The organism is Xenorhabdus sp. PR6a, assembly GCF_028599065.1.
GTDB lineage: Bacteria > Pseudomonadota > Gammaproteobacteria > Enterobacterales > Enterobacteriaceae > Xenorhabdus > Xenorhabdus doucetiae.
The window spans coordinates 1-57,671 of the sequence record NZ_JAQRFJ010000014.1; the positions used below are offsets into that span (position 1 = coordinate 1).

The window sequence follows — 57,671 nt, forward strand, 5'->3', positions numbered from 1 at the left end:
TATCCCACTGAGAAAAGGACGATATGCCCTCAGCCATTTAATTTTAGCATTGCCATAGGTTTCAATATCTTGCCAACCTTCAGCCCCCGCCATAATGGCGCTGATAACAAGAAAAATGACATCAATCAGATCATGCTTACGATTGGTTTCGGAGCGGATTTCTTTAACAACGGATAAGTGTTCCATCAGTGTCATGAGCAGGGCAGCCAGCAAGAAATAATCGTTATTAGATCATGACATTAGGTTTCATTCAAGAGATGAACCCAAAAGTATGCTCGCGCTCTGGGCCGGAGCAACCAATGTGTCCGCTTTCCAGCTTGGGATTACTTTAGCGCCCTTATTGGGTGGATTAGCCATAAAAGCAGGTTATGGGTTACCTTCAATTGGTTGGGTCAGTGCGCTATTAGCGATGGTAGCTCTGATTCCAATCCTGCTTGATGCCCATTTACACAAGAAAAAATATTAAGTGTAATTAACTTATATCGGGATTATCACTCTTGCGGAATAAAATCCTTTAATTGCTTATCATTAAGTATGCTGTTGTGAGTTTGTTACCATAATCTGAACTTAGACTTTTCTTCCCATTAAGTTCGTATTTAAAAATAGAACACAGCAGCATATTCTTTATCACCCTCCGGATCAGAAAAAACTCACCTTGTGTGAAATAAAAAACTCATCCTCATCTCCATAAAAAACAAAAAATCATAAATTCAATTAGTTAAAGAAAACATAAAAGTCAACAAATAAAAATTGTTCATTACAAATCGTTATTAGATATGTCCTGTAGTTATAAACTTGTTGAATTAATGTTAGATGCCAAATACCCTTCAGGCAAAATCGGATAACTAACCAAACCGTTCATTTATATTTTCATAAGGTTTTATTTCATCAGTAAAAATAGTCATAAACAAAATAGAATATTACATAGAGAAACTCTAAATCCTCGGTCAAATGTAGGAGCTACTGTATGCAGCTTTTTCTCAAGGCATTAAAAGAATCTGGATTACAATTTTCTGTTTCTCCTGAATTATATAAACAAGAAAATGAAAATACAGAAATAGAAATTCCTCAATTAACACAACAGATTAAGGATATACTCAATAATGTATTACCCTTAAATTCCCCTATTCCAATAACAACACATGTGGAAGTCACTGAAACAGAAGACTTTCCATTAACTGATATTCAATATGCTTATTTGATTGGGCGTAATCCTGGGCTAGAGCTGGGAGGATTGACAAGCTGCCTATATACCGAATGGGATATAAAATCTTTAGATATCGCATTATTAAATCAGGCCCTGAATAAGATTATTGAGTACCACCCCATGTTACGGGCAACGTTATCTTCGGACGGTCAGCAAAAGATTTTACCTATGCCATTAACCTATACCATTTCTATTCAGGATGGCAGGGCATGGTCAGATTCAGAAAAAGATAAAATGCTGGCAATATTTAGTCAGGAAATGGAAACGCAATTATTACCTATGGATAAAGCGCCCACATTTGATATACGGGTAACCCTACTTAATAATGATATTACCCGCCTGCATATTTATTTCGACTTGATGTTTGTCGATATTCATAGTGTCCGGTTGGTATTACGTGACTGGTGGAAAATTTATCAGGGTCATAAACTGTCTGTTTTACCTGATAACAGCAGTTTCCACCGTTATATTAAATCAGAACGTTATTTACAGGGACAACCGCAGGGGCTGCGTGATAAAACCTATTGGGAGAAACAGTTAGGTAGTTTACCTCAACCACCCGAATTACCGTTAAAAAATGCGCCAGAGATCATTTCTCCGCCTGTATTTAAACGTTACAGCCGAAAAATCTCTGCTGAAACATTATTCGCTCTGCGGAAAAAAGCGGAATTACGCCAGCTCACGTTGGAAACCGTGCTTCTCGGTCTGTACGCAGAAGTGCTGCGTCAATGGTCGAAACGTCAAACGTTTACCCTGACAATCACGCAATTTGGCCGCCGCCCCTATTTTGCTGGCATTGAAAATATGGTCGGCAACTTCCTGCACCGCTGTTATTGGGCGTCGGGGGAACCGGAGAAGAAAGCCTCTATGATCGTTTAGTGCAGATCCAGACTGATCTGATGCTGAATCGCTGGCACTGTTCCCATAATGGTGTTCAGGTTCTGCGGGAGTTGACCCGCCGGAATCATGGTAACCGGGCAGCCACCGCACCGGTTGTCTTTAGCAATACTCTGACAGCGGATTTGGACAACGTAGTCACCGATACCGGTTGGACGGAAGCGACCCAAGTTTATAGCAGTAACCAAACCCCGCAAGTCTGGCTAGAGAACCAGGTTGTCCGGGTTGATGATCTTGTCCAGATTAACTGGAACACCGTCAATGAGTTATTCCCTGACGGCATGGTGGAAGCCATGTTGGATGCGTATATGGCGCTGCTGGCGACGTGTGCCGAAGAGGATTCCGTCTGGGATGAAAACATCCCCTTGGTGCCATTGCCGGACTCAGATCGGATAGAGCGGGCACAAGCCAACGCAACGGATACCGAATTTGATCTCAAACCCCTGCATGAAATGGTGTTACAGGCCGCCGCCAAATTCCCTCATTCCATTGCGCTGATTCAGGGTGACAAGCAGGTCACCTACGCAGAAATGGTCAGTAAAGCTGATGCCGTAGCACAACAACTGCGAGCCTCCGTTCAAATCGATGCCAGTGATATTGTCGCGGTTTCCCTGCCACAAAGCCCGGCGTTGGTCATCGGGTTACTGGGCGTGCTGATGTCAGGAGCGGCCTACGTCGCCATTGATCCCCAGCTTCCTGCTGAACGCCGGATGAGTTTACTCCGCCGCTGTTCAGCCAAGGGAATTGTCACTGACAGCACGGTTTTTGCCCATGATGAATTCCCTCATTTACTCCGTATCAATCTGGATGAGTGTCCGGTGTCCGGCGCGAGGGATACAGAACAAGCGACCATGTCATCCATTCAGGGATTGGATGATCTGGCCTATGTCATCTTTACCTCTGGCTCCACCGGAGAACCGAAAGGCGTCATGGCTTCCCACCGTAATGCCGCCAATACGGTGGTTGATATTAATCACAAATTCCGCGTCACCGAAAAAGATGCCGTGTTGTCGGTCGCACCGGCCGGATTTGATTTGTCCGTTTATGACTATTTCGGGCTATTGAGCGTGGGCGGAAAAGTGGTTTTTTCCCTGCCTGAAACCGCCAATGATCCCAAAATCTGGTTAGATCTGCTGATCAAACATCACATTACTATCTGGGATAGTGTGCCGGCACCCGTGAAAATATTGGTAGACAGAAATGGTTCCGCCCTGTCTGAAAGCCCCTTAAGGTTAATCCTGATGAGCGGGGACTGGATACCAGTCGATCTACCGGAACGTATTCGGGAGAGTCTGCCAGAGACGGCGATTATCAGCCTTGGCGGAGCGACTGAAGGCTCTATCTGGTCGATCCATTATCCCATTGAAGAAATTGATAAAAACTGGAAAAGCATTCCTTATGGCAAGCCGCTGGCAAATCAAAGGTTCCATGTTTTGAATAATTGGCTCCTTCCCTGCCCCAAATGGGTGACCGGAGAGCTTTATATTGGCGGCGACGGCGTGACCCAAGGTTATCTGGGCGACGCAGAAAAAACTGCACTGCGCTTTATTACCCATCCGGTGACGGGCGAACGGCTGTACCGAACCGGCGATTTAGGGCGATATATTGCCGGAGGTTTGATCGAAATTTTAGGACGTGAAGATAATCAGGTAAAAATCAATGGCTACCGTATTGAATTAGGTGAAATTGAGGCCTGCCTCCTGACCCATGAAAACGCCAGCCATGTTGTCATTGATGCCCCGGTTCATGCCAAAACCGGCCAACGGCATATTGTTTCCTATATTGTGCCCGAAGCACCAGAAACACTGGCTGATCCGGCGCATTTTCAGGAGCAGCTACGGGAGATTGCCCGCAAAACATTGCCCTCTTACATGGTGCCCAGTTATTACCTCTTATTGCCGCATATGCCATTAACCAGTAATGGAAAAATTGACCGTAAAGCACTGCCTGCCCCTTGGTCTGACAGCGAAGAACACGCTGATGCGCCGGTCAAGCCCGCGAATGAGATAGAAGCCAAGATCCTGAAACTCTGGCAGGCACAACTCCAGCATGATGATTTTGATGTCACCGATGGCTTTTTTGATATTGGCGGTGATTCACTGCACGCCGTGGGTTTACTGAGTGCACTGCGACAGGAATTTAATATTACGCCCGTTGGCGAGCAGGACATCATCGAAGGGCTGTTTATGAATGCCAATATTCAATCTTTCTCTCGCATCATCGAAACCCTTGTTCAATCTCAAGTGGTGAATGAGCTATGACCAAAACATACGATTATATCGTGGTCGGTGGCGGTTCCGCAGGCTGCGTGGCCGCATCACGCTTGTCCGAAAATAGCATGAAGTCGGTATTGCTGATTGAAGCAGGCTGCCAATCTGATGTACACGATCCGGCCAGTCCGCTCAGGGATGCGTCAAGACTGGTACTGGAAGGCTATAACTGGGATTACGAAGCCAATGTGCGCAATGATGAGCGGTTTACCGCCCTGATTGCGCCTCCCGTGCACGAACAAGGTAACCAGCAACAGGTTCGCAAACATAAAGAGCGCAAACCGTTTAATTATCGCGTGGGCAAAGTGCTGGGGGGTTCTTCCGCCGTCAACGGTGCCATTGCCCTGCGCGGATTTCCGAGCGATTTCGATCAATGGGCGCAAATGGGTTGCCCTAGTTGGTCTTGGCAGCAGGTTCTGCCGTGGTTTAAGCATCTGGAGAATGATACCGATTATCCCGGCGATAATATCCACGGTTCACAAGGGCCGATGTGTCTGCGCAGACCACCGCAGGGTGAGATCCATCCGCTGGATAGGGCCTTTGCCCGTGCCTGTGAACAGCTTGGTGTGCCTTATGCCAATGATCTCAATGTCGGGGAAGATCCCGCCGTCGGCCCTGTACCCGCCAATGTCATCAATGGTGCCGAAAGAGTCGATGTTTATCGTTCCTATCTTGAACCGAACCTGAGCAGGGAAAACCTGCACGTGATAACCGATGCCTTGGTCACGCAGATCATTTTTAACGGCACGGTTGCCGCCGGGGTAAAAATCATTCAGGCGGGAGAAGAGCGGGTTTATCAGGCCGGACAAATTGTTCTCTGCGCTGGCGCGATTGGCTCAGCCACCTTATTGCAGCGCTCAGGGGTAGGTGATCCAGAACATCTGGGCAGATTAGGTATTCCTGTGGTTGCATCCGTGCCCGCCGTTGGCAGAAATCTCACTGACCATGCCTCCGTGGTACTCTGGGCGCTCCCCAAAGCCGGTGTCTGTACCACCGGATTACCGTGGCGGCAAATTGCTGCCCGCATTAACAGCGGTTATGACGAAAACGTCGATGTACAAATTGGCTTGCTGAACAATGTTGCCAGCGACACCGTACCGGGGTTCAGAGATCGTGTGACTTATCCGATGTTAGTGGGCGCTTCCATGATGTTGATGCGTCCAGAGATGCGCGGGCAGGTCTTCATCCGTTCGGCCACCCCCACAGAATTACCCCAGATTGATCTGCCATTAACCCGAACCCCGTCAGATATCGCTCGTCTGGTCGGCGGAGTGCGTAAAATCTGGCAGGTTTTGCACCATCCAGAAGTGAATGTGTTCCTTGATGGCATCCAGTTTTGGTCTCACTCCATGATTAATAACAATGAAATCATGAACAGTGCCATCAAGAATCTGGTCAATCCGGGCTGGCACGCCTCTGGAACACTCAGAATGGGTCTCCGCAGTGATCCCGATAGCGCCACGCAGGAAGAGGGGCAGGTACATGGCATTACCGGCGTCACCGTTGCCGATGCGTCCCTGTTCCCCACCATTCCCTCCATGCCAACCAATCTGACCACCATTATGGTAGCTGAACGCATTGTCAGTTTCTTGATAGAAAGGGAAACAATAAAGAGAGAAGAAACAGGGCGGAGGCCAAATGGACACTAATTGCAGGCGGGTGATTTATGCCTTTCCACATGCCGGGGCAACCACCGCCGTTTATCGCCCCTGGCTTAATGATCTGATGGCAACTCAATCGGCGATCTTGCAGCCCGTTGCGATCCCCGGTCGTGGCGCTCTGGCGAAGGAGCCGGAACTGCATGATCTCGATTCACTGATTGAGCGATTGGCTGCCGATATCTGGGCGGATTGGCAACAAAAACAGGCGCTGGGTATCACGGAGTGGATCACCTTTGGCCACAGTTTTGGTGGGGTGCTGAGTCTCGCGGTGGGTCAGGCGCTAATAAGCAACTACGGCACTTCTCCCTTATTTGGCGTGATATCCAGCGCTGTTCCTCCTCATCGTCAACTCAACGATGAGCGGCATGAGTGGACAGATGAACAATTGATGCAGAAAACCAAACAGGATCAAGGAACACCCGACGCCATTTTGAACGAACCTGCGCTGATAAAACCCATCATCCGGCAACTGCGCAATGATTACCGGATACGCAGCCAATTTCCCCGGCTTGGCAATAGGCAGGTGAATTACCCGCTGGTGCTGATTTCCGCCACCCACGACAGGCATGTCACGTTGGCAGATATGGAAGCGTGGAAAGGTTACACCTCGAACGCTATTTCGCTTATCCATATCGAAGGGGATCACTTTGCTGTGTACCAACATTGGGATGTCATCAAACAAATACTGCTGAGTAAAACAAATACTGCTGAATAAAACAAAGGCTGACAAAGAATCTGGAGTGAATATGCGTATTGAGATTGATAGTTTTGATCATTACCGAAAATCCTGCCGTGAATTTCTTGCGCGGGAAATCGTGCCTGAACATCCAAAATGGGAAGAGAACGGGCTGGTTGAGCGATCCTTTTGGGGGAAATTAGGTCAGGCAGGATTGTTGGGCATGGCTGTCAGCCCTGAGTTCGGGGGACGGGGAAAAAATGATTATCGCTTCGCCGTGATCCTGACCGAAGAGCTGATCAAAGCCGGTGTCACTGTGCCGGGGATCGTTGCCCATAATGATGTGGTGACCAGCTATCTCTTTTCCCTCGCTAATGGGGAGCAGAAAAACCGGTGGCTGCCGGAATTGTGCAGCGGAAAAAGGGTCGTCGCCATTGCCATGACGGAACCCGGCGGAGGCTCCAATACCGCAGATATCAAAACCGTGGCGAAACGTCAGGGCGATTATTATCGAGTCAATGGCAGTAAAACTTACATTACCAACGGCATCAATGCGGATCTGATCGTCGTCGCGGTAAAAACCGACGAAGGAAAACAGGGTCAGGGGATCAGCCTGCTGGCCATCGAGCGGGATATGCCCGGATTCACGAGGGGAGCGCCATTAAAGAAAATTGGCTGGCATGGCAGCGACACGGCGGAACTCTTTTTTGATGATTGCAAGGTTCCCGTTACCAACCTGATTGGCCGTGAAAACCTCGGTAACTATTACTTTATGTCAGCCATGCCGCGCGAACGCCTCAGCATTTCAACCGTGGCGGTGGCCAGTGCGGAACAGATATTGCAGAGCACCCTCGACTATGTGAAAGCAAGGACGGCCTTCAATCAATCGATCGGCTCCTTTCAATACAACCGTTTTATGCTCGCGCAATTAGATACCGAAGTAAACATCGCCCGTATCTACCTTGATAACGCCGTTGATCGCTTTAACCAAGGGCTTTTCACTTTAGTCGATGCCGCCCGCATCAAGTTGTGGACAACCGAACTGCAAATGAAAGTGGCCGATCGTTGCCTGCAATTGCACGGTGGCTTGGGTTACCTGCGTGATTCCATTGCCGGCAAGAATTGGCTGAATAGCCGCGCCCAGACCATTTACGGTGGCACCAGTGAAGTACTGCAAGAAATCATCAGCAAATCAATGGGACTTTAAGCCGTGATCGTTGTTGGAGAGGATATAAGGGTTATGAATAAGCAAAACACTACGTCGTGTCTCATTCAATCAGTCAATGTCAGGCAATGGAATGCGATTATTCTCGATTGGGCGAATGTCGAAAACTGGGATATGAATACGGACGATGCCGCCTGTTTCTTTAATGTCGATCCGGCGGCGTTTTTTATTGCCTATCGTGGGAACCACCCCATTGCATCAATCTCGATGGTCAGTTATTCCGATTCTTATTCGTTCGGTGGCAATTTCATCATTCTGCCGGAATACCGCAACCATGTTTGTGCCGGCAGAATATGGCAATGGTCGATGGACTATGCCGGACACCGCACCATTGGCTGTGATGGTAACTGGGATAAAACGCAACTCTACGGAAAAAGAGGCTTTGCTATTCATTATCGCAATGTCCGGCTTTCCGGGATCATCAGGCAAAAAATCACCCCACCCGCCGGCGCCCTTCCGATCACGCCCGCCAATATTGATGAAGTCATTCAGTATGATGCGGAATGCACCGGCATTTATCGCGGGGCATTACTTGCCAATTGGTTCTGGGGAAAAGAACGTTATGGCTTTTGCACTTATTCCAGCACCGGGATTTCCGGCGTCATCGGCATCAGGCGATCACAAAATGGCTACCGAATCGGCCCTTTCTTCGCCGATAACGCCGACGTTGTTGAAACATTGGCCCTGACCGCATTCGCCCAGATCCCGGCGGGTTTACCGGTATCCGTTGATGTTCCCGAAACCGATAACAACGATTTTCTCCCACTGGCAAACGAATATGGGCTAAAGGGGCTTTTTAACACCTACAGAATGTACAAAGGCAATCTCATACCAAAGGGGCGGCTGGATAAGGTCAAAGCCATTGCGTCTTTGGAGTTGGGGTAATCATCATTAACAAAGATATTCCTATTGAGAGGTAATGTATGGCAAATGAAACACCGACCTTATTTGAATGGATGGGAGGCCGTGAGGTGCTGATGAAACTCATGAGTACCTTTTATGCCAAGGTCGAAAAAGATGAACTCCTTGCCCCGCTGTTTAAGAACATGAAATCCGATCATCCCGGCCATGTCGCCATGTGGTTGGAAGAAGTGCTCGGTGGGGAAAAACGTTATACCAACGAGCGTGGGGGCTTCAAAGTCATGTTGAGCCGCCACAGAGGCCGAAGCATTCAGCCGGAACAAAGAAAGAGATGGGTCGAGTTGCTCATGGAGTCAGCCGATGAAATCGGCCTACCCACTGATCCTGAATTTCGTGCCGCATTTGCCGGTTATATCGAATGGGGTTCGCGCCGGGCTGAAGCCAATTCTCAACCCAATGCCGCCCCTTCACGCCGCGAAACCGTACCCGAATGGGGCTGGGGAGAAGCGCCTCCGGGCACGCCCTGATCGTTACAGAAACGAAGAGATAGAGAGGTAAGCTCATGCTGTTGGCAATCAGTGACCTGCATGTATCTCATGCCACCAATAGGACCATAGTCGAATCGTTCAGGCCGGCCACGCCTGACGATTGGCTGCTGCTGGCAGGTGATATTGCAGAACAGGAGTCAGACTTTACTTGGGTTATCAGTACACTTTTCCAACGGTTTGCCCAAGTGGTCTGGACGCCGGGAAACCATGAACTCTGGTGCACACCCAAAGATCAATTAAAGTTGCCCGGCGTTCCACGCTATGAACATCTGGTCAATATCTGCCGACAGCATAATGTCCTCACCCCTGAAGATGAGTTTCGCCATTACCGCAGGGGGAATGGGACAACCGTGACCATTGCCCCTATTTTTACGCTATACGATTATTCATTCAGAAATGAGGCTGACTATACGGCGGAGCAGGCCATCGAACGCGCCCGGCGTTGTGGGGTCATTAGCTCTGACGAGTTCTTCCTGAAAACCTATCCCCACCGAAATATTGTCGATTGGTGTCGGGAACGTATCCACTATACCGAAAAACGCCTGAACGCCATTCCAGAAGGTGAAGATATCGTGCTGATCAGCCATTTCCCTCTCATCCGTAAGCCGCTCGAATCCTTACGCAACCGCGAATTTTCCATTTGGTGTGGCAGCGAAAAAACGCACCAGTGGGCATCAAAAACCGGGGTTCGTCTGGTGGTCTACGGACACTTGCACCTGCCTGATCTCGACTATATTCACGATGTTGCCCATTTGGAGGTCTCTTTGGGCTATCCGCGGGAATGGCAAGCGCATGGCAGGAAGTCTTATTTAGTGCCACTGGATGGATTACTGGAACACACGAACGAATATCACCCATCATCTATGCTGATAATAGGCTAATTTAGCGATGAAAAATGATGAAATCCTGCCACAGATAAAACCCCGGATTTTAATCGGGGCAACCGGGTCAGTGGATATCACCCTGCTGCCCAAATATCTTGCCGCCATTAAAGCAACCATCGACTGTACCTTGACGGTCTTGATGACCCAGCCTGCCACCACTTTTTTACCCGCCTCAACCGTTGCACTCTATGCCGATCGGGTGATTAGCGGAGAGATGCCACACGATTGGCCGACCGACAAACCTTCGCGCATTGTCGCGGATCATGATCTGATGGCGGTTTTACCCGCAACGGCTAACACACTGGCGACGGTTGCCTGTGGCGGCGCCCCCAATCGGTTAACGACGGTCATTCTGGCCTCAACATTTCCGGTGCTGTTTTTTCCGGTGATGGGCAGCGTCATGTGGGAAAAACCGGCGACACGTCGCAATATCAAGCAATTGCGGGATGATGGTTACCACGTCATTGAACCCAAGTGGCATGAAAATTTTGACGTTTCACTGCAACGAATGGTCGGACATCCTTCATTACCGGAGATTGAAACCGTCATTTTATTACTGAAACAACATTTACACTGAAACAACATTTACCCAAACATCTGCCAAAATAAATCCTGAGATTAATCGCCTCGTGGAAGAGTAATAGCCGTAAACTCTTCCTCGATTCAAATCTAAACTACATATCACTACAATGTGTTCTCTTTAAAAATTGCAGAACAAATATCTTTTAATATAGCATAAGTTTTATTTTCAACTATTTTGTTCTGGCAAGATAATTGGAAATAATCACCTTATATCCTATTTTATAACTATAAATCGGTAACTTATGTCACAAAATCTCATTCGTCCATTAAACAAACAGGATTATAAAACTCTGTCCTTAGCGTCTTTAGGCGGCGCGCTGGAATTTTACGATTTTATTATCTTTGTCTTTTTTGCTGTTGCCTTGGGAGAACTTTTTTTCCCGGCGGATATCCCGGAATGGCTCAGGCAATTACAGACATTTGGTATTTTTGCTGCGGGTTATCTGGCCCGGCCTCTAGGTGGGATCATCATGGCCCATTTTGGCGATCGGGCTGGGCGTAAGAAAATGTTTTCACTCAGTATCGTGATGATGGCCGTACCCACACTCGCCATCGGCATGTTGCCGACCTATAACACTATCGGCATGGCAGCGCCTGTGCTGCTGTTACTGATGCGGATCATGCAGGGCGCCGCGATTGGCGGAGAAGTGCCCGGCGCCTGGGTTTTTGTGGCAGAGCATGTGCCCCATAAACGCATCGGGCTTGCCTGTGGTATTTTGACCGCAGGATTGAGCATGGGGATTTTATTTGGTTCCCTCGTCGCCACCCTGATTACCTCTCTTTACCCCAAGCAAGAAGTGTTGGATTGGGCATGGCGCCTGCCATTTTTCCTGGGGGGAATTTTCGGCCTGTGCGCCATGTACCTGCGCCGCTGGCTGCATGAAACCCCGGTCTTCAAGGAAATGCAGGAACGTAAGGCATTGGCAGAAGAGCTGCCTCTCAAATCTGTCGTTTTCAACCACAAGCGCGCCATTTCAATTTCCATGCTGCTGACATGGCTGCTTTCTGCCGGCATTGTCGTCATTATCTTGATGACCCCAACCTATATGCAGACAGTATTTCATCTGGAACAATCACTGACTCTGCAAGCAAACAGTCTGGCCATCATCGCATTAGCGATCGGCTGTATCTGTGTAGGCTATTTATGCGATAAGTGGGGAGCCGGTATTGTACTGATTGTCGGTTGCCTTTTATTGGCTGCCGCCACCTGGTTTTTTTATCACAATATCAGCCACGAACCGCGCAAACTCTTTGGCGCTTATGCCCTCGTCGGGCTGGCGGTGGGCGTCATTAGCGCAACGCCTTTTGTCATGGTGAAGAGCTATCCGCCAGAAGTCAGGTTCAGTGGCATTTCATTTTCATATAATCTGGCTTATGCCATTTTTGGTGGGCTGACCCCGATCTTCGTCACTTTACTGCTGACCTATACCGTACTGGCACCCGCCTACTATATGATGACCTTATCGGCGGTGGGTCTTTTATTGGGATGTTACTTGCGGAAAAAATCTATCTAACAACGCAGAGGGGAGCACAGGATGAGCGTCATTCGCTCATCCTGTTGAAAAACGGTTAAGCGTGTTTCACTTCACCAATGGGCAGAACAGTGCGGCCATATTGTTCATTCAGCACTTCCGCCATTGCCAGATAGAAAGCACTCGCACCACAGATAATGCCTTCAAAACCCGCAAAGGTCAGAATATCGGCATTGCCGGTGATATTGCCCATTGCCAGCAATGCAAACAGCAGCGTCAGGCTGGCAAATACAAATTGCAGGACACGGTTGGCTTTCAACGTACCAAAGAACATAAACAGCGTGAAAATGCCCCACAGCGCAAGATAAACGCCAAGGAACTCCTGGCTGGTGGCTTCAGCCAGACCCATTTTTGGCAGGAAAAGCAATGCGATCAGGCTCAACCAGAACAAGCCGTAAGAAGTAAATGCGGTTGCCGCAAACGTGTTCCCTTTCTTGTACTCAAAGATGCCGGCCAGCACCTGAGCCAAACCACCATAAAAAATGCCCATGCTCAAAATCGCGGATGCCAATGGGAAAAAACCGGCATTGTGCAGATTCAACAAAATGGTTGTCATGCCAAAACCCATTAAACCCAATGGGCCTGGGTTCGCCAACTGATTAGAATGCATACTTCCCCTAGAAAATACAGAAATTATAAAAAGCGGCGAATCATAATGGGATGACATCAATGACACAATGGCCTGAGAAAAATTTTTTTATTAAATCTCAATTTTTTTTCAATTCCCCCCTTGATGATGAAATGAATGACCCCATCTAAGTCTCAACTACAGTTACTGCTGAATATTTCGGCATAAGCTGAAAAACAAAATGGGGAATTTCTGGCAAACCGAGCCATTGAAAAGAAAACATTCGTCCTCATATAGCTTAGTAACTTGACCGAATATATGAATTCTTTGTGGAGGCGTTTAGATGGGTAAAATTATTGGTATCGACTTGGGAACTACCAACTCTTGTGTAGCAATTATGGACGGCACAACCACGCGTGTGCTTGAAAACAGTGAAGGTGATCGTACTACACCTTCCATCATCGCGTATACTCAGGATGGTGAAACTCTGGTTGGTCAACCAGCTAAACGTCAGGCTGTTACTAACCCGCAAAACACGCTGTTCGCCATCAAACGTTTGATTGGCCGTCGTTTCCAAGACGAAGAAGTGCAGCGTGACGTCTCTATCATGCCATACAAAATCATGGCAGCGGATAACGGCGACGCATGGCTGGAAGTGAAAGGCCAAAAAATCGCACCACCACAGGTTTCTGCTGAAGTTCTGAAGAAAATGAAGAAAACCGCAGAAGATTATCTGGGTGAACCTGTCACCGAAGCGGTTATCACCGTGCCGGCCTACTTCAACGATGCACAGCGTCAGGCAACGAAAGATGCCGGCCGTATCGCGGGTCTGGAAGTTAAGCGTATCATCAACGAACCAACCGCTGCGGCGCTGGCTTACGGTCTGGACAAAGAAGTGGGCAACCGCACTATCGCTGTTTATGACTTGGGTGGGGGTACTTTCGATATCTCTATTATCGAAATCGATGAAGTGGATGGCGAAAAAACCTATGAAGTGCTGGCAACCAATGGGGATACCCACTTGGGTGGTGAAGACTTCGACAGCCGCATGATCAACTATCTGGTTGACGAGTTTAAGAAAGAACAAGGCATCGACCTGCGTAATGACCCGTTGGCCATGCAGCGTCTGAAAGAAGCGGCAGAAAAAGCGAAAATCGAGCTTTCTTCTGCCCAGCAGACTGACGTGAACCTGCCATACATCACGGCAGATGCGACCGGTCCTAAGCACATGAACATTAAAGTGACCCGTGCAAAACTGGAATCTCTGGTTGAAGATCTGGTTAAGCGTTCTATCGAGCCGCTGAAAGTTGCCCTGAATGACGCTGGCCTGTCTGTCTCTGACGTTCAGGATGTTATTCTGGTTGGTGGTCAGACCCGTATGCCAATGGTGCAGAAAGCCGTTGCAGATTTCTTCGGCAAAGAACCACGTAAAGACGTGAACCCGGACGAAGCCGTTGCGATGGGTGCTGCGGTTCAGGGCGGTGTACTGGCCGGTGACGTGAAAGACGTGCTGCTGCTGGACGTGACTCCACTGTCTCTGGGTATCGAAACCATGGGCGGCGTGATGACTTCCCTGATTACCAAGAACACCACTATCCCAACCAAGCATAGCCAAGTGTTCTCTACAGCGGAAGACAACCAGTCTGCGGTAACCATTCACGTACTGCAAGGTGAGCGTAAACGTGCCAGCGATAACAAATCTCTGGGTCAGTTCAATCTGGATGGTATTCAGCCAGCACAACGCGGAACGCCACAAATCGAAGTGACTTTCGATATTGATGCTGACGGCATCCTGCACGTTTCTGCGAAAGACAAAAACTCTGGTCGCGAGCAAAACATCACCATCAAGGCATCTTCTGGTCTGAACGAAGAAGAAATCCAGCAGATGGTACGTGATGCAGAAGCAAACGCAGAAGCTGACCGTAAGTTTGAAGAGCTAGTTCAGATCCGTAACCAAGCTGACCAACTGGTTCACGGCACCCGTAAGCAAGTTGAAGAAGCGGGTGACAAACTGGCAGCGGACGATAAAGCGGCCATCGAGAAAGCGACTTCTGAGCTGGAAACCGCGGCAAAAGGCGAAGACAAAGCGGAAATCGAAGCGAAGATCCAAGCACTGGTCGAAGCATCCCAGAAACTGCTGGAAATCGCACAACAGCAAGCCCAGGCGGGTGCTGCTGATGCCGGCGCAAGCAACGCGAAGAAAGAAGACGACGTTGTAGACGCTGAATTCGAAGAAGTTAAAGATAAAAAATAATAGCCCTTAGCGGGCAAAGTAACAGGGCGCCTGTTACTTGTTAACTGGCACGGGCGTTGAGGTAACTCCACGCCCGTGCGTGCGTGTTAAGGGTAGACAATACGATGGCAAAAAAAGATTATTACGACGTTTTGGGCGTTTCCAAAACCGCAGACGAAAAAGAGATCAAAAAAGCCTATAAACGGCTGGCAATGAAGCATCACCCTGACCGTAATCAGGGTGATAAAGAATCAGAAAGCAAATTCAAAGAAATTAAAGAAGCGTATGAAATCCTGACCGATCCTCAGAAACGCGCCGCTTATGACCAATATGGTCACGCAGCCTTTGAACAGGGTGGCATGGGCGGTGGTGCAGGTGGTTTCGGCGGCGGCGGTGCTGACTTTAGCGATATCTTTGGTGACGTTTTCGGCGATATTTTCGGTGGTGGCCGTCGTCAGCAGCGCCCCAGCCGTGGCTCAGACCTGCGTTACAGCATGGAGTTAACTCTGGAAGAAGCTGTCCGTGGTGTGACCAAAGAGATCCGTATTCCCACACTGGAATCTTGTGATACCTGTCATGGCAGCGGCGCCAAAGCAGGTACCAGCCCGGAAACGTGTCCAACCTGTCACGGTGCAGGCCAAGTTCAGATGCGCCAAGGGTTCTTCGCGGTTCAACAGCCTTGTCCTCAGTGTCACGGGCGCGGCAAAGTCATCAAAGAACCTTGTGGTAAATGTCATGGGCATGGTCGCGTTGAAAAATACAAAACGCTGTCGGTTAAAATTCCGGCCGGCGTTGACACGGGCGATCGCATTCGCTTAAGCGGTGAAGGTGAAGCAGGTGAACAAGGTGCACCATCCGGCGATTTGTACGTTCAGGTTCAGGTCAAAGCGCACCATATCTTCGAGCGTGATGGCAGCGATCTCTATTGTGAAGTGCCGATCAACTTCGCAACCGCGGCGTTGGGCGGCGAAATTGAAGTCCCTACCCTTAATGGTCGCGTCAACCTGAAAATCCCTGCGGAAACCCAGACTGGCAAACTGTTCCGCATGAAAGGCAAAGGGGTTAAATCCGTCCGTGGCGGCGTTCAGGGCGACTTGTTGTGCCGTGTGGTGGTAGAAACACCGGTTAAGCTGAACGAAGAGCAAAAAGAGCTGATGCGTAAACTGGGTGAGTCTTTTGGCGAAAAAGGGGGGGAAACCAATAGTCCTCGCTCCAAGAGTTTCCTTGATGGCGTGAAAAAATTTTTTGATGATTTGACGAAGTAATTTTATACTTTGCAAAAAATCTGACTATGACTCCTCCTGATCATTCTTTTAATTTATTGATGTTCAGGGGGATTTTTCATTTATCAATTTCTTTGTTTTTTCAATCAATTAAATTATTTCTTAATATAGCTGCACCAAGAACAAACAGGAAAAGTAACGTTGTCATGGATGGTTTTACTTATGTCGTTAATAGAAATAATGATTGAAAATTATTCTGTTATGCCGTGTAGCTTATCAATATTGCGAAAAACATTATTTAATTATGTAACAACTCGAATATAACGATCTATATAGCACAAATAATCTGTTTTTTCCGATATCATAACTGTCATAATATTCACGACCTTGATCAATTTCATAGGTTAATTTATCCATGACAGCAATCATTCGCCAATTCTTAAAATTAGAGGCTGCAGGAGGCCTCCTTCTCATCATCGCGGCCGTTATTGCGCTGGTTATGGCAAATACGCCATTGCAGGGTATTTATCATCAATTTCTCAACCTTCCTGTTGCGGTGCAATTCGCCGCATTAGAAATCAACAAGCCATTATTATTGTGGATAAATGATGGATTAATGGCGGTATTTTTTCTCATTGTCGGGCTGGAAGTAAAACGGGAACTCATGGAAGGCTCGCTTGCCGGCCGTGACAAAGCCATTTTTCCCGCTATCGCCGCGCTTGGCGGCATGCTGGCGCCTGCTTTGATTTATCTGCTGTTTAATGGCAGTGATGAAATCACTCGACAAGGTTGGGCAATTCCCTGTGCAACCGATATCGCTTTTGCGCTAGGGGTCATGGCGTTGCTGGGGAAGCGAGTTCCCACTGCATTAAAAGTCTTTTTGCTGGCGCTGGCGATTATTGATGATTTAGGTGTCATCATAATTATTGCTTTGTTTTATACCAAAACAGTATCTTTGGCTGCATTAGGTATGGCAATCATCATGATTGGGCTGTTGGCCTGGATGAATGGGAAGGGAATCGCTAAAACATCCGCTTATCTGATTGTTGGCGTGGTGTTATGGGTGTGCATCTTAAAATCGGGTGTTCATGCCACATTAGCGGGCGTTATCGTTGGATTCTTGATCCCGCTTCGTGACAAAAAAGGTGGCTCCCCCTCCGAAGCTCTGGAGCATGAACTGCATTCGTGGGTCGCGTATTTAATCCTGCCACTGTTTGCTTTTGCCAATGCCGGTGTTTCATTACAGGGTGTCACATTAGATGGCTTAACAAGTATGTTGCCTGTAGGCATTGCACTTGGCCTGTTTATTGGCAAGCCATTGGGTATTTTCCTGTTTAGCTGGATTTCGGTAAAACTGGGAGTGGCTAAGTTACCGGAAAAAATTGGCATGAAACACATCTTCGCAGTTTCCGTACTGTGTGGGATCGGTTTTACCATGTCTATTTTCATCTCTGCTCTGGCATTTGAAGGTTTCAATGACACCTTCAGTACTTACTCCCGCTTGGGTATATTGATAGGATCTACTACTGCTGCTGTCGTCGGTTATGGGTTACTGAACAGACTATTACCCAAAAAAGTATTGCAGAAAAAAGCGTAGCCAAAAGCCAATGAATAGATTAATTTAAGCCCAAAATCAGAAAGAATTTCCGAATTAATTCATCCTGTTAATATCAATAGGAAAATAGGAAAACGCCATCATCTGGCGGCCTGAAATGTATGGTCACTGCTGTTGTACAGATGTGAGGCAATACACAAGGATAAATATATGCGGGTTTCACATTTAAATTTTAACCATCTCTATTATTTTTGGCACGTTTGCAAGGAAGGCTCCGTTGTGGGGGCAGCAGAAGCGCTATACCTGACACCACAAACCATTACCGGGCAGATAAAAGCGTTGGAAGAGCGTCTGGGTGGGAAATTATTCAAGCGTCAGGGAAGAGGTTTAGTGCCCTCAGAACTGGGGCAGTTGATTTTCCGCTATGCAGATAAAATGTTTACACTTAGCCAGGAAATGCTGGACATCGTGACTTACAGCCGGGAAGCAAACCTGCTGTTTGATGTGGGCGTTGCTGATGCACTGTCCAAGCGTTTAGTCAGCAAGGTATTGGAAACCACCGTTGTGGAGCATGAAAAAATCCACTTACGGTGTTTTGAATCGACCCATGAAATGCTGCTTGAGCAACTGAGCCAGCATAAACTGGATATGATCCTTTCCGACTGTCCGGTGGATTCTTCGCAACAGGAAGGGTTGTTTTCAGTGAAACTGGGAGAATGCAATATCAGTTTTTACTGCCGCCAGCCGATCCCGGAAAAGCCCTTTCCAGAATGTCTGGAAGAGCGCCGTTTATTAATTCCGGGTCGCCGCTCTATGCTGGGCAGAAAGCTCCTGACATGGATACGCAATAAAAACCTGCAAGTTGAAGTGCTGGGCGAATTTGATGATGCCGCCTTGATGAAAGCCTTTGGTCTGTATCACAATGCCATTTTCATTGCGCCTTCTTTCTATGCCAATGATATTTTCGCTGACAGCGATATTATTGAGATAGGCCGATTAGATACGGTACAGGAAGAGTATTACGTCATCTTTGCCGAGCGCATGATCCAGCATCCGGCAGTCCAGCGCGTGTGTAACAAAGACTTTTCTGCGTTATTCAGTTCGCCACCCAAAAGTCGCCCTGAAAAATTACGCTAAGGTGATGATGTAAAAGCATGATCTTAAAATCGATGGGTTAATACCGACAGGTACAAAAAAACCGGCTTAAAGCCGGTTTTTTTAGCATAACCAAAACAATGATTACATTGCTTTGATTTGCGCTGACAGTGCAGATTTATGACGTGCTGCTTTGTTTTTGTGGATCAGACCCTTACAGGCGTGACGATCAACAATAGGTTGCATGTCATTGAATGCTTTCTGTGCAGCTTCTTTATCGCCAGCAGCGATAGCCGCGTATACTTTCTTGATAAAAGTACGCACCATAGAACGACGGCTTGCGTTGTGCTGACGGCGTTTCTCAGACTGTACGGCGCGTTTCTTAGCTGATTTGATATTAGCCAAGGTCCAACTCCCAAATATATTCTATCGAGGACAATTCAAAGGCCGAGGAATATGCCTGTTCAGCCTTCTTTTGTCAATGGATTTGTGCAAATAAGCGTCGTTGTACAGCGACGCTGGTTACGTTGTGATGGGGCGGGATTTTATCAGCTTACTGAGAGGGAATACAGTCTTTCGCAATAAAAAACTGCATGAATCCCGGAGAAATGCGATAAATTAAATATTTTTCGGGTGTCTGGCCTATTTTTATTGTATGAATCAGGTTATTAATTAAAACCCTTTGTGATCGTGGGTTAACCTTGCGCTTTGTACAAGGTATAATCCGGCAATTTCCACGGTATTGAGCCAGCTATGGAGCTAATTCGCGGTATACACAATATCCGGGCGCGTCACCATGGTTGCGTGCTGACGATTGGTAATTTTGATGGTGTCCATCGTGGGCATCAGGCTTTATTAAAACACTTGAAGCAAGAAGGGCAGCGTCTCGGATTACCGACGATGGTCATGATTTTCGAACCGCAGCCGCTGGAAGTTTTTGTGGCGGATAAAGCGCCAGCCCGCCTGACAAGGCTGAGAGATAAAATAAAGTATCTCGCCCAAAATGGCGTTGATTATCTGTTATGTGTGAAATTTGACAACCATTTTGCCGCCAATTCGCCTGAAGCCTTTGTTTCACAGTTGCTCGTTGAAAAACTGGGTGTTAAGTTTCTGGCAATAGGGGATGATTTCCGGTTTGGCAAACATCGCCTTGGCGATTTCCACTACTTGCAGCAAGCAGGTCAACAATACCATTTTGATGTCGCCAGCACAGACAGTTTTTGTGACAGCGGTCTTCGGATCAGCAGTACAGCTATTCGTCAGGCACTGCAAAGTGATGATCTGGCCTTAGCCGAAATATTACTGGGGCATCCTTACAGCATAAGCGGCAGAGTTGTGCACGGTAAAGAATTGGGACGCACCATCGGTTTTCCCACAGCTAACTTACCGTTGAAACGTCTGGTGGCGCCTGTTCAGGGCGTTTATGCGGTTGAAGTCCACGGATTGGGTGATAAACCCCTGCCGGGAGTGGCGAACATAGGCAATCGCCCCACGGTTGCGGGTCAAGGCCTGCAACTTGAAGTGCATTTGATTGATACCCAAATGGATCTGTATGGGCGTCATATCGATGTGGTATTACGCAAAAAATTGCGTAATGAGCAGCGATTTGCGTCGCTTGATGCGCTTAAACAGCAAATCGCAAATGATGTGGTTGCTGCGAGAAACTATCTCTTGCAGCGATCCGAGTCATGTATCTAGCGGAAAATTGGAACTGAGAATCTATAATGAGTGACTACAAAGATACCCTGAACTTACCGGAAACAGGGTTCCCTATGCGCGGGGATTTAGCCAAGCGCGAACCCGATATGTTGAACCGTTGGTACAAAGAAGGTTTGTATCAGGCCATTCGAAAAGCAAAATCTGGCAAGAAAACGTTTATTTTGCATGATGGCCCTCCCTATGCAAATGGCGATATTCATATTGGTCACTCAGTTAATAAAATTCTCAAAGATATTGTTGTTAAGTCCAAAGGGCTATCCGGCTTCGATTCGCCTTATATTCCCGGCTGGGACTGCCACGGTTTGCCCATTGAGCTTAAGGTTGAGCAGATTATCGGCAAGCCGGGGGAAAAATTTTCCGCTGCTGAATTCCGTGCTGAGTGCCGCAAATATGCCATGACTCAGGTCGAAGCACAGAAAGCGGACTTCAAGCGTCTGGGTGTTCTGGGCGATTGGGATAAACCTTACCTGACCATGGACTTCAAAACCGAAGCTGACATCATTCGGGCACTGGGCCGCATTATCGAAAATGGGCATTTGCTGAAAGGCGTAAAACCCGTTCACTGGTGTACTGATTGCGGTTCCTCCCTCGCCGAAGCGGAAGTGGAATACTACGATAAAACCTCCCCGTCTATTGACGTGCGCTTTGCGGCGGTTGATGCCGATGCCGTGTATGCCAAATTCGGTGTACAACCCCAAGGGCTGCCGGTTTCTCTGGTCATCTGGACAACCACCCCGTGGACATTACCGGCAAACCGTGCCATTTCCTTGGGTGCGGAAATTAGCTACCAGTTGGTCAAAGTTGACAACGAGTGCCTGATTCTGGCGGCGGAACTGGTCGAAAGCGTGATGCAGCGTGCCGGTATCACGGCATGGGCAGTCTTGGCGGATTGCGCCGGCGCCGATCTGGAGCTGATGCGTTTCAATCACCCATTCATGGGCTTCGATGTGCCTGCCATCCTCGGTGATCACGTCACATTGGAAGCGGGTACCGGTGCCGTCCATACCGCAGGCGGTCACGGCCCTGACGATTACTCCATCAGCTTAAAATATGGCCTAGAGATCGCCAACCCGGTAGGTCCGAATGGCTGCTTTATCTCCGGCACTTATCCTTCATTGGATGGGCAATTTGTTTTCAAAGCGAACGACATCATCGTTGAATTGCTGAAAGAGAAAGGCGCACTGCTGAATCTGGCAAAAATCCAGCACAGCTACCCTTGCTGCTGGCGCCACAAAAAACCGATTATCTTCCGTGCAACCCCGCAGTGGTTCATCAGCATGGATAAAAACGGCTTACGCGAACAGTCCCTGAAAGAGATCAACGATGTTCAGTGGATACCCGGCTGGGGGCAAGCGCGGATCGAATCCATGGTAGAAAACCGTCCGGACTGGTGTATCTCCCGCCAGCGCACATGGGGCGTGCCCATGTCGCTGTTTATCCATAAAGAGACCCAAGAACCGCATCCTCGTACCGCTGAGTTGATCGAAGAAGTTGCCAAGCGCGTCGAAATTGATGGCATTCAGGCCTGGTGGGATCTGGACGCCGCAGAACTGCTGGGCGATGAGGCCGCTGATTACACCAAAACGCCAGATACGCTGGATGTCTGGTTTGATTCAGGCAGTACCCACTCTTCGGTGGTAGATGCGCGTCCGGAATTCAACGGCCATTCAGCCGATATCTATCTGGAAGGTTCTGACCAACACCGTGGCTGGTTCATGTCTTCACTGATGCTGTCCACGGCGATCAAAGGCAAAGCGCCTTACCGCCAAGTGCTGACTCATGGTTTCACCGTTGATGAACAAGGGCGTAAAATGTCCAAATCCATCGGCAATACCATCAGCCCGCAGGATGTGATGAACAAACTGGGCGCAGATATTCTGCGTTTGTGGGTCGCCTCTACCGATTATAGCGGCGAAATTGCGGTTTCTGACGAGATCCTGAAACGCTCTGCCGATGCGTACCGCCGTATCCGCAACACTGCACGCTTCCTGCTGGCAAACCTGAATGGTTTCAACCCGGAAGAGCATGGTGTAAAAGCCGAAGAGATGGTGGTGCTGGATCGCTGGGCCGTCGGTCGCGCTCAGGCAGCACAGGCCGATATCCTTAAATACTATGACGAGTATGATTTCCATTCCGTGGTGCAACGCTTGATGCAGTTCTGTTCCGTGGAAATGGGTTCGTTCTATCTGGATATCATTAAAGATCGCCAGTACACCGCGAAAAGTGACAGCCTTGCCCGTCGTAGCTGCCAGACGGCACTGTTCCATATCGCAGAAGCGCTGGTGCGCTGGATGATGCCAATTTTGTCGTTCACGGCGGATGAAATTTGGCATGAACTGCCAGGTAAACGTGCGCAATATGTCTTCACCGAAGAGTGGTATGACGGACTGTTTGGTCTGGCAGAGGGCGAAGATATGAACGATACTTTCTGGGCTGACCTGCTGGCAGTACGTGGCGAAGTGAACAAAGTTCTGGAACAGGCGCGTGCTGACAAGCACATCCGCAGTTCACTGGAAGCGGCTGTCACACTCTATGCAGATGAAGCATTAGCAGAAAAACTGGGCAAACTGTCTGACGAACTGCGTTTTGTTCTACTGACATCTCAAGCCGAAGTGGCTGCTTATGCCGATGCCGATGAGAATGCACAGCAAAGCGAACTTGCTGGCCTGAAAGTGGCTTTCCGCAAAGCGGACGGAGAAAAATGTCCACGTTGCTGGCACTATGCTAAAAACGTGGGGCTGGTGGCGGAACATGCAGAACTTTGCACCCGCTGTGTGACTAACGTTGCCGGTAACGGTGAAGAGCGTAAATTTGCCTGATGAGTAAACCCATTTGTTCCACCGGACTTCGCTGGCTTTGGCTGGTTGTTGTGGTATTAATCCTGGATTTGGGCAGCAAACACTTAGTGTTGCAACATTTCACGCTGTATGAATCTATTCCATTAATCCCTTATTTCAACCTGACTTATGCCCAGAATTTAGGGGCAGCTTTTAGTTTTCTGGCCGATAAAGGCGGCTGGCAGCGTTGGTTCTTTGCATTGGTGGCCGTTGCCATTACGGTTGTATTGCTGGTCATGCTGTATCGTTCCAATGCCAGGCAAAAGTTGAGCAATATTGCCTACGCTTTAGTGATTGGTGGGGCATTGGGAAATTTGTTCGATAGGCTGGTGCATGGCTTTGTTGTCGATTTCATCGACTTTTATGTCGGCCAATGGCATTTTCCTACCTTTAATATTGCAGATTCTGCAATTTGCATCGGGGCTGCGCTCATTATCATCGAGAGCTTTATCAGCCCGGATGACAAGGATAAAAAAGTCGCCTCGAAAGCTTAGCCCTTGAAAACATAGTCATTGAAAACTTATTTATTGAAAACACGGTCATTGAAAAAATGATAATAAAACCGCGCCTTATCTTGTTAAGGCGCGGGTAATTTCATCGATACCCGATAGCGGTATACTTGCAATCATTTTTAAGTAAAAGGTTTGAGCAACATGTCAATGCAGGTGCAAGCGCACAGTGCAGTTTTATTACATTTCACATTAAAGCTGGATGATGGCTCTACGGCAGACTCGACTTACAGTCAGGGCAAACCCGCATTATTCCGCCTCGGTGATGGTAGTCTCTCTGCCCCGCTGGAAGAACAGCTTCTTGGTTTGAAAGTCAATGATAAACATCAGTTTACGCTGGCCGGAGAAACCATTTTTGGCAAATACAACCCTGATTTAGTCCAATATTTCACGCCCCGTGATTTTTCCGATGCCGGTATCCCAGAAGAGGGAACCATCATGTTATTTACCGCCATAAATGGCAGTGAAATGCCGGGGTTTGTCAAAGAAGTGGCGGAAGGCTCCATTACCGTTGATTTTAACCATCCGCTGGCTGAACAAAACATCACTTTTGAGATTGAAGTGTTGGAAATTGACCCTCAGTTGGAGGAAACCCATGCAAATACTGCTGGCTAACCCGCGTGGTTTCTGTGCCGGTGTTGATCGTGCTATCAGCATCGTAGAACGCGCACTGGAATTGTACGGTGCGCCAATTTATGTTCGTCATGAAGTCGTCCATAACCGTTATGTGGTTGAAAACCTCAGAAAACGCGGCGCTATTTTCATCGAAGAAATTGCAGAAGTGCCTGATGGTGCCATTTTGATCTTCTCTGCACATGGTGTTTCCCAAGCCATTCGTGCAGAAGCCCGCTCCCGTGATTTAACCATGCTGTTTGATGCAACCTGCCCGCTGGTCACCAAAGTGCATATGGAAGTGGCAAGGGCGAGTCGCAAAGGCAAAGAAGCCATCCTGATTGGCCACGCCGGTCACCCCGAAGTGGAAGGTACCATGGGGCAATACAATAATCCTCAAGGTGGCATGTATCTGGTGGAATCGCCGGCAGATGTGTGGAAACTGCAAGTCAAGGATGAGAATAACCTCTGCTTTATGACCCAAACGACACTCTCTGTTGATGACACTTCAGAAGTGATTGATGCGCTTAATGCAAGATTCCCCAAGATTATCGGCCCACGCAAAGATGATATCTGTTATGCCACAACGAACCGGCAGGAAGCGGTACGTGATTTGGCATTGGGGGCTGATGTTGTTTTGGTTGTCGGCTCGAAAAACTCCTCAAACTCTAATCGCTTGGCCGAACTGGCACAACGCGTGGGAAAACCGGCTTATTTAATTGATTCTGCTGAGGACATCCAAGAAGCGTGGATCACCGGCGTGAGCGCAGTGGGTGTCACGGCGGGTGCATCTGCCCCTGATATTTTGGTACAACAGGTGATTGAACGCCTGAAAACGTTCGGTGCAAAAACGGTAGACGAACTGCATGGCCGGGAAGAAAATATTGTTTTCGAAGTACCAAAAGAGTTACGCCTTGAGGTGAAAGAGGTTAATTAGCTTAAAAGCGCTATTTTAGGGTCATATACACTCAAACTCGGCTTTTTCTTAACTTTGATGCGATCACGATAAAAAGCCGAGTCTATTGCAATACCTTGAGTGTCCAATCAAAAAATGTTTTCATCATATTACCTTTAACACCCTGGTATCGATAACGGTTAGGATTACTACAATCCCACTTATTACTTTTATCAGGATCTAGCTGCAAATACGGGCTATCCGCTAATACAGTAAATCCCATCTTAAGATATGCTGGTATAGCGCCGTCTAATGGATAAAGTTCTAATTTCCCCTTCATGCCTAATTTTAGTGATGTATTTACCGCATGGTCCATAAGTAAAATACCACAATTTCGAATACCACAATGGGTGACCAACAGATTAACTTTAGGTAATGCAGATGTAATTTGTTCATTAAAGGTAAAGACTAAAATACCTACAGGAACCCCGCTGAAATAAGCAACAAAAATCGATAAATTTTCATTGCTGCCACAGGCTATTATATGATCATCTATATTAGAAAGCATGTTATATGAATCATAATACCTATCATTCCATTGATTTTTTTCACTATCTAAAGAATAATCAACTTTCCACCCTCGACTATTGTTAAGTATCCTTTGAGCGATATTAGATATTTCCTCTACTCTAACCGTCTTAATTGTTATAACCGTTCTGGCATCAAGGAGTGTTTTATCGATATCCGAAGCAGATTTAGCATGGGGTAAAAAACTCGAAACTGAAGGCTGATTAATATTATTAAAAGATTTTGATCTGAACATTATCTTTCTCCCTCACATTTTATTATTTTATGGGTTTTCTCAATCCCATAATAATACAAAGGTCATTTTTTATCACATTAGCTTAGTTTCTATATCTATAACGATTAAGGTTACTACAATCCCATTTATTACTTTCAGCAGGGTTTAGATACAAATACGTGCTGCCGCTTAATTCAGTAAATCCCATCTTAAGATAGGCTGATATCGCGTTGTCCAGTGGGGTAAGTCTTAACTGACCACCCATTTTTAATTGTCGTGATTCGTTTACCGCATACTCCATAAGTAAAACACCGCAATTTCGAATACCACAATGGGTTGCCAAATAATCGACTTCGGGTATCTCACATCCATCATTAGGGTTAAATTGTAAAGCGCCTACAGGAACACCTTGAAAATAAGCAACAAAAAACACTATTTTTTTTCTGTCAGCATAATGTTTCATACAGCGCCCCATATTAGAAAGCATGTTACAGGCATAATCATGCCTGTCATTCCATTTTGTTTGTTCATCATCAGGAAAATTCGAAGAATTATTATATTCCCATCCTTGGCTATTATTAATTACCCTTTGAGTGATGCGGTATATTTCCTCTACACCAACCCTCCTGATTGTTATAAACGTTCTGGCATCAAGGACTGTTTTATTGATATCCGAAGCAGATTTAGCGTGAGTTAAATGACCAAAAACTGAAGGCTGATTAATATTATTAAAAGATTTTGATCTAAACATTATCTCTCTACCTCATATTTTATTATTTTATGAGTTTCTTCAACATTATAATAAATAACTGTTTTATTTTATGTTCATTTAATAAATAAAGCACAAATTTATTTATCATATAAATCCAGATAAATAAATTTCCATAATAGCAATACACTTAAATTATGAGATTTACTTATTCTTCGCAACGCGAAGAATAAGTAAATGAAATACAATTGTTAAATGTCATTTGCATTTAACATATTAATTTCAACTAAGATTGGCTGAAATAGGAAAATGATTTATCATCATAATCACATTACGCCGGAAATACTACATCATATTTCACTGATAACTGACCTTTCTTTTCCTGTATCGCCTGTATCCGCAGTCCGTGGATCTGCCTTAATGACACCATGAGTGTTCCACCACAAGGATAAGGGATAATATTGTCAGGCTATCAGTCTGGCGCAGCCGCATCTCGCCAGTTAAGCTGTAAAACGATTTCCTTTGTTACTCAATGAAAAATGATTTACAGAGAGGGCCTTATGGCTGAAACAGATATTCGCGTTGCTATTGTGGGCGCTGGCGGGCGCATGGGACGTAATCTTATTCAGGCCGTCCAGTTATTAGATGGCGTTACACTTGGTGCGGCATTAGAACGTCCAGGATCTTCATTAGTCGGAACGGATGCCGGCGAGCTGGCGGGAATAGGTAACAACGGCGTCATTATCCATGATGACCTGCGTCAGATCATTGAACACTTTGATGTACTGGTCGATTTTACTCGGCCGGAAGGAACATTAGCCTACCTCTCCCTGTGTCGGCAATATCGCAAATCCATGGTGATCGGCACAACCGGTTTTGATGATGCCGGTAAACACGCCATTGCGGAAGCCTCTCGCGATATTCCCATTGTTTTTGCTGCGAATTTTAGTGTCGGGGTCAATCTGGTGCTAAAACTGCTGGAAAAAGCCGCCACGGTAATGGGGGAATATACCGATATCGAAATAATTGAGGCACACCATCGCCATAAAGTAGATGCGCCGTCAGGAACTGCACTGGCAATGGGAGAATCCATCGCCAGTGCACTCGGTCGTGATCTCCAGACCTGCGCAGTTTACACTCGTGAAGGCCATACCGGGGAACGCGATCCGAAAAGCATTGGATTTGCCACGATACGGGCAGGAGATATCGTCGGCGAGCATACCGCGATCTTTGCAGACATGGGTGAGCGCATAGAGATAAGTCACAAGGCATCAAGCCGTATGACCTTTGCTAATGGTGCCATTAAAGCAGCAATATGGTTAACAGGGAAAAACAGTGGACTTTATAATATGAAAGATGTATTAAACCTCGATGAAATTTGATTTTATAAAATCATAATACATTGTAATTACGCGGTTATTTAACAAATAATTGCGTAATTACGATATAATACTTATTTATCATTTAACTTCTAAATTAATCTCTGTTTTCACAAAAATATTTAACCTTATTGCGGTCTTTTTTCCATAACTACAAAAAAAATCAGCGCTTTTTCCTATTTTCAAGTTTTCTCTTACAGTAATCGATTATTCACGCCCACTTTTTTTAGATTTTTTAGCGACATTTACTCAATACAAGCGCGAGAGTTGTAAAAAAAACAATAAAAATGCCATTTTTTGTAGACAACCCGCCCTCTCATCATTAGAATGCGCGCAATTTGCCAAAATTTTGATAAAAATCGTGATTGGCATTGATTTTAAGGATTAAGTCTGAATTAATATGCATTGGATGCGACTGATTATTCATTCTGGAGGGCGTTTTGATTAAGTCAGCTATATTGGTTCTGGAAGATGGAACCCAATTTCACGGTCGCGCCATTGGTGCAGAAGGTGTGGCTGTTGGAGAAGTGGTCTTCAATACCTCAATGACCGGATATCAAGAAATACTTACCGACCCTTCCTATTCCCGCCAAATTGTTACTCTTACTTATCCCCATATTGGTAATGTCGGCATCAACGCCGCTGATGAAGAATCCCCCGCCATTCAAGCCCAAGGCTTAGTTATTCGTGATTTACCCTTAGTGACCAGCAATTTCCGCAGTGAAGAAAACCTGTCTGATTACCTGAAACGCCACCATATTGTTGCCATCGCAGATATCGATACACGCAAGCTCACCCGCCTGTTGAGAGAAAAAGGGGCACAGAACGGCTGTATCATTGCGGGTAATACTGTTGCCGGTAAGACAAGTAATGGAGCCGATGCTCAAGTCGCACTGGAAAAAGCAAACGCTTTTCCTGGCCTGAAAGGCATGGATTTAGCGAAAGAAGTCACAACGGCACAATCTTACCAATGGGTGCAAGGGAGCTGGACATTAGCGGATGGGCTACCAGAGGCGCGTCAAGCGCAAGAACTGCCTTACCATATCGTGGCCTATGATTTTGGCGTGAAGCGCAACATCCTGCGTATGCTGGTGGATCGCGGCTGCCGCGTTACCGTTGTGCCGGCAAAAACCCCCGCAGATGAAGTGCTGAAAATGGCACCCGATGGCATTTTTCTGTCCAATGGACCAGGTGACCCGGAGCCGTGCGATTATGCCATTGCAGCCATCAAAACCTTTTTGAATACCGACATTCCGGTATTTGGTATCTGTCTGGGACACCAGTTGCTGGCGCTGGCCAGTGGTGCAAAAACCGTGAAAATGAAGTTTGGCCATCACGGCGGCAACCATCCGGTCAAAGATCTGGATCGCAATGTTGTGATGATCACCGCACAGAACCACGGTTTTGCGGTTGATGAAAGCTCACTGCCCGCCAACCTGCGCGTAACGCATAAATCTCTTTTTGATGGCTCATTGCAAGGCATTCATCGCACTGACAAGCCCGCATTCAGTTTTCAGGGGCATCCGGAAGCCAGCCCCGGCCCGCATGAAGCCGCGTCACTGTTCGATCACTTTATCGAGTTAATTGAGCAATATCGCCAGACAAACGTTGAAAACACCAAATAATCAGGAGAAGAAGAAAAATGGCAAAACGTACTGATATTAAAAGTATCCTGATCTTAGGTGCCGGCCCGATTGTTATCGGTCAGGCTTGTGAATTTGACTACTCCGGCGCACAGGCTTGCAAGGCGCTGCGGGAAGAGGGTTATCGTGTCATTCTGGTCAACTCGAACCCGGCAACGATCATGACCGATCCTGAAATGGCCGATGCGACCTATATCGAACCTATCCATTGGGAAGTGGTGCGCAAAATCATTGAAAAAGAGCGCCCGGATGCCGTCCTGCCGACCATGGGCGGGCAAACGGCACTCAACTGTGCGTTAGAACTGGAACGTCAGGGCGTACTGAAAGAATTTGGCGTGACCATGATCGGTGCGACTGCTGATGCTATTGATAAAGCCGAAGATCGCCGCCGTTTTGATCAGGCGATGAAAAAGATCGGCCTGGACACCGCGCGTTCCGGCATTGCCCATTCGATGGAAGAAGCGCTGGCGGTAGCAGAAGATGTGGGTTTCCCTTGCATTATTCGCCCCTCTTTTACTATGGGCGGAACCGGTGGCGGTATTGCCTACAACCGTGAAGAGTTCGAAGAGATCTGCGAACGCGGATTAGACCTCTCACCAACCAATGAATTGCTGATTGATGAGTCCCTGATTGGCTGGAAAGAGTACGAGATGGAAGTGGTGCGGGATAAAAACGATAACTGCATTATCGTCTGCTCGATTGAAAACTTCGATCCCATGGGTATCCATACCGGCGATTCCATCACCGTCGCACCGGCACAGACGCTGACCGACAAAGAATATCAAATCATGCGTAACGCTTCGATGGCGGTATTGCGTGAAATTGGCGTCGAAACCGGTGGTTCAAATGTTCAGTTTGCCGTGAACCCGAAAAACGGCCGCCTGATCGTTATTGAAATGAACCCACGTGTTTCCCGTTCATCGGCGCTGGCGTCCAAGGCAACCGGTTTTCCCATCGCGAAAATCGCAGCAAAACTGGCCATCGGTTATACCCTTGATGAATTGATGAACGACATCACGGGCGGGCGTACCCCAGCATCTTTCGAACCTTCCATCGATTATGTCGTGACCAAAATTCCTCGCTTCAACTTCGAGAAATTTGCCGGCAGTAATGACCGTTTGACCACTCAGATGAAATCGGTGGGTGAAGTGATGGCCATTGGCCGTACTTTCCAGGAGTCCATGCAGAAAGCCCTGCGTGGTCTGGAAGTCGGCGCGACCGGATTTGACCCTAAAGTCAATCTGGATGATCCACAGTCCCTGACCAAAATCCGCAGTGAACTCAAAGATGCCGGTGCTGAACGTATTTGGTATGTTGCGGATGCTTTCCGCGCCGGCATGTCTGTTGATGGTGTCTTCAACCTGACCAACATCGACCGCTGGTTCTTGGTACAAATTGAAGAACTCATTCGTCTGGAAGAGCACGTTGCAGAGCAAGGTGTTAACGGCCTGACTGCGGATTTCTTGCGTCACCTTAAACGCAAAGGTTTTGCAGATGCTCATCTGGCGAAACTGGTCGGCGTCTCTGGTAAAGAGATCCGCAAGCTACGCGCTGACTACAACTTATATCCGGTTTATAAGCGTGTTGATACCTGTGCGGCGGAATTTGCCACCGATACCGCTTACATGTACTCCACATACGAAGACGAATGTGAAGCCAACCCGAACAGTGACAAACCGAAAATCATGGTATTGGGCGGAGGCCCGAACCGTATCGGGCAAGGCATTGAATTCGATTACTGCTGCGTACATGCATCTCTGGCTTTACGTGAAGATGGTTTTGAGACCATCATGGTGAACTGTAACCCAGAAACCGTTTCCACCGATTATGACACGTCCGATCGTCTCTATTTTGAGCCGGTGACTCTGGAAGACGTGTTGGAAATCGTGCGTGTTGAACAGCCACAAGGTGTTATCGTTCAGTATGGCGGCCAGACGCCATTGAAACTGGCGCGTGAACTGGAAGCCGCCGGTGTCCCGATTATCGGCACCAGCCCTGATGCCATTGACCGTGCAGAAGACCGTGAACGTTTCCAGCAAGCCGTTAATCGCCTTGGCCTGAAACAGCCGGCAAACGCCACCGTTTCCACGATCGAACAGGCGGTTGAAAAAGGGAATGAAATTGGTTATCCGCTGGTGGTTCGCCCATCTTATGTCCTGGGCGGGCGCGCAATGGAAATCGTCTACGACGAGTCAGATTTGCGCCGTTATTTCCAGACTGCGGTCAGCGTATCCAACGATGCCCCCGTCCTGCTGGATCGCTTCCTTGATGATGCGGTTGAAGTCGATGTGGATGCTATCTGTGATGGTGAGCGTGTCCTGATTGGCGGCATCATGGAACATATCGAACAAGCGGGCGTGCACTCTGGTGACTCAGCCTGTTCCTTGCCGGCTTATACCCTGAGCCAAGAGATTCAGGATGTGATGCGCCGGCAAGTGGAAAAACTGGCGTTTGAACTGCGTGTCCGCGGTCTGATGAATGTCCAGTTTGCGGTGAAAAACAACGAAGTCTACCTGATTGAAGTGAACCCACGTGCAGCCCGTACCGTGCCATTTGTTTCCAAGGCAACCGGCCGGCCACTGGCGAAAATAGCGGCACGCGTGATGGCAGGTCAGTCTCTGCTGGAGCAAGGTGCAATTGAAGAAATTATTCCACCTTACTACTCCGTGAAAGAAGTGGTACTGCCGTTCAATAAGTTCCCAGGCGTTGACCCTATTCTGGGGCCAGAAATGCGTTCTACCGGTGAAGTCATGGGTGTCGGTCGTACCTTTGCCGAAGCTTTCTCAAAAGCGATGCTGGGCAGTCATTCCACCCTACGTAAACAAGGTCGGGCACTGCTGTCTGTCCGTGAAGGCGATAAAGAACGTGTTGTCGATTTGGCCGCTAAGTTGCTGAAGCATGGCTTTGCACTGGATGCGACGCACGGTACAGCGATTGTATTAGGTGAAGCCGGGATCAACCCGCGTTTGGTGAATAAAGTTCACGAAGGGCGTCCGCACATTCAGGACAGAATCAAAAACGGGGAATATGACTATATCGTCAATACCACCGCAGGTCGTCAGGCGATTGAAGATTCAAAACTGCTGCGTCGCAGCGCACTGCAATACAAAGTGCACTATGACACCACCCTGAACGGCGGTTTTGCCACCACGATGGCACTCAGCGCTGATCCGACTGAGCAGGTGATTTCTGTTCAGGAAATGCACGCGAAGATTGGTTGTTGTGGTCAATAAAAATTAGTCATCGAGTGAGGACGTTTCGGAGGGAAGCGTCCGAGCGAGGGGATTCTTAACATTCCCCCCATCGCCTTTAAGTCATCACATATAGAATGTAGCGATCTGTAAAATACCGCCCTTTTTGGCGGTATTTTTTGATTATGAACCCAGTACGGTTTCTGCGACACAGGCATATTGATTATTCATATTAACCTTAGGGGGAGTAAAACAATCCTCTAAAAACCAGTCGGCGGGCGTCTCCAGGGCAATAGAAATTGCGACCAAATGCTCCAGACTGATCCGGTTGGTTCCGCGTTCATAACGTGACACTTGCTGATGGCTCACGCCAATTTTGTCCGCCAGCTCTGCTGCTGTCACTCCAATTTCTCTTCTTTTCATTTGGATTCTTTTTCCTACCAGCATACTGACTTGCATAATATTGTTACTCTCAGTTTATAGTTATAAATAACGTAAAAGAACTATTGCAGTACCTTCATATTTACCGGCTTTCGGTAGTGTTGACGTGTGCAGCACTGACGTTAGGGTGAAATACGTAGGGGCATTCCTTCCGTCAGCAGTGACATTCACTCCATTTGCTGCATCTTCTTTATCAATCTGTAACGTCGAATATATTTGCTTACCGGAATCGAGATAAACTTTGTCTTCATTATTCGTTGATCTGGCATACAACATAATTTTGTTGCTACCAATAGCACATCTAAATTGCCCCGTAATTGTGCGGGTCGCATTATTCACTTCTTTGGCGGTCAATTCCCCATAAGCAATTTCAGAAGGTAAATCGAGCTTACAAGACTGTTGTGGGGGTGGTAACTTACCGCAAGTGGAGCCAGGGAATTGTTTCGCACTACCATTTCTGGGAGATGTTTGATTAGCGTAAAACAATCCGACACACCTCGCCGTTGTCGGTATAATCGGAAATGAGGCGGTGAAAGGCAGTGAGAACTTCTTTTTATAAGCTCTCATTACATCGGCGGTTGTCCGGTATATCTGCGCGTTAGTTAAACATGAATTAGTGTCCCTACAGGCCCCCCACATGCCCGGATCATAACTATCGTATTGAACATCGGGACCCACATAGCATTGAGGCCATCCATAGCAAGGATTAGGGATCCCCTCTTCCTCTGTCCAGGCAATAATTTCCATCGTCGCCTTAGGGTTTTTATTGCTTGTATCGATATCAACCGGCATCACATAAGCCCCGGCATAAACAGAGGTGGCACTGGCTAAATACAACAGGGTGGCCAGCTTCAACAACGATTTCTTAATAGAGCGCATAACTTATTTTCCAATAACATCAAACTTTGACGAAAGATCGTGGAGGAAAAACCAGTCAGCTTGACTAGTCGTAATTAACTTCAAACGTCGCGATTGCCGTAAATTGACCAACCCCCATTTTTTTCTCTTGGATCACGCGGGGGGCAGCTTGTATATATGCTCGAAATGGGATCACATTCTCTGTGCTATTGGCTAATAGCGGGAATTCACTGGTTTTATTAAATGGCATCGGCGTACCATCGATTTTTTCCATACCAATGGCAATACCACGAAGACTGCCATTAGATCTCACCGCCAACAGCCCCGGCAGCTCTTGGCTTGGTTCTCCCAAGAATTTGATTTTCAGGCGTTTTATCATTCGAGGATCACAATCCTTTAAATTCAGCTCAAATTGCCGACCTTCTGTACGATGTTTCAGATAAAGATCACTGTTAAGGACATTGCCAAAATCCACTTGTATGTTTTTCTCTTCTGTCCTAATCGAACAAGTAGGAGCAAGTACAGTTAGCGTAATCCTGACATCCTGACGCAGATTATCTCGTGCATATACACTTTGCTGGTGACCCATGCCGAACAGAAACAGCATTGGCAATACATATCTGGATAATCTGATGTTCAACGGATTCATTATTATTTACCCTACATTTATCCAATCTTATTTACCGAAAAAAACTCACCCCATTCCGGCTAATTCTGTGCGGATACCCCGTCAATATTTCGGTTAATGGCGTATCCGCACAATTCAATCAGCTTCCGCTCGTCAATCAGCTTTCACCCGTCACCGCTTTTGTTACTGCACAAGTATTGCCACTACTATTGCTATTACAGTTGAATATTAACTGTGGACGCCCACCATAATCATTAACGTAGGTCAATACTGGCGCATTCCCTAATGAATTGGCCGTTCCTCCCAGTTTTTCACTGCTTCTGGGAGCCAACATCACAGGCTGAAAGCCCTCTGCACTTTTACCGTTCACCTTATTCGATGCTTCTGAAATAGTGACGTAATACGGTGTTGGGTTATGCACCACATATTGATTGCCTTCACGGGTTAACGTGAGTTTTTCCTGCCACGGGTTATCAAGATCAATACGGCGTGCAATCACCGCTTCCGGGCGATAAAACAGTTTGACCCGCGTCTGCAAGGCGATTTGCAGCACATTCGGTTTCTCACTGCGTGGCGGAATTTCACGCATATTGAAATAGAACAGGCTTTCCCGATCTTGTGGCAATTGGGCTATCGCCGGCAGGGTTTGAATTTTGATTTGGCTCTTCGCACCCGCTTCAACACGCTGTACGGGGGGAACAACCACAAGCGGGCCATTGATCTTATTTCCCTTCTCATCCTCAATCCATGCTTGTGCCAGATAAGGCAAATCAAGATGCTGATTTTCAATGTTCAGGCTGACGGATTTGGTATTGCCATTAAAAATCACGCGGGTGCGATCCAACGCTATCGCGGCCATGGCCTGATGAATTGACATCAAGCCAGTGATCGTCATGGCGGTTATCATTAGAATATTTTTCAGTTTCATAGTGTCATTTGCTCATGCTCAAAAGAGACTCATGTTGATATTGCTGCACTAGCGAATAGCGGCATTTTTCAAATCAAACCAATATAATACGTTATTAAATAACGATTTTTTGGATAATTTCATTACCATTTACTGACTATCACCTGTTAAAAACTGGCAAGGCAGTAAAAGTGAAGTCAAAGATTCTGATGTTATTTCATCTGGTACAGTAATCTCACACTGGGCACTTCCATTCCAATGTACTTTTAGTTTCTCTCCCGGATTGATTCCGCTCAGGTAAGCATATCCCTCATCGCCGATAATCCCGATTTCACGTTGGGCTGCATTGACCACAGAAGCACCAAAAGGCGGGGATGAGCCATCAGGTAACCGGATGTTTGTCATCGCCTTTATTCCTGATATCACTTGGAATTTACGATAACCAATCGCACCTTCCGTTAAGGTTGCCTGCTGAACGGAACGCAGTGCCTCGACATCATCGGGTAAGTTATCTAAGTCAATATTCGCACGGTTGCGATAGTAGCTGTTCACATCGACCAGCACCGCTTTACCAAAGTAGTTGGTGTGTACCGCGGAACCGAATCCCCGGATAGGAACATTGCTCACCCCTTCAGTATCGACCATCAGGCGGGTTGCACCCGGCAGATTGGTACGGTGCAGGGCAGCTCCTGTTGTTGTTACCGTTATCCCACCTTGCAGGCCAAGCGCAGCCGTAGTATTGCCGCCATCCTGATAACTGGCACTGGCAGTGAGTAACACCTTGTCACCATAATGGTTGTAATAACCGTCAGTGGATGCCCTGCCGTCGATATTCGTTCCCACTGAAATACGATAGTTGTTGCGATCATCAATCCGATCAAAATAACCGACGGTATGGGCATTCCCCTGACGATTCACCATGCCGTTGTAACTGAGCGTGCCACGCTCTCCCCATGGAATGGAAAGGTTGAGGTACATGCCGTCATCTTTTTTATTGTCAAAATTGTTACGGTAAGCCGACAAACTGACGTTAATATTTTTATAACGCCCAATATCCACGTATTTGGATAACGAAAGGTTATAGCGATCGTTTGTTGGCCGGTTCCAGTAGGTTTGATGGCTATAGTCAAGATGGGTGCTAAGGCCGATATCGGCAAATTGTTTACTGAACGTAATGGTATACATCTCTTTGCCGCTATCGGAAACAACGTTGCGATAACGGCGATCGATATACTGCCCCATATTCATGAAGTTACGTTCAGAAAAACGATATCCGGCAAAGGTCACCTGACTGTTATATTGATCAAAACGTTTCGAATAGCTGAGACGATAAGATCCGCCTGTCAGGGTTTTGTTTTCTCCCGGTAATTTTGCCCTTGATTCCGTCACATCAAACGACAGCGCACCGAACATCATCAGGTCGCGGCCAATCCCCAGCGACAGGGCGTTATAGTCCCCCGCGGCCAACAGCCCGCCATACAGCGACCAGCCGTTGTTAATTCCCCATGAGAATTCCCCCAGCCCGAACGCGGGCCCTTCACGACGGTGCCTATCATTCGTGGATTGGCCGGCAACAAATTTGTACTGGATGCGGCCGGGGCGTGTCAGATAAGGGATGGTCGCGGTATTAACCTGATATTCCTGTACGCCACCGTCTTGCTCTTCGACTCTGACATCCAGTGTTCCTGCGACCGCATCACTCAGATCCTGAATGCGGAAGGGGCCGGAAGCGACCTGAGTTTCATACAGTACCCTTCCCTGCTGGCTAACCGTCACTTTGGCATTAGTCCGTGCCACGCCGGTGACTTCCGGTGCATACCCGCGCAAATTCGGTGGCAACATATTTTCATCAGTCACCAAACTGGCGCCCGTATAGCGGAAACTATCGAAAAGGCTGGAATTGAGGTAATCCTCACCCAATGTCAATTTTGCTTCCAGCCGGGGAAGCGCACGATATACGTAGTAACGACTCCAATCCCAGTCACGTTCTCTTCCTGCGGAATTCCCCGATTTATCATTATTCTGCGTTTTAAGACGATGATATCTGGCTTGCCAATCAGCCCGCAAACGCCATGCCCCCAGATTCATACCGGCGGTTCCGATTGCACTGATTTGTTGGTTACTACTGCCGTGATTCGGTTTAGAAGTTTGTGCGTTAACGTTATAGTCAAACAGTAATCCGGGGACGCCATTATCCCAACGAGAAGGGGGGTCCCAGTCCGGCAAATCATATTCCAGATAAATTTTAGGGACGATTAAATACAACGTATAAGTCGTCAGGTCACCTCGGGTTGACATGCCCGGTAAGGTATTGAGATCAAGACATTGACCTTCATTCTGCCAACCTAATTTTTCTACCCACTGCTGTTTCAGTGCGATTTGTTTGACTAATTCAGGGGAGACACAGGCTTCACTGCCCGCTGGATCATCAGGCGGGGCAGTAAAATCAATAGAATAGGTATCCGAAAGTTCATTCTGATTTATCCGGACACCCATCATATAGTTGCCCGGCATGATATAACCCGCTCTGGCAAATTTATCCAAATCGATATTGGCACGTTCACTGACATCCAGGGCACCAATATTGAACTCAACGGACGAGCGAGAATGTGCGGCCTGAATGCCGGATAAGACAATCAGCACGAGGGCTGAAAGAGGTTTAACACCGAAGATTAAGTATTCTGTTTTATTCGCTATCTTCTTTTTATTAATCACACTCTTTTTATTGAAGGTATTTTCTCTTTTACTGTTTGCTTTTTTATTACTGATTGTTTTTCTATTATCAGATAAAAAATCATGATTCATAAAATCTGAAAATAAAGCCATAGCATCCTCTGAACAATGAATCGTTAATAATCCAGTTTGAATTTAGCCGTTATCTGGCACGGCTAAGTTTGTAAGCGTACAGGCGTTCTTACCTCATACATGGCGTCATTAAAGTTCATCGATCTCAATTGAGGACCCTGACCGATATAAATAAAAAAAGGGTATTTCAATTTACTGTTATAGGGATCATTTTGTTAATGGCACAATCTGTTTATTCGATCATGAATATTATTGACCTATATCAATAAAACAGATCTTATTACAGAATATTGTAGTCATACTTTACTAACACATTGTCGACTAACACGCTGTCTATTAACGCATGGTATCCCAGAAATACCCTAAATATATTATCAGGAGGGTCAAGGCAAATGGTTAAAGTGAACTTCCTGATATTCAAGCATTAAAAATGATCAGCTTGATTGCAATATTATTGGTAGTTTAAAACAAAGTTTGCGATAGCAGTGAAATCACCTGGTTTCACACCATCTTGACTATTCAGGCCTTTCAGATGCGCAGCAAAGTTCAGATCATTGTTGCCTAAATGCAGAGACATGTTGTCTGACGCTTCGCCCAAAGGAATGACTTTGTTGCCATGGTTAGTGATTGCGATTGCAGCACCCTGTGCAGTACCTTCAATCGCCAGCAAGCCTTTCTCAGCAGCTTCTGGGCCAGTAAAGGTGGTTTTCACACTTTTCTGAGTATCAAAAGTACAGCCAACTAATTCAATTTTGAAAGGCTTAGAAGCTGAGCGGCCACCATCTTTCAGGACAACATTCGAAACTGCACCCATATCAACTTCAACATTGGTGTTTTTAATTGAGCAAGGTGCATCAATGATAGAACCGGTGAATTTAACAGTACCGCTACCTTGGTTAACTAATTTTGTCTCTTGTGGAATTTGGTCATCCGCATTTGCCGCACCCGCAGCCAAAGCCACACCAAAACCTAAAACCAGTGCCAATTTGTTAAGTTTCATAATTAACTTATTCCTTTAATCGTAAAATCGATATTAATAACCAAAGAGAAGCCGAAGCCCAGAAATTAATTTCTGACACTTAGGCAAAGGATTATTTAGTTTTTTGACGTAAATCATAAGCCGTCGAGATAAACTAAATCGGCAATATCATTCTACATAACAAACCTTAAGTCAAATTTCAGCGGATAAAACCACTTATGTTCCTTAACATCATATGAAATATGAGTTTTTCTCAAAAATCACCGATTACGAGTAGAATATTTTACTAATAATTTTTTAATTTTGGATTATTCCCCTAAGTTATATCGAGCAATGTTTAGCAGTTCAGCATCTTAATTGGCGTTGCTTTATTGTTCTCTTTTATTTTCCCGCAAGGATAGGGGCATTTTATTATCCCGTCATAACCATAACATTTGGTTTTTATTATCATAACTATTCGCTGATTTAGTATAAAAACAAAATTTTTATCTAAACGACATCGTTATCAAACTAATTATCAACTTAAAATATCACTTAAAATAACCGTTCAAATTATGTTAAGTTTATTTATTATTTTTATGCATTCTCTAACCAAATTAGAAAAGAAAAGACGCCCATTAAATAAATAATCTAAACCTATTCTTTATAATAGAGATAAATTTGGATGCGATGTATAAATAAAAAGCCCTTTCCAATAATGAAAAGGGCTGATCTTTTTTTAATAAAATGCCAAAACTATTGACGCTTTTTTAATTATCACCCATCAAAATGGATTCAAGCGCAATTTCGATCATGTCATTAAATGTATGTTGACGCTCTTCGGCAGTGGTTTGTTCGCCAGTACGAATATGGTCAGAAACAGTACAAATTGCCAACGCCTTGGCACCAAATTCCGCCGCAACACCGTAAATACCCGCGGCTTCCATTTCAACACCCAGAATGCCGTATTTTTCCATGACATCGAACATTTGCGGGTCTGGCGTATAAAACAGATCCGCAGAGAAGATGTTACCAACACGCACGTTAACATTCTTCGCCTTAGCCGCATCAACCGCATGACGAACCAGATCAAAGTCAGCAATGGCAGCGAAGTCGTGATCTTTAAAACGCTGGCGGTTTACTTTGGAATCGGTACATGCTCCCATGCCAATCACAACATCACGGATTTTAACGTCTTCGCTGACCGCACCACAGGAACCGATACGGATGATTTTTTTCACACCAAATTCAGTAATCAGCTCTTTGGCATAGATAGAGCAAGATGGGATACCCATTCCATGACCCATAACAGAGATGCGGCGGCCTTTGTAAGTCCCGGTGAAACCGAGCATACCGCGGACATTGTTAACCTGACGGGCATCTTCCAGGAAAGTTTCCGCGATATATTTTGCACGCAATGGGTCGCCTGGCATCAAAACAACATCAGCAAAATCGCCCATCTCAGCATTAATATGTGGGGTAGCCATAATTTATTTCCTTGTTTTTATTACGAATTAGAACAGATGGAAATGGGGAGACCAGCAGGTCTCCACAAAACACTAAAACATCACTTTACCGTAATCCATGGGGGTCAGATCGAAATATTTCGCGACTGTCTGCCCCATGTCGGCAAACGTTTCACGATGTCCTAATGAACCGGGTTTAACGTTCGGTCCGTAAACCAGCACTGGGACATGTTCACGAGTGTGATCGGTGCCTGGCCAGGTTGGGTCACAACCGTGGTCAGCCGTTAAGATCAGAATGTCGTCTTCTTTCACCAACTTGAGCATTTCTGGCAGACGACGGTCAAACAACTCCAGCGCGGCCGCATAACCGGCAACATCACGGCGGTGACCGTAAGAAGAGTCAAAATCAACAAAGTTGGTAAATACGATAGTATTATCCCCCGCTTGCGCCATTTCAATCAATGAAGCATCAAACAGGGCATCAATGCCCGTCGCCTTGACCTTTTTGGTGATCCCGACATTCGCGTAGATATCTGCAATTTTGCCGATGGAAACCACGTCTCCCTGCTTTTCATCAACCAGTTTTTTCAGGACGGTCGGAGCGGGCGGTTCAACGGCCAGATCATGACGGTTGCCAGTACGCTGGAAATTCCCGGCTTTATCCCCCACAAACGGACGGGCAATCACGCGGCCAATGTTATATTCACCGATATTCAGCTCTTCACGCGCAATTTCACACAACGCATACAGATTTTCCAGGCCAAAGGTCTCTTCATGGCAAGCAATCTGGAAAACAGAATCCGCAGAAGTATAGAAAATCGGCTTACCGGTTTTCATGTGTTCTTCACCCAGTTGTTCCAGAATAACGGTACCGGAAGAGTGGCAGTTACCCAGATAACCCGGCAGATTTGCCCGTTCGACAAGTTTATCCAGCAATTCCTGTGGGAAGCTATTCTCTTCGTCACGGAAATACCCCCAGTCAAACAGAACCGGAACGCCCGCAATTTCCCAGTGGCCTGACGGCGTGTCTTTACCAGAAGAAAGTTCACTCGCATAACCATAAGCGCCAATAATTTCGGCATCCTTATCCAGGCCAATCGGGAAAGTTCCACAAGACTCTTCTGTTGCTTTGCCCAATCCCAATCGACTCAGGTTTGGCAAGTTTAATGACCCCTTACGGCCGATATCAGCCTCACCACGGGCACATTGTTCTGCAATATGCCCTAACGTGTTAGATCCCTTGTCGCCAAACTTTTCAGCATCAGCGCTTGCACCGATACCAAAGGAATCCAATACCATGATGAATGTACGTTTCATAATTTTCTCCTGCGTCAATTCACGCTATCAAGGCGGAAATTACCCGCTATTAAAATCGATTTCAGTGCTTGTATGATTTAGCTTGTATGATTTATCCACGGATATGACGATAAATCATCGGTGTGGTGGCTTGGATTTCGTTTTCCTTAAAGACAAAAGCCCTGCGCACTGCGTCTGCGGCCGCATGCCAATCATGCTCGTTGCTGGCATGGATCATGGCCAAGAGCGTATCCGCATTCACTTTGGTGCCCAGCGCAACGATATCACTCAGCCCCACACTGTAATTAATCGTATCTGTCGCCTTACGCCGTCCCCCGCCCAATGCAACCACAGACATGCCCAAGGCACGGGTATCCATTTCTGCAACGACGCCATTTTTTTCGGCTAATTGCCCGGCCAATACTGGCCTGCTGAATTTCGCCGTCGGCAGGTAACGAGCGTAATTTTCGACAAAATCGGTTGGCCCTCGCTGGGCTGCCACCATGCGACCAAAGGTTTCCGCCGCTTTGCCACTGTCCAGTACTGCCTGTAACTTGCGGTATGCCTCGTCACGATCGATAGCCAAATTGCCCGAAACCAGCATTTCAGCAGATAACGCCATCGTCACTTCAAATAGCCGGGGGTTACGGTATTCCCCCGTCAAGAATTGGACGGCTTCACGCACTTCCAACGCATTACCCGCACTGGATGCCAAAACTTGATTCATATCCGTCAAGAGTGCGGTGGTTTTGCATCCCGCACCATTGGCGACGCCAACAATGGCTTCGGCCAGCCGCTCCGATTGTTCGTAGGTCGGCATAAATGCCCCCGAACCCACTTTCACATCCATCACCAAGGCATCCAGCCCTTCGGCCAGTTTTTTACCCAAGATAGAGGCGGTAATCAACGGGATGGAATCCACGGTCGCCGTAATATCGCGCGTCGCATAAAAGCGTTTGTCCGCAGGTGCCAGTGCGCTGGTCTGCCCGATAATGGCAATGCCCACATCGCGGATCATGTCGCGGAAATGGTGCTCAGCGGGAAAAATGTCAAGACCAGGAATAGATTCCAGTTTATCCAGCGTTCCTCCGGTATGCCCCAAGCCACGCCCTGATATCATCGGCACATATCCTCCACACGCCGCCACCATGGGACCAAGCATCAGGGAGGTAACATCCCCCACACCGCCTGTCGAGTGTTTATCGACAACCGGGCCGGGTAAATTCAATTTTTTCCAATCTAAAACCGTACCCGAATCACGTATCGCCAATGTCAGTGCGACACGCTCCTCCATCGTCATGTCATGGAAATAGATAGTCATCGCCAGTGCGGCAATTTGCCCTTCAGAAACCGTATTATCGCGGACGCCGTGAATAAAGAAGCGTATTTCTTCTTCATTCAATGGATGGCCATCCCGTTTTTTGCGAATAATTTCCTGTGCCAGAAACAAAGCTACCTCCCCAATCATGATTATCTGAAAAGAATGGCAGTCGTGCATATCATCTTCGTCACACCATTTTAGTATGCACGCAATCAGTGATTATTGATCTCAATAACCACTACTGTGTTTTGGGCTCTGGTGTCCAAGCGTGGTCAGTAAACTGCCCAACAAACTGGACGCACCAAAACGGAAATGACGGGCATCCACCCAGTTGTCTCCCATAATACGTTCCGCCAGTGCCAAATATTGTGCCGCTTCTTCGGCAGTGCACACGCCACCCGCGGGTTTAAAACCGACACTATCAGCGACGCCCATATCACGGATCACGCTCAACATAATCTCGGCACTTTCCAGCGTCGCATTAACCGGCACTTTACCGGTTGAGGTTTTGATAAAATCAGCACCTGCCTTGATGGCAATTTCCGCGGCTTTGCGAATCAAGGCCGCTGTTTTTAATTCACCGGTTTCAATAATAACTTTGAGCCAGATGCCCGATTCAGCACAGGCGGTTTTACACGCTTTCACCAAGTCAAAACCAATCTGCTCATTACCGGCCATCAATGCGCGATAAGGGAAAACCACATCCACTTCATCCGCACCGTAGGCAATGGCAGCACGGGTTTCAGCCAGTGCAATGCCGATATCATCATTGCCATGCGGGAAGTTGGTCACCGTCGCAATGCGAATATCGGGGGTTCCCTGTTCACGTAATACCTTACGTGCCACGGGAATAAAACGCGGGTAGATACAGATAGCCGCTGTCTGTCCAGCTGGGCTATTTGCCTGACGACAAAGTGCGGTCACTTTTTCATCGGTGTCATCATCATTTAGTGTCGTTAAATCCATCAGACTCAGCGCACGCTGAGCGGCGGCAGTTAAATCGGTCATAAAACTCTCCAACAGTATTATTATCGTGACTGAATCAGTTTAGGAAAAATAAAAGCAGGTGAGAAATCTCACCTGCATTCAATTTGATATCGGCTCCTCGGCGTTTTACAGCGAGAAGAAGAATCCAGCAATGGTTGCACTCATCAAGTTAGAGAGTGAACCTGCCAAGACAGCTTTCAAGCCGAAACGGGCAATGTCACCGCGACGGTTTGGTGCCATACCCCCCAAGCCGCCCAACAGGATCGCCACAGAAGACAGGTTAGCGAAACCACACAAGGCAAAAGAGATGATGGCTTTAGTATGGTCAGAAAGCACTTGCAGACCCGCAGCCTGAACGACATCATCGGCTTTCAGGTACTCACCAAAGTTCATAAATGCCACGAATTCATTGACCACTAATTTCTGGCCGATGAAGGAACCCGCGATGGTCGCTTCATTCCACGGAATACCGATCAGGTAGGCGATTGGTGCAAAAATCCAACCCAAAACCAGTTCCATCGATAACTGCGGATAATCAAACCAGCCGCCGATACCGCCTAAGATACCGTTTAGCAAAGCAATCAATGCGGTGAATGCCAACAGCATTGCGCCGACGTTCAGAGCCAACTGCATACCGGATGCCGCACCGGATGCCGCAGCATCAATCACGTTTGCAGGGCGTTCTTCCGCTGCAACCAACGACATCGCGTCAGCCGTATCCTGCGTTTTTTCTGTTTCCGGCACCATCAATTTCGCAAACAGCAGACCACCGGGTGCTGCCATAAATGAAGCCGCAATCAGGTATTCCAATGGCACGCCCATTTGAGCGTACCCCGCCAGCACGGAACCCGCAACAGAAGCCAAGCCACCACACATCACGGCGAACAACTCAGACTGGGTCATAGTCGCAATATACGGACGCACAACCAGAGGGGCTTCGGTTTGACCCACGAAAATATTTGCCGTTGCAGACAAGGATTCAGTCCGTGATGTGCCCAATACTTTTTGCAATCCACCACCCAATATTTTGATGACGACCTGCATAATGCCCATGTAATACAACACCGCAATCAGTGACGAGAAGAAAACAATTACCGGAAGAACACGCAAGGCAAAAATAAAGCCGCCACCACCGAACAATTCAAACATTTTGTCGGAAACCAGGCCGCCAAAAATAAAATCTGTTCCTTTTTGCCCATATCCAATCACATTAGAAACGCCTGCCGACATTCCCTCCAGAACGTCTTTACCGGCGGGGACATAAAGTACAAATGCCCCAATAGCAATCTGAATCAGAAAGGCGCCCAAGACGGTACGAATGTTAATGGCTCGATAGTTACTGGAGAAGAGTACTGCGATAAAAATCAGCACTAGCATTCCGATCAGGCTCATGAGGAGTTGCATTGGAAGAATCCCTGTTCACTGAATAAATAATAAGAAAATATGTCAGCTATCCTATAAGTTTCTACTGACATTGTGTGCGAGCCGATTATACCTAGGACTAAAAAAGAACAAGCAACTAACATCACAAATTAATGCAGCAAAAAGTAATATAAAAACAAAAAATGAGACATGCGTCACATAAAACCATTTAATTTCGGTGGGGATAGATAATTTAACGGAGAAAAAGGCAAAAAATAGGATAAACAGGCGAAGAATATAAGTTAAGCATTATTAATGTTTATTATTTCCTTATCTTTCAAATGGATCACAACGACCGATACGATATCATTTAACTCAATGCAAATAGCGTTACACTATTTTGATGAATTTGATTGGCAATTTCCTCTGGCGCTTCTTGACGCAACTCACACAACGCAGAGAAAACCTGTGCAACTCTTTCGGGGCGATTTGGCTGTCCCTGAAACCCCGCTAACGGCATATCAGGCGCATCCGTTTCCAAGACCAAAGATGACAAAGGTAATTGTGCAATGGTATGACGTGTCTTTTGTGCCCTGTCGTAACTAATTGTTCCCCCGACACCAATATAAAATCCCTGACGAATAAAGGCTTGGGCTTGGGATAAACTCCCCGCAAAACCATGAATAACTCCGGTTCGTGGTAGCTTGTACTTTCTCAAAATTGCCGCCAATTGATCATGGCTTTTTCTGGAATGGAGGATCACGGGCAGATCATGTTGTTTAGCAAGTTTTAACTGCGCTTCTAACAGGCCTTTCTGCTTGTCAAACTGCGGATCTGGCATATAAAGGTCAAGGCCAATTTCACCTACCGCGACACAGTTGGCCTCTTTTTCTTGTAATTTCTGCTCCAACTCATCTAAATGCGCCTCTTGATGTTCAGCAATATAAAGTGGATGTAAACCCAGAGCGGCATAAATGGGGGAATACGCTTTAGCTAACGCAGAAACTCTCTGGAAATTCATTTGGCTTATCGCGGGAACGATAATCTTTTCCACGCCCATCTGTCTGGCTTGTTGCAGGCTGGCTATTTCATCACCCGCAAAAGGAAAGAAGTCAAAATGGCAATGGGTATCAATAAACATCTAATTGTCCGAGTTATCCAAATTCTTCATCATAATAGTGTCTGTCGTTTGCCCATTTTCCATGACATCGGGCGCGGAGGATTCCACTATTGGGTGATAATTGAAGCTGCTGAGGAAATGGTTTCTGCGAAAACAATGGCGGTTGACGCTATCCGCATTTAACCCCGTGCGGCATACCCCATAACTTTTACATTCGGCATCGCCAAATTTTCCGCTAACAAACGTGTGCCCAATCGTTGCCAGAAAATATCGTCCGCAACGCCGCCCCAAATGATAATCCTGATTTAGTGCACTAAGCCGGCTTCCCAATGCCATTGCAGCCAATGGTGCCGGCGGATAAATTTCGAAGATTTGCACATCACCCGGCGGATTTTCAATAAACTTCTGTGTCTTACGGTAACTTCGTGCATGGAGGTTGAGCATCTTAACCATCTTTTGCAAACTACTGGCCTCTAGCCAGCGCTCCATGCGCTTGAACCACTGACGCGTATAGTAAAGTGGTGAAGGCACTGTTCGGATCACAACGATAGTATCCGCTCCCCGGCGATAAGCTTCCTGTACGGGGATCGCATCACAAATACCACCATCTTGATAAACAACATCATCAAGGGTAACACCATTACGGTAAAACCCCGGAATAGCACTTGAGGCTTTGACAATATCCATCCAATTTTTTTCATCGGGATGCAGATAATTCGCTTCAAAATTATCAGCACGGCAAGCGCACATATAGAATTCACGTCCCGCATCAAACTGATGCATTGCAGCAGAAAGATTAAGTGGCAACTGCTCAGAAATCGTATCAATATACCAATCTAAATCGATCAAATGCCCACCGCGCACAAAACGCAATGGATTAAAAAAAGCCGGGTCGGTCGTATAACGGTTGATGACCTTGCGGGCATATCCCCGCTGACCACAAATATAGGCAGACAGGTTTTGCGCTCCCGCAGATGTTCCAAGGAACAGTTCAAATGGATTAAAACCAAGCCGGAGGAATTCATCCAAAACACCGGCGGTAAAAATACCTCGCTGACCACCACCTTCACAAACGAGTGCAATTTTTCCAGGTTTACTCGGTGATTTATATGCTAAAGGCTCTATATTACCCAATGTTACTGGAATACGTTTCCCCACTCTTCTCTCCCCCTGAAAGTTAATGATACCACCAGTCCATAGCATATTAGCTGAATATCTATCAGTATATCGTTGCTCAAACAACTTGCTTGTAACATTTTTATAAAAAATGCCCAAATTAATCATCAATCGTTAAATCAATATGAAAGTAACAAGTTGCCGGAATGCCGCTAATGAATAACATTCTTGTGAGATAATCTCATTGCTTAACAAAATGTTATTTGAGGAAAAGAAATAAAAAGAGTGGCTATATATCAGCCACTCCATTCATAATGTCTGTTATTTTTTAATCTATAATGATTTTTTCAATCCATAGTGGTTTTTACATCGAGATCACTGCTTAATCTCTATTGTATTTTTCACTGATTTGACGCCTTTCACGCCATGAACAATTTTGGCTATTTTTGCCGCTTGATGTTTGTTTTTAACAAAACCGGAAAGATGAACAATACCTTTTTCTGTTTTCACCGAAATGTTTTTACTATTTATGCCCTTATGTTCCAGCAATGCCGCTTTCACTTTCGCCGTAATGGCACTATCGTCTAAATAAACATCTGCCTTTTTCAAGGAGCTATCAATTTTTTCTCCTGCAACATCCAGGGATTTATCGATTTTTTGCCCCGTACTCTCCAATGTTTTTCCCGAAGAAATATCGGCTGCCAGAGCACCACTACTGCTCAGTACCGAACCCAGAACAACAGCCAGCAGTGAATGGGTAAACTTGATATTTTTCATCCTACCACCTTCCTAACTTCAGTTTGAACGGTTACCAAGACAGTATGTCAATTAGCCAGTAGTGATAAAATGGAATTTACAAAAAATAACGTATATTTTCATTAAACCAGAGAATTATTCTATTAATGGCAAAAATATCAGAATATACATACAGAATAAATCATAGGGCCAACAGGATAGCTGGCCCGAAAAGAGATTAATGTTCCCGCGTCTTGCGGAAAGAAACGTCAGGATAGCGCTCACTGGTCAGGTTTAAATTGACCATGGTGGGTGCAATATACGTTAAGTTATCACCACCATCGAGAGCCAAGTTCAGCTCGTTTTTGCGTTTGAACTCTTCCAGTTTCTTCGCATCGCTGCACTCTACCCAGCGAGCCGTGGAAACGTTAACCGGTTCATACAACGCTTCAACGTTATATTCACTCTTCAAACGGGCAACAACCACATCAAACTGAAGCACCCCCACCGCGCCGACAATCAGATCGTTATTGGACAGCGGACGGAATACCTGTACCGCGCCTTCTTCCGACAATTGCACCAGACCTTTCAGCAATTGCTTCTGTTTCAGCGGATCACGCAGACGAATACGGCGGAACAATTCAGGGGCAAAATTAGGAATGCCGGTAAATTTCAGCTCTTCACCTTGGGTAAAGGTATCGCCAATCTGAATAGTGCCATGATTGTGCAGACCGATAATATCCCCCGGATAAGCATGTTCGACATGAGAACGATCCCCGGCCATAAAGGTCAGTGCATCAGAAATGACAACCTCTTTCTTAATGCGGACTTGGCGCAATTTCATGCCTTTTTCATATTTACCGGAAACGACGCGCATAAATGCGACGCGGTCACGGTGTTTCGGGTCCATATTCGCCTGGATTTTGAACACAAAGCCGGTGAATTTTTCTTCACACGCGGTCACGTCACGCGCATCGGCCCGGCGAGGCATCGGGGTTGGTGCCCATTTCACCAAGCCATCCAGCATATGATCAACCCCAAAGTTGCCCAATGCCGTACCGAAAAAGACGGGTGTCAATTCGCCCTGCAAAAAGGCTTCCTGATCAAATTCATGGGATGCGCCTTTGACAAGTTCCAGCTCTTCGCGCAATTGATTCGCCAGCTCTTCACCCACTGCCGCATCGAGTTCGGGGTTATCCAATCCCTTGATGGCGCGAACCTCTTGAATGGTATGCCCTTGACCAGACTGGTACAGGTAAGTTTCATCAAGATAGAGGTGATAGACGCCCTTGAAGGATTTACCACAGCCGATTGGCCATGTAATCGGGCTACAGGCAATGTTCAGTTCATTTTCCACTTCATCCATCAGCTCCATGGGATCACGAATATCACGGTCGAGCTTGTTCATGAAGGTCAGGATTGGCGTATCACGCAGACGAGTCACTTCCATCAGCTTACGGGTACGATCTTCGACCCCTTTTGCTGCATCAATGACCATCAGACAGCAGTCAACGGCGGTCAGCGTGCGGTAAGTATCTTCCGAGAAATCTTCATGCCCTGGCGTATCCAGTAAGTTAACCAGACAGTCGGCATACGGAAACTGCATCACGGAAGTGGTAATAGAAATACCACGCTGTTTTTCCATCTCCATCCAGTCTGATTTAGCGTGCTGGTTGGAGCCGCGGCCTTTTACCGTACCCGCTTTCTGGATCGCCTGTCCGAACAGTAATACTTTTTCGGTAATCGTGGTTTTACCCGCATCCGGGTGGGAAATGATTGCAAAGGTGCGCCGTTTAGCGACTTCTTGCAGAAATGGGGAATTTGACATCAATTGGGATCTTCTAGTCTGTACACGGATTGATACCGTTTGGGAAGCGCTTCTTGACAGCGCCCCGCTTTCAAATCCGTCGTGTTAATCGTGATTGGCGCTTATTTTGGCTGAACTTGAGGTTATAAACAATCAATGGTTATCTAATCCGTTACCATTTGCTCTCAACGTGTGCCAATGCTCAGTTGTAGCTGCTTGCAATCGTTGTTTCTTCAGCTCATGAACAACTGTGGCTAAACCACAAATTCCTTCACTACCAAAAATCGATGATAGTCTGTCGAACTACACCAATGATGGTGCAATTAGCGCAGTGGTATGTTTCGCAAGTGCTTCTCAATTGCTTCAATCATAGATTTGGTGAGCGGCAAATGGGCTTTTTCTTTCGCCCATACTTCATGGAAGCCTGCCACAGTTTGCTTGGCCGTATCCAACACCAACTTTTCTGGCAACATGGCTTTGGCCGCTAAGTGCGATAATTCATCCAGAGTAAAATCACTGAACTTTTTGCTGCGGCTAACCTTTAACGAGGCATTATCATCAGGAATGTAGGGAATGGTCGAGACAAAATCATAAGCCGGTGCAATTGATGCAGTGCGCTTGTCTTTGTAAATCACAGACCAGTTCTTCAAATGCATATCAGCATTGCCAATTAGCGTATTGAACACCAACCTACGAGTAAATTCAGCAATGTCTTCCTCTTGACCTTCTATGCCGATAACCTGCGCGATATTACACATACTGGCCTTTTTGTATTTATCTTGAGGATATACGCCAAAGACTTGCGCAAAGTCCTCAATATGTATTGCTTGCCCATCAGCACGGTCAAACCGCTTGATCGCAAAGGCACTATCGCCAAACTTTCCGATTCCTTCCGGGATGTTAGCAATCTGGTTAATGGGTAACAGCTGAATTTCTGGCACATCCATTCCTAACATTCGTGCCAATTCCATCATCGAATATTCATTTTCCGGCACGGCTTCAAAGCGAGATGATGGCAATTTCACAATCCATGAGCCACCTTTACCTGTAGCTGGGATCGTCAAACCGCCATTGGCATGTTGCACTGCTGAAAATTTCAACTGCACACCCGCCAATGAAAAGCGCATCGGTGCTTCGTATTTGGTTTCATCTTCAATTTCTTGATGCACATTAGGCGGCAGTGCTTCACCATCGGCAGGTTCAACAGTGATCGCTCCCGCTAAGTCCTGTCCTAACACCCACAATAGAAAAAATTCCCGCGCCGGGTTCACACTAGCACGCTCTGCCAGGTAGTTACGCATCGTTTCTTCTGGCAGTAGATTGGAGAAAAACGGTGTTAACTTGGTTTGGGTAGGTTTGAAGTTAGTGAGCAAACCACCGAGCGAATCTTTAAAGCCAAGTCCTAACACAGGCCGAGATTCATCATTCGTGTAAGCATCCGTAAAGGCAAATAGCGTTCTGTCATTGCCAACGTTGGTGATCGTTGCGATAGGCTCGCCGTAAAGCAAAACGTTTAGAGTGGATACATTGTTACTCATCGCTGTCTCCATCTAAATTGTATGCAGGTGACACCTGTTCACCCTCATTCTGATTACCTTTGCTACTTCGAATGATCGACTTTATCGCTGGCACAGATTTTTTAGGCGCGACAAATAGCTCTAGGTCGAGTACACGCGCAAGTGCAATCAAACTGGAAACCCTTAGGTCAACGCCTCCAGACTCGATTTTCGAGATATGGCTTTGAGGTACACCTGATCGGGCGCTCAGCTCTCTCTGGCTAAAACCTTTACGTGCGCGTGCTTCTCGAAGGCTTTCCAGTATTTGCTCTGTTACATAACTCATACTTGATATGCTTTAATACATCATTGGCCAGAAAATATATATAAAAACATATCACGACAATTAAGAGAGTACAAGTTTGATTAGCTATTACATATCAACAAGGCGAAATTGATCTACTATGGTAGATAATCAATGGTGCATCACGCTTTACCGGCTTAGTTTCCACTCAGATAACTTTAATGAGACCGGAAAACACATTCCCAACTACTAGAGTACTTTTTAGCTCACCCCCAAGAATGGAAAGGGCTTTCAAATCCGTCGTGTTAATCGTGATTGGCGCTTATTTTGGCTGAACTTGAGGTTATAAACAACCAATGATGTTGAAGACACCACAACCGCTCTTGCGTTTCATACAGTTATACGCTATTCAACCAAACGTGTTCTTTTCAGCCACCAAACAACGGCAACGCCATAATAATGGCATCTTCCTTACCTGCCGCAGTCGGGTAATAATTCTTACGGATGGAAACTTCATTGAAGCCCAGATCTTCGTATAAACGAATGGCGGATTGATTCGAGCGTCGCACCTCAAGCCACAATGTATTGATCTGTTTTTCCGGCAAAATATTGATAAGATGCGTCAACAATGCCCTGCCATATCCCCGTGATTGATGCTCAGGGTGAATAGCGATATTAAAGAGTGTCGCTTCGTCCATCACATATTGCGTTATCGCAAAACCAATAAGTTGGCCGTCCTGCGTTATCTTATAGTTGAGATAACGTTCTCCCTGACTGGAGTAAAAGGTTTTTTCACTCCACGGAAACGCATGGCTGGCCTGTTCTATTTGAAATGCGGCGACAAGATCAACGGGAGTTAATAGAGAAATATTCTTCATAATGGTAAATTTGTTGCCAAAGAGCACGTTTTGCATTCCCATCAAGAGATAAGTCATTTAATGCTGGGCTTCTCAAAGAAATCCCTTGTATTGATAAGGTAATATCAACCCCTAACAGCCAGCTTGGACAGTGGATTGATTCCGAAAGTAGCTCAACATCTTTTGTCGTGATGCAATATACCGATGAGGCATCGATCCCCATGGCTGTAAAAATATCAGCAAACAATGAATGACTTAAGTCAATGTGATCATGGCTAATGATCAATAGACGGGTTGAATCAGGGATGAGGACAGATAATTCACCTTGCAACGCCAAAGGGCTACGCAAAACCCATTGGGTGATCCCCAATCGGGAGAGTAATCTGTCACGCTTCGTCATCGTGTTTTATTCCATCTGCCATAAAAAATAACCAGTAATATATCAGAGCGCTAATCCCTGCGCCAATTGGCATGGCATCTCAGCTCTGCCCGCTGATACTTAATTACTTGGATAAAGATTGATAAGGAGCTATACATAGATGTCAGTATTAACCCCGGCCAGTGAAGTTATCCTGCGCCATCATGAGCAATTCCGCCCTCATCACTTGCTGTTTGCCGGTGATCTTCAGGACAATCTGGCAACAGAAATCGACGCTGCAAGTGTGCGAGTGCATACTAACCAATATCACCACTGGCAATCGCTGATCCGCCAGCTTGGTGATAATGCCCACTTCGGCCTTGTCGCGGATAACGCATTTATCAGCGGATGCGATACGCTGATTTATTACTGGCCAAAAAGCAAACAGGAAGCACGTTTCCAACTACGCAGCCTGTTTTCTATCCTGCCACCCGGCACTGATATCTTTATTGTCGGTGAAAACCGCAGTGGTGTTCGCAGTGTTGATAAATTAATGGAAGGTATTGCGACTTTTCGTAAGATTGATACCGCACGCCGTTGTAGCCTGTTTTATGGTCAATTGACAAATCAGGTTCAGTTTGATCAAAACAACTGGTGGAACAGCTATCAAGTGGAAGATGTCACCATCAATACCCTGCCCGGCGTCTTTAGCCAGGATGATTTAGATGTCGGTAGTCGTCTGCTGCTTTCTACGTTTAATGCGCCCATCTCTGGCAGCCTGCTGGATATGGCATGTGGTGCCGGCGTATTGGCTGCCGTATTGGGTAAAAAGAACCCAGATTTGTCCCTGACACTGAGCGATGTCAATGCTGCCGCCATCGTATCGAGTAAAGCAACGCTGAACGCCAATAAACTGCAAGGTAATGTGGTCACCAGTAATGTCTATTCTGCCATTGAAGGAAAATTCGACTGGATTATTTCTAATCCCCCTTTCCATGATGGCCTGAAAACTAACCTGGCGGCGGCCGATGATATGATCCGCATGGCGCCAACTTACCTGAAATCCGGCGGTAAATTGCGGATTGTTGCCAATGCGTTCTTGCCTTACCCTGCCCTGCTGGATAAGGCCTTTGGCAACCATGAAGTCATTGCGCAAACTGGTAAATTTAAAGTTTATCAAGCGACCAAAAGATAATTCTGACGGTCAGTGTTCCTTGTTTTGCCTGTCCCCGCTTAACGGGCAGGCAATTGATATGCCGATTTTTACACCAGTCATACGTTTTCTCGCTAAATAATGATTGACGCCAGCCATAAAATCTCTAGAATGCGCCCCCATGCTATTCGTTTAAGCGATAGTCTCTGGATAGGCGAGGGTGGCGGAATTGGTAGACGCGCTAGCTTCAGGTGTTAGTGTTCTTACGGACGTGGGGGTTCAAGTCCCCCCCTTCGCACCAAATCAGATAGCTATCAGTTAAACAAATAAGACAAATGGCAGTACTTGCGAGGGTGGCGGAATTGGTAGACGCGCTAGCTTCAGGTGTTAGTGTCCTTACGGACGTGGGGGTTCAAGTCCCCCCCTTCGCACCATTCGTTAGTTTTCTAACGCCTACCCAAGTCTACAAATTCCATAAAAACCCCAATAAATCAACTAACTTCATTACTTTGACGTCTACTGTAGTCCGTTGCAATCAACATGCAGCATGGGACATAATCAGGGGCACCTACACTTCGATTATAAATGTGCCCCCTAAAATGAAGCTCAACGCCAGACAGGTAAAGACCGCAAAGCTCAAAGACAAAACCTACAAAATGGCCGATGAAGTACATCATCAGGCGTCAGTTATGAGTAAAATAAGTGTCAACGTATATCAGGACTAGACACTCATATCGGCTCGTCTGACATTCGCCAACTTAAAACCATCCACCTACTAGCCCCGATTAAAAAAGTTGATGCCAGCGGGAAGCATGATGTCGCACAGCATCTCCAACAGCGTGCGACGGCCATAATGCGTTATACAGTACAAAACGATTACATCGACTCAAATCCAGCTAGTGATATGGCTGGGGCGTTATCGACAACCAAAGCACGACACTATCCAGCTCTACCCTCTAGTACTACAGCCGTAAACACTCTGTAATCATAAGGTTATCCCGGTAGCGATAATGACATTGTTGTGCGTAGTATTGGTGTCGTCGTCGCCAAGATGACCAATGTAAAACCTGTTCGACGGTCTCTCCGGCCTTTTCCATTAATTTTGACAGTAGCCTACACAGTTCCGCCACACTGAGAGCTATCACCCCCTTCGGCGTTTTTTTCTCCCGTATCCGCAAGACCGCCAGAACCGCATGGGCCAGTAGCGATAAGGTCATGTGCCGATACCAGCGATGGCCTGCCACCTGAGCTAGGGTCTTCAGGTCAGCCTGTTCCCGGCACGCATACACGACATGATAAGCCCGTTTCTGTTTTTCATCCCGGCTGCGCTGGACCAACAGATGTTGAATGCCATCAGGCGTGCGTTCTCCTATCCATTCCCCCAGTTGCCAGCCATTTTTACGTTCAACATCACTGAGTCATCCCCGGAGATAAGCGAGGCTGCGTTGCTGTGGGCCGGGATGGTGAAACAACGGAGCCAGACGGGTAATGAAGTGAGAGAAGTTCCTGTTCCCAAGCGTTGGCCGATGAGTGCAGAGTGCAGGGTGCACCACCCGTATTTTCAGGAAAAAATGTCATGGGCTATCATGCCACAATGGGGCGTACGGCTGTAGTACTAAGAGGGCGATCTCTCAATAAAGCCGATCTTGCAAAGTCTCGTAGCCGCCTCAAATCCGCAGTTAACTTGCTGAATAGTAAGATCCGCCGAACAAAAACTGAGCTATGGTTCAAAGAGAGTTTGCTAACACAACACCACATCCCACTGCCTAACCTAACAGACGGCCGCTATACCGCGTATGCGATGCGTATCACAGAAAGAGGTACAACCCTGCTCGCGCATGTTGGGCTGAAAGCTGAACATGATCAGCTTAAGGTGGTAAATGCAGGCATCACTAAAGGTGATCTGGAATGGCTATCGGTTGAACATCCACCTTTGAAGCGGCTAAAGAAAGTGTTCAACAACAGCTTTTATCTATACGACCACGCCGCTGACGTGTTGCTTACCACCTACAATAGCGTGCGCGTGCCGCGTCTGATTGGCCCGGCTCAATTTGATGTCGTCGATGCGTACGTTTATCAGGAGCAGGAAAAGGCGCTGGCAGAACGCAAAGGAATTAAGTTTGACGAGTACACCATCACTCGTTCGGCAAAACCTGAGTTTAACGTATTGCCCTATCTGATATCACCCGGTCGCTCGAAACATGACCCGCTAACCAAATCGCAAAAGATGAAGCATCACCACACTTACTTGCAGCCGCATGAGTATGGGGTGTTTGTCCTTATTAGCGATGCCCAGCCTACAAGCCCTTCTATTGCGCGCCCTAACCTGGTGGAAAACCTGCTGATATGGGATGCCCAAGGCGATGCCGTGGATGTATTTAAC

General features: G+C 46.7%; 50 protein-coding genes, 2 tRNA genes and 2 pseudogenes (1 of these 54 running past the window's edge). 28 read left to right on the plus strand and 26 right to left on the minus strand.

Translation table 11 applies throughout. From position 1 onward, the window contains the following. Positions 1-195: transposase family protein (locus tag PSI15_RS05770; protein ID WP_273582701.1), on the minus strand; the 195-nt coding region annotated here is incomplete at its 3' end. A 76-nt stretch (positions 196-271) separates the two neighbouring features. On the opposite strand from PSI15_RS05770, the gene PSI15_RS05775 reads away from it, so the two are divergent. The 11 genes from PSI15_RS05775 to PSI15_RS05825 all read left to right on the plus strand — a co-directional run bounded on the left by PSI15_RS05775 (position 272) and on the right by PSI15_RS05825 (position 12,325). Continuing rightward, positions 272-466: a hypothetical protein gene (locus tag PSI15_RS05775; protein WP_273582702.1), complete on the plus strand. Its 195-nt coding sequence runs from the start codon at positions 272-274 to the stop codon at positions 464-466. 501 nt (positions 467-967) lie between these two features. After that, on the plus strand, positions 968-2,086 hold the full coding sequence (locus PSI15_RS05780) for a condensation domain-containing protein (RefSeq protein ID WP_273582703.1): 1,119 nt from the start codon (positions 968-970) through the stop codon (positions 2,084-2,086). Then, the gene (locus PSI15_RS05785) at positions 2,086-4,365 is read left to right on the plus strand and encodes a non-ribosomal peptide synthetase (protein ID WP_273582704.1); all 2,280 of its coding nucleotides are present in this window, start codon (positions 2,086-2,088) and stop codon (positions 4,363-4,365) included. Before PSI15_RS05780 ends, PSI15_RS05785 begins: the two co-directional genes overlap by 1 nt. Then, positions 4,362-6,023: a GMC family oxidoreductase gene (locus tag PSI15_RS05790; RefSeq protein WP_273582705.1), complete on the plus strand. Its 1,662-nt coding sequence runs from the start codon at positions 4,362-4,364 to the stop codon at positions 6,021-6,023. Before PSI15_RS05785 ends, PSI15_RS05790 begins: the two co-directional genes overlap by 4 nt. Next, on the plus strand, positions 6,013-6,750 hold the full coding sequence (locus PSI15_RS05795) for a thioesterase II family protein (protein ID WP_273582706.1): 738 nt from the start codon (positions 6,013-6,015) through the stop codon (positions 6,748-6,750). Before PSI15_RS05790 ends, PSI15_RS05795 begins: the two co-directional genes overlap by 11 nt. 31 nt (positions 6,751-6,781) lie before the next feature. Continuing rightward, the gene (locus tag PSI15_RS05800) at positions 6,782-7,918 is read left to right on the plus strand and encodes an acyl-CoA dehydrogenase family protein (protein WP_273582707.1); all 1,137 of its coding nucleotides are present in this window, start codon (positions 6,782-6,784) and stop codon (positions 7,916-7,918) included. A gap of 33 nt (positions 7,919-7,951) precedes the next feature. Further along, complete coding sequence (locus tag PSI15_RS05805) at positions 7,952-8,821, plus strand: hypothetical protein (RefSeq protein WP_273582708.1); 870 nt, start codon at positions 7,952-7,954, stop codon at positions 8,819-8,821. A gap of 38 nt (positions 8,822-8,859) precedes the next feature. Further along, positions 8,860-9,324 (plus strand): group II truncated hemoglobin, encoded by a 465-nt coding sequence (locus PSI15_RS05810; RefSeq protein ID WP_273582709.1) that lies wholly within the window; start codon positions 8,860-8,862, stop codon positions 9,322-9,324. 35 nt (positions 9,325-9,359) lie between these two features. Continuing rightward, complete coding sequence (locus PSI15_RS05815; RefSeq protein WP_273582710.1) at positions 9,360-10,226, plus strand: metallophosphoesterase family protein; 867 nt, start codon at positions 9,360-9,362, stop codon at positions 10,224-10,226. A gap of 7 nt (positions 10,227-10,233) precedes the next feature. Beyond that, the gene (locus PSI15_RS05820) at positions 10,234-10,806 is read left to right on the plus strand and encodes a flavoprotein (RefSeq protein ID WP_273582711.1); all 573 of its coding nucleotides are present in this window, start codon (positions 10,234-10,236) and stop codon (positions 10,804-10,806) included. Positions 10,807-11,053: 247 nt separating this feature from the next. Further along, positions 11,054-12,325 (plus strand): MFS transporter, encoded by a 1,272-nt coding sequence (locus PSI15_RS05825; RefSeq protein ID WP_273582712.1) that lies wholly within the window; start codon positions 11,054-11,056, stop codon positions 12,323-12,325. A 55-nt stretch (positions 12,326-12,380) separates the two neighbouring features. Here the strand turns inward: PSI15_RS05825 and satP are convergent, their stop codons facing one another. After that, entirely contained in the window at positions 12,381-12,953 is a 573-nt protein-coding gene (gene satP, locus PSI15_RS05830) for an acetate uptake transporter (protein WP_273582713.1), read from the minus strand. A gap of 301 nt (positions 12,954-13,254) precedes the next feature. Between satP and dnaK the strand changes: the two genes are divergently transcribed. The 4 genes from dnaK (at position 13,255) to nhaR (ending at position 19,059) form a co-directional block, all read left to right on the plus strand. Then, positions 13,255-15,165, plus strand: a complete 1,911-nt coding sequence (gene dnaK / locus PSI15_RS05835) for a molecular chaperone DnaK (RefSeq protein WP_273582714.1) — start codon at positions 13,255-13,257, stop codon at positions 15,163-15,165. Positions 15,166-15,269: 104 nt separating this feature from the next. Next, positions 15,270-16,409 carry a molecular chaperone DnaJ gene (gene dnaJ / locus PSI15_RS05840; RefSeq protein WP_273582715.1) on the plus strand — a complete coding sequence of 380 codons (1,140 nt, stop codon included), beginning with the start codon at positions 15,270-15,272 and terminating at the stop codon, positions 16,407-16,409. 373 nt (positions 16,410-16,782) lie between these two features. Next, entirely contained in the window at positions 16,783-17,964 is a 1,182-nt protein-coding gene (gene nhaA / locus PSI15_RS05845) for a Na+/H+ antiporter NhaA (RefSeq protein WP_273582716.1), read from the plus strand. A 168-nt stretch (positions 17,965-18,132) separates the two neighbouring features. Then, positions 18,133-19,059 carry a transcriptional activator NhaR gene (gene nhaR, locus PSI15_RS05850; protein WP_273582717.1) on the plus strand — a complete coding sequence of 309 codons (927 nt, stop codon included), beginning with the start codon at positions 18,133-18,135 and terminating at the stop codon, positions 19,057-19,059. 102 nt (positions 19,060-19,161) lie between these two features. Here the strand turns inward: nhaR and rpsT are convergent, their stop codons facing one another. Continuing rightward, positions 19,162-19,422 carry a 30S ribosomal protein S20 gene (rpsT, locus tag PSI15_RS05855; RefSeq protein WP_045968728.1) on the minus strand — a complete coding sequence of 87 codons (261 nt, stop codon included), beginning with the start codon at positions 19,420-19,422 and terminating at the stop codon, positions 19,162-19,164. A 348-nt stretch (positions 19,423-19,770) separates the two neighbouring features. Here rpsT and ribF point away from each other — a divergent pair, with 348 nt between their 5' ends. The 5 genes from ribF to ispH all read left to right on the plus strand — a co-directional run bounded on the left by ribF (position 19,771) and on the right by ispH (position 25,631). Beyond that, complete coding sequence (gene ribF / locus PSI15_RS05860; RefSeq protein WP_045968726.1) at positions 19,771-20,715, plus strand: bifunctional riboflavin kinase/FAD synthetase; 945 nt, start codon at positions 19,771-19,773, stop codon at positions 20,713-20,715. A gap of 26 nt (positions 20,716-20,741) precedes the next feature. Next, complete coding sequence (ileS, locus tag PSI15_RS05865; RefSeq protein WP_273582718.1) at positions 20,742-23,555, plus strand: isoleucine--tRNA ligase; 2,814 nt, start codon at positions 20,742-20,744, stop codon at positions 23,553-23,555. Beyond that, entirely contained in the window at positions 23,555-24,067 is a 513-nt protein-coding gene (lspA, locus tag PSI15_RS05870; protein ID WP_273582719.1) for a signal peptidase II, read from the plus strand. The genes ileS and lspA overlap by 1 nt, the downstream gene beginning before the upstream one ends. Before the next feature lie 159 nt (positions 24,068-24,226). Further along, positions 24,227-24,697, plus strand: a complete 471-nt coding sequence (gene fkpB / locus PSI15_RS05875) for an FKBP-type peptidyl-prolyl cis-trans isomerase (protein ID WP_045968720.1) — start codon at positions 24,227-24,229, stop codon at positions 24,695-24,697. Next, on the plus strand, positions 24,678-25,631 hold the full coding sequence (gene ispH, locus PSI15_RS05880) for a 4-hydroxy-3-methylbut-2-enyl diphosphate reductase (protein WP_273582720.1): 954 nt from the start codon (positions 24,678-24,680) through the stop codon (positions 25,629-25,631). Before fkpB ends, ispH begins: the two co-directional genes overlap by 20 nt. Before the next feature lie 82 nt (positions 25,632-25,713). Here the strand turns inward: ispH and PSI15_RS05885 are convergent, their stop codons facing one another. Both PSI15_RS05885 and PSI15_RS05890 read right to left on the minus strand, forming a co-directional pair. Continuing rightward, positions 25,714-26,412, minus strand: a complete 699-nt coding sequence (locus PSI15_RS05885) for a GNAT family N-acetyltransferase (RefSeq protein WP_273582721.1) — start codon at positions 26,410-26,412, stop codon at positions 25,714-25,716. A gap of 82 nt (positions 26,413-26,494) precedes the next feature. Next, entirely contained in the window at positions 26,495-27,142 is a 648-nt protein-coding gene (locus PSI15_RS05890; protein ID WP_273582722.1) for a GNAT family N-acetyltransferase, read from the minus strand. 518 nt (positions 27,143-27,660) lie between these two features. On the opposite strand from PSI15_RS05890, the gene dapB reads away from it, so the two are divergent. From dapB to carB, 3 genes are all read left to right on the plus strand, one after another. Then, a complete protein-coding gene (dapB, locus tag PSI15_RS05895) occupies positions 27,661-28,482 on the plus strand; it encodes a 4-hydroxy-tetrahydrodipicolinate reductase (protein WP_273582723.1) in 822 nt (273 codons plus the stop codon). Positions 28,483-28,919: 437 nt separating this feature from the next. Continuing rightward, a complete protein-coding gene (gene carA / locus PSI15_RS05900; protein ID WP_273582724.1) occupies positions 28,920-30,104 on the plus strand; it encodes a glutamine-hydrolyzing carbamoyl-phosphate synthase small subunit in 1,185 nt (394 codons plus the stop codon). A 17-nt stretch (positions 30,105-30,121) separates the two neighbouring features. Further along, positions 30,122-33,355: a carbamoyl-phosphate synthase large subunit gene (gene carB, locus PSI15_RS05905; RefSeq protein WP_273582725.1), complete on the plus strand. Its 3,234-nt coding sequence runs from the start codon at positions 30,122-30,124 to the stop codon at positions 33,353-33,355. A 141-nt stretch (positions 33,356-33,496) separates the two neighbouring features. Here the strand turns inward: carB and PSI15_RS05910 are convergent, their stop codons facing one another. From PSI15_RS05910 to PSI15_RS06000, 19 genes are all read right to left on the minus strand, one after another. Further along, positions 33,497-33,736: a helix-turn-helix domain-containing protein gene (locus PSI15_RS05910; RefSeq protein ID WP_443256073.1), complete on the minus strand. Its 240-nt coding sequence runs from the start codon at positions 33,734-33,736 to the stop codon at positions 33,497-33,499. A 60-nt stretch (positions 33,737-33,796) separates the two neighbouring features. Next, the gene (locus tag PSI15_RS05915; RefSeq protein WP_273582727.1) at positions 33,797-34,633 is read right to left on the minus strand and encodes an MrpH family fimbial adhesin; all 837 of its coding nucleotides are present in this window, start codon (positions 34,631-34,633) and stop codon (positions 33,797-33,799) included. A gap of 64 nt (positions 34,634-34,697) precedes the next feature. After that, on the minus strand, positions 34,698-35,261 hold the full coding sequence (locus tag PSI15_RS05920; RefSeq protein WP_045968695.1) for a fimbrial protein: 564 nt from the start codon (positions 35,259-35,261) through the stop codon (positions 34,698-34,700). A gap of 136 nt (positions 35,262-35,397) precedes the next feature. Next, positions 35,398-36,168, minus strand: a complete 771-nt coding sequence (locus PSI15_RS05925; protein ID WP_045968693.1) for a fimbria/pilus periplasmic chaperone — start codon at positions 36,166-36,168, stop codon at positions 35,398-35,400. Between the two features lie 129 nt (positions 36,169-36,297). Next, complete coding sequence (locus tag PSI15_RS05930; protein WP_273582728.1) at positions 36,298-38,973, minus strand: outer membrane usher protein; 2,676 nt, start codon at positions 38,971-38,973, stop codon at positions 36,298-36,300. A gap of 430 nt (positions 38,974-39,403) precedes the next feature. After that, complete coding sequence (locus tag PSI15_RS05935) at positions 39,404-39,952, minus strand: fimbrial protein (RefSeq protein ID WP_273582729.1); 549 nt, start codon at positions 39,950-39,952, stop codon at positions 39,404-39,406. Between the two features lie 728 nt (positions 39,953-40,680). Next, entirely contained in the window at positions 40,681-41,397 is a 717-nt protein-coding gene (deoD, locus tag PSI15_RS05940; RefSeq protein ID WP_273582730.1) for a purine-nucleoside phosphorylase, read from the minus strand. A 72-nt stretch (positions 41,398-41,469) separates the two neighbouring features. Next, positions 41,470-42,693, minus strand: coding sequence for a phosphopentomutase (gene deoB, locus PSI15_RS05945; protein ID WP_273582731.1), 1,224 nt, complete (start codon positions 42,691-42,693; stop codon positions 41,470-41,472). A 91-nt stretch (positions 42,694-42,784) separates the two neighbouring features. Next, the gene (gene deoA, locus PSI15_RS05950) at positions 42,785-44,122 is read right to left on the minus strand and encodes a thymidine phosphorylase (RefSeq protein ID WP_273582749.1); all 1,338 of its coding nucleotides are present in this window, start codon (positions 44,120-44,122) and stop codon (positions 42,785-42,787) included. A 99-nt stretch (positions 44,123-44,221) separates the two neighbouring features. Further along, on the minus strand, positions 44,222-45,001 hold the full coding sequence (gene deoC / locus PSI15_RS05955; protein ID WP_273582732.1) for a deoxyribose-phosphate aldolase: 780 nt from the start codon (positions 44,999-45,001) through the stop codon (positions 44,222-44,224). Positions 45,002-45,106: 105 nt separating this feature from the next. Further along, positions 45,107-46,372: a NupC/NupG family nucleoside CNT transporter gene (locus tag PSI15_RS05960; protein ID WP_273582750.1), complete on the minus strand. Its 1,266-nt coding sequence runs from the start codon at positions 46,370-46,372 to the stop codon at positions 45,107-45,109. Between the two features lie 340 nt (positions 46,373-46,712). Continuing rightward, entirely contained in the window at positions 46,713-47,483 is a 771-nt protein-coding gene (locus PSI15_RS05965; protein ID WP_273582733.1) for a TatD family hydrolase, read from the minus strand. Beyond that, positions 47,484-48,620, minus strand: coding sequence for a patatin-like phospholipase family protein (locus PSI15_RS05970; protein WP_273582734.1), 1,137 nt, complete (start codon positions 48,618-48,620; stop codon positions 47,484-47,486). A 333-nt stretch (positions 48,621-48,953) separates the two neighbouring features. Next, on the minus strand, positions 48,954-49,355 hold the full coding sequence (locus PSI15_RS05975; protein WP_045968675.1) for a BON domain-containing protein: 402 nt from the start codon (positions 49,353-49,355) through the stop codon (positions 48,954-48,956). Positions 49,356-49,551: 196 nt separating this feature from the next. Then, complete coding sequence (gene prfC, locus PSI15_RS05980) at positions 49,552-51,141, minus strand: peptide chain release factor 3 (protein ID WP_273582735.1); 1,590 nt, start codon at positions 51,139-51,141, stop codon at positions 49,552-49,554. Between the two features lie 302 nt (positions 51,142-51,443). After that, positions 51,444-52,658 carry a type II toxin-antitoxin system HipA family toxin gene (locus PSI15_RS05985; RefSeq protein WP_045968672.1) on the minus strand — a complete coding sequence of 405 codons (1,215 nt, stop codon included), beginning with the start codon at positions 52,656-52,658 and terminating at the stop codon, positions 51,444-51,446. Beyond that, complete coding sequence (locus PSI15_RS05990) at positions 52,651-52,962, minus strand: helix-turn-helix domain-containing protein (protein ID WP_045968670.1); 312 nt, start codon at positions 52,960-52,962, stop codon at positions 52,651-52,653. Before PSI15_RS05990 ends, PSI15_RS05985 begins: the two co-directional genes overlap by 8 nt. A 386-nt stretch (positions 52,963-53,348) precedes the next feature. Beyond that, a complete protein-coding gene (rimI, locus tag PSI15_RS05995; protein ID WP_273582736.1) occupies positions 53,349-53,798 on the minus strand; it encodes a ribosomal protein S18-alanine N-acetyltransferase in 450 nt (149 codons plus the stop codon). Continuing rightward, a complete protein-coding gene (locus tag PSI15_RS06000) occupies positions 53,767-54,177 on the minus strand; it encodes a DNA polymerase III subunit psi (protein ID WP_273582737.1) in 411 nt (136 codons plus the stop codon). The genes rimI and PSI15_RS06000 overlap by 32 nt, the downstream gene beginning before the upstream one ends. Before the next feature lie 139 nt (positions 54,178-54,316). Here PSI15_RS06000 and rsmC point away from each other — a divergent pair, with 139 nt between their 5' ends. From rsmC to PSI15_RS18560, 4 genes and pseudogenes are all read left to right on the plus strand, one after another. Further along, complete coding sequence (gene rsmC / locus PSI15_RS06005; protein WP_045968664.1) at positions 54,317-55,330, plus strand: 16S rRNA (guanine(1207)-N(2))-methyltransferase RsmC; 1,014 nt, start codon at positions 54,317-54,319, stop codon at positions 55,328-55,330. Positions 55,331-55,502: 172 nt separating this feature from the next. Continuing rightward, positions 55,503-55,589 (plus strand) — tRNA-Leu (locus PSI15_RS06010). A 46-nt stretch (positions 55,590-55,635) separates the two neighbouring features. Then, positions 55,636-55,722: transfer RNA gene (locus PSI15_RS06015), tRNA-Leu, on the plus strand. Between the two features lie 296 nt (positions 55,723-56,018). Next, positions 56,019-56,249 (plus strand): annotated as a pseudogene (locus PSI15_RS18560) (phage integrase central domain-containing protein); the annotation flags it as partial. A gap of 1 nt (position 56,250) precedes the next feature. Here PSI15_RS18560 and PSI15_RS06025 read toward each other — a convergent pair. Both PSI15_RS06025 and PSI15_RS18565 read right to left on the minus strand, forming a co-directional pair. Then, a complete protein-coding gene (locus tag PSI15_RS06025) occupies positions 56,251-56,505 on the minus strand; it encodes a hypothetical protein (RefSeq protein ID WP_273582752.1) in 255 nt (84 codons plus the stop codon). Positions 56,506-56,607: 102 nt separating this feature from the next. Then, a pseudogene (locus PSI15_RS18565) lies at positions 56,608-56,866 on the minus strand (hypothetical protein); the annotation flags it as partial. On the opposite strand from PSI15_RS18565, the gene PSI15_RS06035 reads away from it, so the two are divergent. Further along, positions 56,865-57,671: the 5' portion of a hypothetical protein gene (locus PSI15_RS06035; RefSeq protein WP_273582738.1), read on the plus strand. It continues 114 nt past the right edge of the window; 807 of the gene's 921 nt are visible here — the first part of the coding sequence; it begins with the start codon at positions 56,865-56,867; its stop codon lies off the right edge, out of view. The pseudogene PSI15_RS18565 and the gene PSI15_RS06035 overlap by 2 nt on opposite strands.

What these genes read in the sequence shown, in the direction of transcription:
- deoC (WP_273582732.1), bottom strand. Translation starts at nt 45,001, where the DNA reads ATGACCGATTTAACTGCCGCCGCTCAGCGTGCGCTGAGTCTGATGGAT.
- PSI15_RS05820 (WP_273582711.1), top strand. Translation starts at nt 10,234, where the DNA reads ATGAAAAATGATGAAATCCTGCCACAGATAAAACCCCGGATTTTAATC.
- lspA (WP_273582719.1), top strand. Translation starts at nt 23,555, where the DNA reads ATGAGTAAACCCATTTGTTCCACCGGACTTCGCTGGCTTTGGCTGGTT.
- nhaA (WP_273582716.1), top strand. Translation starts at nt 16,783, where the DNA reads ATGACAGCAATCATTCGCCAATTCTTAAAATTAGAGGCTGCAGGAGGC.
- PSI15_RS05985 (WP_045968672.1), bottom strand. Translation starts at nt 52,658, where the DNA reads ATGAGTAACAATGTATCCACTCTAAACGTTTTGCTTTACGGCGAGCCT.
- PSI15_RS05935 (WP_273582729.1), bottom strand. Translation starts at nt 39,952, where the DNA reads ATGAAACTTAACAAATTGGCACTGGTTTTAGGTTTTGGTGTGGCTTTG.
- ileS (WP_273582718.1), top strand. Translation starts at nt 20,742, where the DNA reads ATGAGTGACTACAAAGATACCCTGAACTTACCGGAAACAGGGTTCCCT.
- carB (WP_273582725.1), top strand. Translation starts at nt 30,122, where the DNA reads ATGGCAAAACGTACTGATATTAAAAGTATCCTGATCTTAGGTGCCGGC.
- PSI15_RS05795 (WP_273582706.1), top strand. Translation starts at nt 6,013, where the DNA reads ATGGACACTAATTGCAGGCGGGTGATTTATGCCTTTCCACATGCCGGG.
- PSI15_RS06000 (WP_273582737.1), bottom strand. Translation starts at nt 54,177, where the DNA reads ATGACGAAGCGTGACAGATTACTCTCCCGATTGGGGATCACCCAATGG.
- PSI15_RS05920 (WP_045968695.1), bottom strand. Translation starts at nt 35,261, where the DNA reads ATGAATCCGTTGAACATCAGATTATCCAGATATGTATTGCCAATGCTG.
- rimI (WP_273582736.1), bottom strand. Translation starts at nt 53,798, where the DNA reads ATGAAGAATATTTCTCTATTAACTCCCGTTGATCTTGTCGCCGCATTT.
- PSI15_RS05810 (WP_273582709.1), top strand. Translation starts at nt 8,860, where the DNA reads ATGGCAAATGAAACACCGACCTTATTTGAATGGATGGGAGGCCGTGAG.
- nhaR (WP_273582717.1), top strand. Translation starts at nt 18,133, where the DNA reads ATGCGGGTTTCACATTTAAATTTTAACCATCTCTATTATTTTTGGCAC.
- rsmC (WP_045968664.1), top strand. Translation starts at nt 54,317, where the DNA reads ATGTCAGTATTAACCCCGGCCAGTGAAGTTATCCTGCGCCATCATGAG.
- PSI15_RS05925 (WP_045968693.1), bottom strand. Translation starts at nt 36,168, where the DNA reads ATGAAACTGAAAAATATTCTAATGATAACCGCCATGACGATCACTGGC.
- PSI15_RS05815 (WP_273582710.1), top strand. Translation starts at nt 9,360, where the DNA reads ATGCTGTTGGCAATCAGTGACCTGCATGTATCTCATGCCACCAATAGG.
- dnaJ (WP_273582715.1), top strand. Translation starts at nt 15,270, where the DNA reads ATGGCAAAAAAAGATTATTACGACGTTTTGGGCGTTTCCAAAACCGCA.
- PSI15_RS05965 (WP_273582733.1), bottom strand. Translation starts at nt 47,483, where the DNA reads ATGTTTATTGATACCCATTGCCATTTTGACTTCTTTCCTTTTGCGGGT.
- prfC (WP_273582735.1), bottom strand. Translation starts at nt 51,141, where the DNA reads ATGTCAAATTCCCCATTTCTGCAAGAAGTCGCTAAACGGCGCACCTTT.
- PSI15_RS06025 (WP_273582752.1), bottom strand. Translation starts at nt 56,505, where the DNA reads ATGACCTTATCGCTACTGGCCCATGCGGTTCTGGCGGTCTTGCGGATA.
- PSI15_RS05780 (WP_273582703.1), top strand. Translation starts at nt 968, where the DNA reads ATGCAGCTTTTTCTCAAGGCATTAAAAGAATCTGGATTACAATTTTCT.
- PSI15_RS05915 (WP_273582727.1), bottom strand. Translation starts at nt 34,633, where the DNA reads ATGCGCTCTATTAAGAAATCGTTGTTGAAGCTGGCCACCCTGTTGTAT.
- ispH (WP_273582720.1), top strand. Translation starts at nt 24,678, where the DNA reads ATGCAAATACTGCTGGCTAACCCGCGTGGTTTCTGTGCCGGTGTTGAT.
- dapB (WP_273582723.1), top strand. Translation starts at nt 27,661, where the DNA reads ATGGCTGAAACAGATATTCGCGTTGCTATTGTGGGCGCTGGCGGGCGC.
- deoD (WP_273582730.1), bottom strand. Translation starts at nt 41,397, where the DNA reads ATGGCTACCCCACATATTAATGCTGAGATGGGCGATTTTGCTGATGTT.
- PSI15_RS05960 (WP_273582750.1), bottom strand. Translation starts at nt 46,372, where the DNA reads ATGAGCCTGATCGGAATGCTAGTGCTGATTTTTATCGCAGTACTCTTC.
- deoB (WP_273582731.1), bottom strand. Translation starts at nt 42,693, where the DNA reads ATGAAACGTACATTCATCATGGTATTGGATTCCTTTGGTATCGGTGCA.
- satP (WP_273582713.1), bottom strand. Translation starts at nt 12,953, where the DNA reads ATGCATTCTAATCAGTTGGCGAACCCAGGCCCATTGGGTTTAATGGGT.
- PSI15_RS05790 (WP_273582705.1), top strand. Translation starts at nt 4,362, where the DNA reads ATGACCAAAACATACGATTATATCGTGGTCGGTGGCGGTTCCGCAGGC.
- PSI15_RS05825 (WP_273582712.1), top strand. Translation starts at nt 11,054, where the DNA reads ATGTCACAAAATCTCATTCGTCCATTAAACAAACAGGATTATAAAACT.
- PSI15_RS05975 (WP_045968675.1), bottom strand. Translation starts at nt 49,355, where the DNA reads ATGAAAAATATCAAGTTTACCCATTCACTGCTGGCTGTTGTTCTGGGT.
- PSI15_RS05910 (WP_443256073.1), bottom strand. Translation starts at nt 33,736, where the DNA reads ATGAAAAGAAGAGAAATTGGAGTGACAGCAGCAGAGCTGGCGGACAAA.
- PSI15_RS05775 (WP_273582702.1), top strand. Translation starts at nt 272, where the DNA reads ATGCTCGCGCTCTGGGCCGGAGCAACCAATGTGTCCGCTTTCCAGCTT.
- PSI15_RS05990 (WP_045968670.1), bottom strand. Translation starts at nt 52,962, where the DNA reads ATGAGTTATGTAACAGAGCAAATACTGGAAAGCCTTCGAGAAGCACGC.
- ribF (WP_045968726.1), top strand. Translation starts at nt 19,771, where the DNA reads ATGGAGCTAATTCGCGGTATACACAATATCCGGGCGCGTCACCATGGT.
- PSI15_RS05890 (WP_273582722.1), bottom strand. Translation starts at nt 27,142, where the DNA reads ATGTTTAGATCAAAATCTTTTAATAATATTAATCAGCCTTCAGTTTTT.
- PSI15_RS05805 (WP_273582708.1), top strand. Translation starts at nt 7,952, where the DNA reads ATGAATAAGCAAAACACTACGTCGTGTCTCATTCAATCAGTCAATGTC.
- dnaK (WP_273582714.1), top strand. Translation starts at nt 13,255, where the DNA reads ATGGGTAAAATTATTGGTATCGACTTGGGAACTACCAACTCTTGTGTA.
- fkpB (WP_045968720.1), top strand. Translation starts at nt 24,227, where the DNA reads ATGTCAATGCAGGTGCAAGCGCACAGTGCAGTTTTATTACATTTCACA.
- PSI15_RS05930 (WP_273582728.1), bottom strand. Translation starts at nt 38,973, where the DNA reads ATGGCTTTATTTTCAGATTTTATGAATCATGATTTTTTATCTGATAAT.
- PSI15_RS05885 (WP_273582721.1), bottom strand. Translation starts at nt 26,412, where the DNA reads ATGTTCAGATCAAAATCTTTTAATAATATTAATCAGCCTTCAGTTTCG.
- PSI15_RS05800 (WP_273582707.1), top strand. Translation starts at nt 6,782, where the DNA reads ATGCGTATTGAGATTGATAGTTTTGATCATTACCGAAAATCCTGCCGT.